We start from the raw sequence: 55,939 nt of genomic DNA on the forward strand, positions 1-55,939 counted from the left end.
TGCAGTACGCCGCCCAGCAGGCCCATGTCGTGGTAGAAGGGCAGCCACGAGACGGTCAGGTCGTCCGTGGAGAGGCCGAAGTTGCGGGCGATGGTGGAGCCGTTGGACAACAGGTTCTGGTGCGTCACCACGACGCCGCGCGGCGTGCCGGTCGAGCCGGAGGTGTACTGGAGCAGGGCGATCGAGTCGGAGCTGAGGACCGGCTCCCGCCAGTCGTCGGCGCCCTCCAGCATCGCCTCCTCGGTGACCACCCAGGGCAGGCGGGCCAGCTCGGGCGCCTGGTCGAACAGTTCGTGGGTGAAGGCCTGCACCAGGCTGTCCGAGAGGACGATCTCGGCACGGGAGCTGCGCACCACCGCGCGCAGCCGGGGCAGCGTACGGGCGACCCGCATGGGGTCCGGCGGGTACACGGGGACCGCGACCATGCCGGCGTAGAGGGTGGCCACGAAGCCCACGACGAAGTGCTCGCCGGGCGGGTACAGCAGCATGACCCGCGCACCCGGCTTCGCCCGCTCCAGCAGGGAGACGGCTATCGCCCGCGCACGTCTGTCGATCTCGACCATGCTGAGTTCGGTGTCGACACCGCCGGCGTCGGCGAGGAATTCGTAGCTTACGTCGGTACCGCGCTCGGAAACGTTCCGGCGGATGACATCAACGACAGAGTTGTTTGCGTACATAGACCGTTCTCGCATTGGCGTGGAGTTCTGGAGCCCGGACGGGTTGGAGCAGGCCTGTGGGCACATCGCGGGTGGCGGAACCGACGGCAGAAGGGGTGGCCGTCGGTTCCGCCCGGGGAATCGCGGTCAGTAGCCGGCGATGGGCCGGCGGTGGCAGATGGCGCGGACCCGGTCCTGTACACGTGCTTGTACGGCGGGGTCGAGCGCGTAGGTGGTGTTGGACGTGTTCTCGGTGGCGGTCAGCACCTCGAAGACGAGGTCCGCGACCTCCGCGACGTCGGCGACGTCGAAACCGCGGGCCGCCATGCTGTTGCTGCCGAAACGCACGCCCGACGTCACCATGGCGGAGTGGGCGTCACCGACGATCCGGTTCTTGTTGACGAGAACGCCGCACTTCTCGAGTGCCTTTTCGGCATTGACGCCGGTGATGCCGAACGACGTCAGGACGTCGGCCACGACGATGTGGTTGTCGGTGCCGCCGGAGATGACCCGGACGCCCTGTCCCATGAGCTGGTCGGCGAGCGCGGCCGCGAGGGAGCGCACCCGGTGGATCGTCGCGGTGAACTCCGGAGTGGTCGCCGCCCCCAGGGCGTATGCCTTCGCGGCGATGCTGTTCACCACCGGCGCGCCCTGGATCAGCGGGAAGAGCCCGCTCTGCAGGGTCTGCTGGAGAGTCCGGCCGTTCGGGAGCACGGTGTCGGCCGAGTCGCCGAGCAGGATCAGCCCGCCGCGCGGGCCGTAGAGCTGCTTGTGCGTGCAGGTGGTCACGACGTGGGCGTGGGCCAGCGGCGACGGGTGCAGGCCGGCCACGACCAGACCGGCGATGTGGGTGATGTCGGCGAGCAGGTACGCGCCCACCTCGTCGGCGATGGCGCGGAACGCGGCCCAGTCGAGCGTGCGGGGGTAGGCGGTGGTCCCCGCGACGATCAGGCGCGGACGGTGCCGGTGGGCCTGTGCCCGGACCTCTTCGTAGTCGATCAGCCCGTCGGGCCCGAGGCCGTAGCTGTGCGCGTCGAAGACCCGGCCCGAGATGTTGACCTTGGCGCCGTGGCTCAGGTGGCCGCCGGCGTCGAGGTCGAGGCCCAGGATCGGGTCGCCGGGCTTGAGCAGCGCGTTCATGACGACCTGGTTGGCGGTGCTCGCCGAGTGGGGCTGGACGTTCGCGTAGCGGGCGCCGAAGGCCTGCTTGGCGCGCTCGACCGCGAGTTCCTCGACCTTGTCGACGTTCACGCAGCCGGCGTGGAACCGCCGGCCCGGGTAGCCCTCGGCCGTGACGTTGGCGAAGAAGCTCCCTTCGGCGAGCAGCGCCGCGGGGGTCACCGGGCTGCACGAGGCGACCAGGGCGAGGGTCTCGCGCTGCCGGTGGAGCTCGTCGTCCAGCAGCCCGTACAGGGCCGGGTCCCCGAGCTCCATGGAGTGCAGGGCGTTTTCGTAGAAGGACGACAGCGGCGCGGTCGGCGCGGTCGGAGCGGTGAGCGTGGGCACACCTACGGCGTGGGCCATGGAGTCGGATCCAAACTGTGAGGGCGGCGGTCGTCAGGGGAGGGGCTGGTCAGAAGTTCGGAGTCGAGAGCATCGCCGCGACCTTGCGGTCCGGGTCCTCGAAGCCGCGCCGGCCGTGCATCACGCGCTTGTTGTCGATCATGACGACGTCACCGGCCTCCCACTGGAGGTCGACCCGCACCTCCTCGGTGGCGTCGAGCGCGTCCCAGCGGACGTGCTGCGGGATGGTCGATCCGTCCTCGAACGTCACGATCGCGCCCGAGCCCAGGTAGCTGTTGCACAGCGTGGGCGCGTCCACGTAGGGCGCCTGCGGGACCGCGGAGACGGTCCACTTCCAGTTGAGGTTGCCGGCGTCGTCGAAGTCGTACTCGAAGTCGTCGAACGTGGCGAACAGCGCCTCCAGCTCGGCGCGGTCGGCCGTGCCGAACACGCGCTCCTGGTGTTCCGGGGCGGTCGGGAACGGGAGGCGCCAGGTCAGCCGGAGCTTGTCGAACAGCTCACGGGTCTCGGGGGCGAGCCGCTTGTACGCCTCGACGCCGTCGTAGACCGTCGTCTCGCCGTCCTCGTCGGCCGGCCGCACGCAGTAGAACCACTGGAGGCCCGGGTGCAGCGGGCAGTAGCTCATCTCGGAGTGCGCCGGAATGGGATTCCGGTGCGCGTCGACCAGCAGGACCGCACCGTCGTCGGAAATCGTCTCGCGGTTGGGGTTCTGGTGGAAGAAGAGCTTCGACGAAAACCTCTGGACGAGTGCGCGGAAATCATCGGGAGTGGCACCGAAACCGCGGAACATCAGCGTGCCGTGCTCCTTGAAGAGCTCGGCGATCTCGGAGTGCGGAAGTTCGGCGAGGGGGAGATCTGCGCTTTCGATCACCAGACCGTGGTGACCGGAAAGGGGAGAGGTTTTGAAGGGGGTTATCGCCATGAGAATTCCTACGTTAAGAGAGGCCCTGACATTCGATCACAACCGTGACGTTAGACGGGCCGCTAGCCGGTGGGCAATATCGGGATCCTGGACGGATCCGGTCAATGCCGGGGGCGTGTCATTCCGTCCAAGGACTGTTGCGCGTGATGTCCCCTAAACAGGTGTCACGGCTTTCGGGGGCGTGTGTCATCGCCGTTCTGGGGTGAACATGGGAAGCCGACCGGTACATGCGGTACCACCCCGTCCCGGCAATGGAAGGAAATGCGGTGAAGGATGACCTGGGCCTCACCGGCGTACGTGGCCGGCCCGCAGAGATCTGGTGCGAGGTGCTCGCCGTGGACCACGTCGACGACGGCACGGCTCTGCCCGTGACCACAGGGAGAGCACGTGCTGCTTGACGCGCCCCCGGCGGTCCCGGTGCTCGGTCCGGCCGACTGCCACGTCTGGTGGGCCGCTCTGGACACGGTCACCGACGACTGCCTGGCCCTGCTCGACGGGGCCGAACAGGAGCGGATCCCGCACCTGCGCAAGACGGAGGACCGACAGCGGTTCATCGCCGGCCGCGCCCTGCTGCGCACCGCCGCGGCCGGCTACCTCGGCATTCCGCCGAGGCGGCTGGAGGTGGTCGCCAACTGCCCCGACTGCTCCAGGAACCACGGCAAGCCCGAACTGCCGGGCACCGGGCTCCAGGTGTCGGTGTCGCACTCGGGCGACCGGGTGGTGGTCGCCGTCACCCGGGCAGGTGCGGTCGGGATCGACGTCGAGGAGATCAGCACGTCGGTGTCACCGGCGGAACTGCTCCCCTACGTGATCGGGCCGACGGAACCCCGTACGCCCGCCCACGCCACCCCGGGCGGCTTCCACCGGATGTGGACCCGGAAGGAGGCCGTGCTCAAAGCGACGGGCCAGGGGCTGCGCGTGCCGTTGTCCGAGGTCGGCGTGTCGGCTCCGGAGGAGGACCCGAGGGTGCTGTTCCTGGGAGGTCCGGCCGCCAGGCCGGCCGGGGACTTCGTGCTGGCCGACCTGGAGGCGGGTGCGGGCCGTGCGGCCGCGGTCGCGGTGATCGGCGCCGGGCCGCTGGCGTTCACCGCCTACTCCCGGAGCCGTCCCTCGGCCGTGGCCTTCAGTTCGGGGCCGCTGCGGGCTGCGGTGCCCGGGCGCTGAGGGGCCTCATGTCCGTCCACGCCTGCTCGATGTGCTCGAGGCACTGCTCCCGGTCGCCGCGGAAGCCGTCCGGCTCCCAGCCGGCCGGCAGTTCGCGGTCGGCGGGCCAGAGCGAGTACTGCAGTTCGTGATTGCGGACCACGAGATGGGTGCCGGTGCCTTCGGACGTCATATCTCCACCTGCTGTCGTTGTCGGGGTTCGGTGTGCGCGGACTGGGTGCGCGGGGCGGTCAGGGCGGCGCGGACCAGCTGGGCCTTGTTGTGCGCGCCGAGTTTGGAGCGGATGCGCTTCACGTACGTGTCGACCGTGTGCTGGCTGATGCCGATCCGCTGGGCCGCCTGGTCGTGGGTGCAGCCCTCGACGAGGTGCCTGAGCACCTCCCGCTCCCGCGGGGAGAGCGTGGCGACACCCTGCCGGGCGACGGTTCCGGCACCGGCCCGGGCCGGTCCCGGGCCGGCCACCCGCCGGATGGCGTCCACCAGCAGCAGGGGCGCGTCGTCGAACGGATGGGTCTCGCCCATCCGGTCCGGACCCGTGTCCCGGCCGGCGGCGGTGCCGTCGGCGGTCAGCAGGACCGTCCGGGCGGCGGGCACCCCGGCCGTCCCGGGCGCGGGCCCGGGCAGCTCGTCGAGCAGGCCCAGGTCCAGCACCAGGCAGTCGACCGTGCCGGACGCCACCGCGAAGGGCGTGTCCGTGGCGAACGCGACCTGGATGTCGGCCTCCGCGTCGAGCAGGTAGCGGATGCCCAGCAGGGCCAGCTGGTTCCGGACGAAGATCCCGGCACGCACCATGTCGACTCCCCGTCTGCGCTGGTTCCGGTCCACTCCGGCTGTACGTGGCCAAATCTTCACGACCGGCGCACGGACCGGAAGACCACTCCGGTGGCCCATTGGGGCCCTGGACGCAAGGGGACATCCGGGCGCCGGCGCGGACCGGCCGGGGCCGTGGGGGTACGACGAGGAGACCGCCCTACGAAGGGACGGTCCGGGTACGGCGAAGGGGCGCGGCGGCCGGGAAGAGGGGCGGTCCGCAGCGCGTGCGACGGTTCAGCGGTTGTCCGAGAGCCAGCCGTTCTGCACCGCTCGGACGCCCGCCTCGAACCGGCTGCGCGCCCCGAGCCGGGTCATCAGCTCGGAGGCCAGCCGCCGCGCGGTGCGCGGCGAAACCCCGAGCCGCTTGGCGATGGTCTCGTCCGTGTGGCCCTCGGCCAGCAGGACCACGACCATGGACTGCTGGTCGGTGAGGCCCTGGTCGTCGGCCCTGCTCTCCTGGTTCAGCGGCCGGGCGCTGTTCCAGACGCTGTCGAACAGCGCGCACAGCGCGGTCAGCGTGCCGTGGCCGGTCAGCACCACGGCGCCCTCGGCGCTGTTGTTGCTGTTCACGGGGATGACGGCGGCCTTGCGGTCGACGACGATCATCCGGGTCGGCAGCGTCGGCACGGTGCGCACCTCGCCGCCCAGCTTGGACAGCCAGCTCACGTACTGGAGGGTGTGCGGGCTGTTGCTGGCGCTGTTGAGGTAGACCGTCCGCATCCGGACACCGCGCTCCAGCAGCTCGCGGTTGAGCGGCTTCGCGGCCTCGATGTGCTCCGGCCGCTGGGGCCCGTCCGGGGCGAAGGTCATGACCTCTTCCCGCGTGTCCCGGGTGAGTGCCGCGAGCCGGTCGCGGATCTGGTCGATCCCGGTCAGGCGCTCGCTGTGCGGGCGGGTGTCGGACGGCCGTGATTCCGCGAATTCCGCGATCAGCAGGGCCGCGGCGGCCCGCGAGTCTTCCAGCCGTTTCTGGTGCGCCGCGAGCTCGGCCTGCTGACGTGCCATCAGCATTTGGAGACCGACCTCGGGCGATACGGGCCACAGTTCGCCCTCGCGGTCGTAGGAGGGTCTCAGCAGGGCCAGTTCGCTCAGGGTGTCCAGTCCGTAACGGACCTGCTCAGGAGCCAGTTCCAGCCGCTCGGCGAGCTCCGCCACGCCGTCGTGCGGTCTGGCCAGGAGGCCCCGGTAGACGGACTCGGCGATGGAATCGAGACCAAGCGACTTCAGCACGGAACATCTCCCCCCGGAGGCTCGCTATAAAGACGCTACATCATCACATGAGTGGCGAGATTTCCACAGGAGGGGGGGATGGACTGTACCGGCCATTGCCGGAATGGGACTTCTGGTGCTCTTCTCCCGTGTTCGCCCTTTTGGGAAAATGCGAGGCGTGTATCTCGTTCACGCCGAACTCCTGAACAGGAAGGCGGAGTTGTGTATCCCTCAGAACCTCGCGGATCTCCTTCGTGCCCTGGCGCACCCCGACGAGGGCGTGGAGCATGTGGTCGTCCACCCCCATCCGGGACACGGGGTGACGGTGGGCATCTACCTGTTGTCCGACCGTCTCAGGCACGCCGAGGAGACGGCGGCGAGACTGTGCGGACGCGCGGTGGCCGAGATCGGTCCGCTGTCGGGATGGCGGGTCGGACGCTCCGAGGCCCCGCTGCTGGCCCCGTACGGCCTCGACGGTCCCGATGACCTCGACGGCCTCATGGACTGAGCCCTGGGAAGCGGTCCGCTGACCGCTTCGGTCCAGGGCCCGTTCCGTCCACCGGAAGTCTCTTCCGAAGCCTTCTCCGCCTGACGAAGCTTTGCAGCACAGAAGGAACGACTCACCCACTTCGGAAGGGATTCCTACGTTGCTGCACTTTCGTCCCGCTCGCTGGGCCGCGATTCTCCTGACGGCCTTCGCCCTCCTGGCCCCGGCGCTCGGCCTCTCCGGCAACACCGCGGGATCCGCGGTCGTCGCCGACGCCCCCGTGCCGGGCGTCGTCGTCACCAGCGCCCCCGCGCCGGGCGACATGATCTGGGGCTGACCGCCGTCTCGACGCCACGGCGTTGACCGGTGGGGCGGGACGCGGGTGCCCGAGGTGCCCCTTCCATGACGTCGGACGGCATCGAGGCATCGGCCGTCGATGCCGTCCCGGCGTTCGTACGCGATGGCCCGCCCGGTCAGGCCGTCAGGTTCGTGACGACCCGCCGCGCCTGCGGCAGCAGCCATTCCGGCGCCGTGCCCCCGGGCAGCGCCTCCACCTCCTCGATCAACGCGGCGATCCGCGCGGCGCCCGCCGCCGGGCGGCCGAGCTCCTGATCGGTCCAGGCGGCGTTGTTCAGGCACTGGAAGCGGTCCTGGAGGTACTCGGGCCCGAGCTCCGTGTAGAGCGCGGCCGCCCGCTCCCAGAGCAGCACCTCCTCCAGCCGCAGCGCCTCGATCCCGGCCGCGCCCAGCGTGCTTCCGGCCGCGGCAGCGCTCCCCTCGTCGGGGAGCTCGGCGCCGACCCGCCGGTCCAGTACCTGCGCGAGCTGGTGCCAGGTCTGGGCCAGTTCCGACCGCAGCTCCGGCTCCCCCGGGTCCGAGACCAGGGCCGTCTCCAGTACGCGGGCCGCCTCGTCCATCCGGGCCCGGGCGGCCGCGACGGTGGCGTCGGTGACTTCCTCGCGCAGCCCCAGCCAGGCCAGCGAGCGCAGGATCCGGACTTCGCAGACCACGGCCTCCCCGGTCAGCCGGCGCAGTTCCAGGGCCCGCTCGTAGGCGGCGACGGCCTCCTCGGCCAGTCCGGCGTCGGACAGGCAGTCGGCGGCCGACTGGGCGAAGGCCGCCTGCGGACGCGGGTCCTCCCAGCCCTTGACCAGTTCCGCCGCCAGCAGGAACTGCTCCGCGGCGGCCCGTGACTCGCGCAGGTCCCGCAGCAGGTTGCCCAGGAAGTCCCGCGCCGAGACCGCCTGGCCCTCTCCGTGCTCCAGCAGGTCGGGCAGCGTGGACTGGAGGACCTCGGCCGCGTCGGCGGTCCGGCCCTCCCGGGCGTAGGCGCGGGCCAGCAGCAGCCGGGCCTGGGCCCCGCCGTCGGCGGTCAGGCCGGCCTGGTCGAACCAGTGCGCCGCCGTCAGGGCGTGCTCGGCGGCCTCCGCCGCCGCGTCCCGGCGCAGCAGGACGTCCGCCAGGGTGATCCGTACGACGGCCTGCTGCTCGGCGTCGGTCTCCTCCGCCGCGTGTTCCAGGCCGGACCGCGCCGCCTCCTCGGCCTCCTCGGGCCGCTCCAGGGACATCAGCACCCCGGCCCGCAGGACCAGCGGGTCCACCGCGTGCCACGGCCGGCCCGCCTCGACGGCACGGGCCGCGGAAGCCGCCAGCAGGGGCAGGGCCCGGTCGGTGTCGCCCCGGGAGAGCGCCAGCCGGCCCAGCATCTCCTCGGCCTCCGCGGCCAGGTCCGGGACGGCCCGCGCGTAGGAGGCGACGAAGGCGGTGAGTTCGGCCACCAGCACCTCGTGGCCGTGTTCGTGCTCCTCGCCGTGGTCCCGCGCCTGAGCGGCCTCGACCGAGCGCAGGTACGACTCCACGCGGATCCCGGACAGTTCCGCGTGCGCGATCCGCCGCGGCCGCAGCGGTTCGGCCGCGTCCAGCGCCTCGGCCGCGCGCAGGCCGGCCGCCAGCAGCTCACGGATCCGGCCCGGCTGCTCCCCGGACTGGGCGGCCGCGGCCGCCAGCCTCAGTTCCGCGAGGGCCGCGCGCTCCGCCTGCCCCAGCGCCCGGTACCCGTCGCGGGCCTCCGCCAGCAGCTGCCCGGCTTCCTCCGCGCCCGTCCGCGCGGCCGCCACGGCCCGCTGGTCGGCCACGTCGGCGGCGACGAGCGGGTCCACCTGTGACGGCGGCAGCGCGGAGATCCGTACGGCGATCTCGTCCCACAGGGCGTCCGCCCGCGGATGGCCCGAGTCGCGCGCGGTGCGGGCCCGTTCCACCAGCTCGGGGAGGCCGGCAACGGGCGCCGCCGGGCGGGCCGGAGCCGGGACGGGCGCCGGAGCTGCCGCCTTCGGCAGTGCGGCGCTGCGCACCCCCAGCGGGAGTACGCCGGCCAGCGGTTCCCGCTCGATCCGCTCGCGCAGCTCGTCCGAGACCCGGCCGGTGCCGTTGCGGGCGTCGAATCGGGCGGCGATGGCCAGGGCCTCGGTGTGCAGGATCCCGTACAGCTCGTCGACGGTGCGCGGGGTGCCCTCGTAGGGCACGGACGGGTCGGCGCCGTGTCCGAGCCGGTTCAGCCGGTGCAGCAGGACGAGCACCCCGCCGAAGAACTCCATCTGGGTGTCGACGTCCGCGAGGGGTCCGAGGAGCGCCGCGTGCTCGGAGAGGATCTCCAGGCCGCGGGCCTCGTTGCCGGTCAGGGCGCAGAACTCGATGTGCTCGCCGACCGAGCGCAGCAGGCTCTCCTTGCCCCGGGCCAGGCGGTATCCCCGCAGGTGGTGGGCGCGGGCCTCGTCGGTGCGGCCGAGGCGCACGAGGGGGAGCAGGGAGCGGGCGAGGACCCGGTGCGGTTCCTCCATGCAGGTCTGACCGCCGGTGAGGACCGGCTCCCAGAGTTCGATCGCCTTCTCGTCCTCGCCCCGCTCCGACCAGAACCAGCCCTGGGTGTGGGTCTCGCAGGCGTGGCAGTCGCTCATCGCGTCGCGGTCGGCGGCCCGCCAGCGTGCGACGGCCCGTTCGGCCCGCTCGCGGTCGCCGATGGCGTGGGCCAGGTAGAACTCGGACTGGCGCACGGCGCGCTCGCTGTAGCCGGCGATCCGGTAGCGCCGTTCCATGTCGTCGAGCCAGCGGGTGACGGTCTCGATGGGGATCTCGGGGGACTGGACGATCCGGCCGGCCACCCATTTGAAGCGCCAGAACAGGGAGTGGGCGTCGGAGCTGTCGAAGGCCGCCGGATCGCGGTCGTACTCCTGGAGGAGGCGTGCGAACGGGACCACCATGCGGGTGCGTTCGGCGCTGTACTCGTAGGCGTCGATCTGGGTGATCAGTGCCTGCCGGAACAGTCCGCGGTCGCCGCTGACCTCGGCGGCCGCGGTGAGGGCCTCGGCCTGCGCGTTGCGTGCCGCGCCGAAGGGGAGCCCGCGGTTCTGGTGGAGGGCGCGCCGGATCTCTTCGTTCGTCAGGGTGGTCACTTGTCGTCCTCCTGGGCCGGGGTGGAGTGGGTCGCCCATTCCAGGAGCCCGAGGAAGGCCCGGTTGAGCAGGGCGGAGTCCGCCGGGCGCAGCGGCCGCTGGGACATCAGCAGGGCCTGTCCGTAGAGCGATTCGACCGCCGTGCCGGTCAGGGTGGGGTCGGGGAGTCCGGCGATCCGCCGGATCAGCGGGTTGTTGTGGTTGAGGACCAGGCGGGCGCGCGGTCCGGAGCCGCGCAGCGAGCCGAGGATGCCGCTCCACAGCGAGTCGGCGCTCTCCAGTGCGGCGGTCCGGTCGCGTTCCTGGCGGGCCTGGCGGTCGTCGAGGTAGAGGGCGGGGACGGCCACGGGCTGGAAGGCGCGCAGGACGACGTCGCAGCTCTGGGGTTCCAGGCGGGTGCGGGCCGTGGACAGGAAGGAGGCGAGGGCCAGTTCGACGTCGGTGGGGACGGGGTCGAGGCGCTCGGTGACGGCTCCGGCGTCCAGCTCGGTGACCTTGAGCTCCGGGCGTACGGAGGGCAGCAGGGCCAGCAGGTCGGCGTCGTATGTGTACCCGGCGTTGATGACGCCCAGGCCGTGGGCCGCCGCGATCGGGGCGATCTGGCGGAACTCCTCGACGGTGCGGGTGAAGTGGATGTCGCTGTGCGCGGCCGCGAACTCCTCCAGGCTCATCGAGCCGTCGCTGGTCTCGAACGGGAGCCAGGGCAGCATCAGTCCGAGCAGCTCGGCGTCGTGCCGGGCCAGCGACTTCACGCCGAGGTGGTGGACGCTCAGGAAGGCGGCGAGCCGGTCGGGTTCGCTCGCGGCGAGTTCGGCCAGCCAGCTCCGGACGCGGGCGCCGAGGGCTTCGCGTACGGCGGCCAGGGTCTCGTCGTCGTAGAGGTTCTCGCGGGAGGCCGTGGGCCGCAGGGTGTCGGTGTCGAGGACGGCGCGGACGAAGAAGGCCCAGTCGGGCAGCAGGTTGTCGGCCTGGTCGGTCAGCAGCATGCCCTTGAGGTGGACGCGGTGTCCGGCGCGGTGGGCGGGGCTGGTCGGCTCGGGCAGGACGTACGCGACCCCGCGCACCCCGGCGACCGGCAGGTCGAGGTCGATGCTGTCGAGCGGGGTGAAGCCGAAGAGCGCGGCGCAGTGCCCGGCGAGCGCGACGCGGCGGGCGGCCGGGGTGGGGAAGGGCCGGTCCCACACGGCGGGCCGGTCGGTGACGTGGCGCGGGGCGCCGCCGAGGCCGTCGTCGAAGGTGATCTCGTAGGGCAGGAGGGAGCCGTAGTCACGGGCGAGCCGTTCGACGGTGGCGGGCTCGGTCCACTCCTCGGCGCCCGGGCGGGCTTCCAGGTGGACGGTGGTGCCGGGCTCGGGGCGGGCCTCGTGGGGCAGTTCGCGCACGGTGTACGAGCCGTCGTCCGTGGCGAGCCATTCCACGGGCGCGGCCAGGGGGTCGCGGGCGGAGCGGGTGACGACCCGGATCTGCCGGGCGACGACGAAGCAGGCGAGCAGGCCGATGCCGAACTGGCCGAGGAACTCCTGGCGGGTGGTCTCCAGGCCGTGGTCGCCGCCGCGCTTGGAGCTTCGGCCGATGGTGGCGAGGAGGGAGTGGGCCTCGGCGGCGGTCAGGCCTATGCCGGAGTCCTCGATGGTGACCCGGCCGGCGGACGCGGACAGGCGGATGCGGACGTGCGCGGCGGGCTCGTGGGCGTGGCGGGCGGTGACGGCGTCGACGGCGTTCTGCAGCAGCTCGCGGACGTAGACGCGCGGGCTGGAGTAGAGGTGGTGGGAGAGCAGGTCGACGAGGCCGCGCAGGTCGACCTGGAAGTTGTTGGTCTCGGTGTTGGCGTCGGCTTCGGCTGCGGCGTCGGCTTCGGCTGTGGGATCGGACGTCATGGGGTGTCACCTCGCGTGGTCACATGGGTGGTCGGTGATCGCGAGGTTCCCCCCTCACTGATCCCGGAACGAGGAACAGAGTAGGGGGATGATCCGACAGTCATCCCGGGAATTCCCTCTTGCGCCGTGCTACGAGAACCGCAGGAATTGCGGAGGCACGGAATCGGCGAGCCACACCCCGTTGGCGCTGATCCGGAACACGTGCCCGGCGGCCCGCATCGCGCCCGCGTCCACGGCCAGCACGACCGGCCGGCCCCTGCGCGCGCCCACCCGGGTCGCCGTCTCGCGGTCGGGCGACAGGTGCACGTGGTGGCGGGCCATCGGGCGCAGGCCCTCGGCGCGGATGGCGTCCAGGGCGGCGGCGACGGTGCCGTGGTAGAGGTACGCGGGCGGTTCGGCCTCGGGCAGGCCCAGGTCCACCGCCACGGTGTGGCCCTGGCTGGCCCTGATGCGGGTGCCGTCGACGGCGAAGCGCTGCTTGTCGTTGGCGGCGACCACGTGGTCGAGTTCGGCGCGGCTGACGGGGAACCCGTGCGCGGCCGCCGCGTGCAGGAGGGCGTCGATCTCCACCCATCCCTGGGGGTCGAGCACCAGTCCGATCCGTTCCGGCTGATGCCGCAGGTGTTTCGAGACGTATTTGGACACCTTCACGGTGCGTCTGTCGTCCATGTCCCCAGCTTGCCGGGTCGGACGGGGCGCGAGCAGCGGATTTTCTCCGTTCCGTTGAACACGGACCCCCTCTATCGCGTTTCCAAGATACGGAATACATTTTCCGCTGAACTGCTACCCAGGGGGAGAAACCATGCCGAACAAGCCTTCATTGCCACGTCGCGTGACGGCCGAACTCATCGGCACCGCGAGCCTGCTCGTGGTGGTGATCGGCTCCGGCATCCAGGCGGCTTCCCTCAGCCGCGACACCGGCGTCGCGCTGGTGGCCAATTCGCTCGCCTCCGCCATCGGCCTCGGGCTGATCATCACCCTGCTCGGGCCGCTGTCCGGCGCCCACCTCAACCCGGTCGTCACCCTCACCGCCTGGTGGGCCCGGCGGGGCGGCGGCGAGGGGCTCGACGCCCGTGAGGCCCTCGCCTACGCCGCCGCCCAGACCGCCGGGGCCATCGGCGGCGCCGTCCTGGCCGAGGCGATGTTCGGCCGCAGCCCGGGGACCTTCTCCACCCAGGTCCGCGACGGCGGCCACCTGCTGGTCGGGGAGGTCGTCGCGACCGCCGGACTGGTGCTGGTGATCCAGGGGTTCGGCCGCATCGGCCGGCCCCGGCTGATCCCGGCCGCCGTCGCCGCGTACATCGCCGCCGCGATCTGGTTCACCTCCTCGGGCTCCTTCGCCAACCCCGCGGGCACCGTCGGACGCGCCTTCAGCGACTCCTTCACCGGCATCGCCCCGCAGTCGCTGCCCGGCTTCGTCGCGGCCCAGGTGCTCGGCGGGGTCCTCGGGCTGGCCCTGGCGACCCTCCTCTACGGCCGCGAAGGCGGCGCCGGGACGGTCAGGGGCGCGGTGACGGGTACGGCCAAGGGAGTGGAGGCGCAGGCTCCGGTGGTCGACACGCCGGTGGCCGATATCCCCCGCACAGGCCCCTCTTTCGAGGCCCTCGCCTGAGGTTTGATCCTCGTTCCCCACAGGCGAACCGCAGTTGTCCACAGCCGTTTCGGTGGATTTCTGCGGCAAGCGTGTGATTCGCCCTGTGGACTACTGATCGAGCACTATCGGCCGCCCCTGCTGACCAGATCGTTCATCGTCCGGGCCTGAAGCTCCCGCTCGGTCGCGGCCCGGACGAACTCCGCGACGTGTTCGGATCCCACCAGCTCCTGCACCGCCCGCACCGTCTCGGCGGGCAGGGACACCGGCGCGGGCCCCGAGGGCTGAGCCCCGCCCGCCGCCCCCAGATGACGCTGAAGATGCCGGGTCGCGAACAGCCGCATCGCCCGCGCCAGCTCGGCGTCCACCGTCTGCTGGGCCAGCGGCCGCAGCCTGCGTACCATCGTCGCCGCCTCCGCCGCGTCCGCGTCGGTCGGCGGCACGTGCCCGAGGTAGCGGGCGAAGACGTGCTCCGTGGTGAACTCCAGGAAGCGCGAGGCGATGTGCTCCACCTGCCCGCGCAGCTCGCGCAGGTGCCCGGTGATCGCCGACAGCGGCACGCCGGCCGCGTAGAGCTCGGCCGCGACCGCCAGCTCCTGCGGGGACGGCACCAGGAACTCGTCCGGCCGTCCCGCGATCCGCTCCAGCACCCCCAGCTCGCACGCCTCGTCCACGGCGTCGTCGTCGGGCCGCCCGCCGAAGCGCTCGTTGAGGTCGGTGCGGCTGATCCGGGCCGCCTCCTCGTCGGTCCACGGCCCGTGCACCTCGGCCACCAGACCGAGTACGCCGCCCAGCCCGCGCCCCGCGTCCCAGGCCTCCAGCAGCTCCTTGATGGAGGCCAGGGTGTAGCCGCGGTCCAGCAGGTCGGCGATCTGCCGCAGCCGCGCCAGATGCGTGTCCCGGTAGACGTTGGACCGGCCGCGGCGCTCCGGCTTCGGGAGCAGACCGCGGTCCTGGTACGCCCGGATCGTGCGTACCGTCGCCCCGCTGTGGTGGGCCAGATCCTCGATCCGGTACTCGGCTACCGCCTGATCGGACAATCCCGGCTCCCTACGACATGGCGGCTCGGCCGACGGCGCCCGCCGCGGCCCGGGCGGCAGGTGACGCCGCCAGGTACTCGACCGCCCTGCGCAGCGAGCCCTCCTGCGAGGGATGGTACGACCGTCGCAGGTAGCGGGGTATGGCCGCGCCCAGCTCTCTCCACGCCGGCAGCAGCCCCCGGGCCACGGCCCGGTTGTGCCCGCGCAGCGAATAGCGCTGCCGCCGGGCCAGTTCGGGGTCGTGGCGCATCAGGTACGAGGCCCCCCACACCCACAGCCAGGCCAGCACCGGGGCCACCACCAGCATGCCCTCCACGCGGCGCGCGTAGCGCAGCGGGCCGGAGCCCCCGCAGTGCTCGTACATGTCGAAGGCGACCGAGCGGTGCTCCACCTCCTCCGCGCCGTGCCAGCGCAGCAGATCGAGCATGACCTCGTCCGCGCCGGCCCGGTCGAGGCCCTCCGCGCGCAGCACCCAGTCCCCGAGGACCGCCGTGAACTGCTCGATCGCGGCGATCAGCGCGAGCCGGAAGCGCAGCCACTCCTGTGCGCCGACCGGCGCCCCGAACGGCGGGCTCTCCCCCAGCAGCTTCTCGAAGAGGAAGTCCACGTGCCGCGTGTAGGCGGCGGTCGGCAGCCGCTGCTCCGCCAGGTGGTCCAGGACGTAGGAGTGCTGCACGCTGTGCGTGGCCTCCTGGCCCATGAACCCCTTGACGTCCTTCAGCAGCCCCGGATCGGTGACCAGGGGCAGCCCTTCCTTGAACACCTTCACGAACCACCGCTCCCCGGCGGGCAGCAGCAGGTGCAGGACGTTGATCACGTGGGTGGCGGTGGGCTCGTCGGGTATCCAGTGCAGCGGCGTGGCCTTCCAGTCGAAGGCCACCCGGCGCGGGGCGATCGGATACGGGCCCGCGCCGTCCACCGCGCTCACAGCCGGGGCTCCAGCTTCGCGAACCGCCGCAGCGTGCCCGGGGCGAAGCGGGACATCCACAGGGCGCCCTTGGACTCGGGGGTCACGGGCACCACGGCCTGGTTCTTCACCACGGCCGTCAGGATCGCGTCGGCGACCTTCTCCGGCGGGAAGTTGCGCAGCCCGTACAGCCGCGAGGAGCGCTCCTGACGGCGCTTCTCCTCGGCCGCGTCCACCCCGGCGAACCGGGAGGTGGCGGTGATGTTGGTGTTGACGATGCCGGGGCAGATCGCCGAGACGCCGATCGACTTGGCGGCCAGCTCGGCGCGCAGGCACTCGCTCAGCATCAGCACAGCGGCCTTGGAGGTGCTGTAGGCGGGCAGGGTCTTGGAGGGCAGGTAGGCGGCGGCGGAGGCGGTGTTGACGATGTGGCCGCCCTGGCCGCGCTCGGCCATCTGCTTCCCGAAGATCCGGCAGCCGTGGATGACGCCCCACAGGTTGACGTCGAGGACCTTCTTCCAGTCCTCGGAGGTGGTCTCCAGGAAGGGGCCCGACAGCCCGATGCCGGCGTTGTTCACCAGGACGTCGACGATCCCGTACTCGGCGGCGACCTTCGCCGCGAGCTTCTCCATCGCCGGCTCGTCGCTGACGTCGACGCACTCGCCCCAGGCCTCGGCGGCGCCGACCAGCCGGGCCATCTCGGCGGTGCGCGCCGCTCCCTCGGCGTCCCGGTCCACGGCCACGATCCGGGCCCCGGCCTCGGCGAACGCGAAGGCGGTGGCCCGCCCGATGCCGCTGGCGGCGCCGGTGACCAGCACCAGCTGCCCGCCGAACCGGTCGGCGTACCGGCCCGGGGCCTTCAGCTCGGGCGCCCGCACCCCGGGCTCCTCCCGCGCGGTCACGAACTCGCCGATCCACGCCGCCACCTGGTCCGGGCGGGTCCGCGGGATCCAGTGCTTCGCGGGCAGGGTCCGGCGCACCAGGTCCGGGGCCCACCGCTCCGTGTCGTCGTAGAGCCGCTCGGAGAGGAACCCGTCCCCGGTCGGGACGATCAGCTGCACCGGTACGTGCGCGTACGCGTCGGTGCGGGGCCTGCGCATGCGGGGCCGGACGTTGTCCCGGTACAGCCAGGCTCCGTGCGCCGCGTCCTCGGGGAGCGAGGCGGTCGGGTAGGAGCTGTCGGGGAGCTTCTCCGCCCGCTGGATCATCTTCGGCCACCGCTTGCCGAGCGGCCCGCGCCAGGCGAGCTCCGGCAGCGCCGGCGTGTGCAGCATGTAGACGTACCAGGACTTCGCGCCCTGGTTCAGCAGCTGCGCGGCCCGACGCGGGGTGGGCCGCTTCATCCGCTGGTTGATCCAGTGCCCGAAGTGGTCCAGGGAGGGGCCGGACATGGAGGTGAAGGAGGCGATCCGGCCCTCGGTCCGGGCGACCGTCGCGAACTCCCAGCCCTGTACGGAGCCCCAGTCGTGGCCCACCAGGTGCACCGGGCGGTCCGGACTGACCGCGTCCGCCACGGCGAGGAAGTCGTCGGTCAGCTTCTCCAGGGTGAAGCCCCCGCGCAGCGGCCGGGGCGCGGAGGAGCGCCCGTGGCCGCGTACGTCGTACAGGACCACATGGAAGCGGTCCGCGAGGCGCTCGGCGACCTCGGACCAGACCTCCTTGCTGTCCGGGTAGCCGTGGACCAGCACCACGGTCGGCCGGTCCGTCTCACCGAGCTCGGCGACGCACAGCTCGATGCCGCCCGTGCTCACCCAGCGCTCGCGCGCGCCCGCCAGTGCCGTACCCGCCGTACCGCTCATCCCGCTCATGCCGCCTTCTCCTCAGCCCAGCGCCGCACGTGCGGCAGGTCGTCGTCCAGCCAGAACGCGCTCTCCACGGGGTCCCGGGAATCGGTGACCACCAGGATCTCCTCGAACTTCGCGCCGGTGCCCCGGAATCCCAGGTGCGGCTCCACGGCCCACAGTCCGGGCTGCGGCGGATGGTCGGAGAAGTGGTACGGACTCCACAGCGGGGACCAGCCCTCGCGGTGCCCGTGCAGGGCGTCCGCGGCCAGGCCCTTGAGGGACCGGGTGCCGAACCCGAACGCGGTTGGGGACCAGCGCCGCTCCTCGACCCGGTCTATCTTGTGCGCGATCACGCCGAAGGGGTAGGCCCGGTGCCGGTTGGCGTACCCCTGGCGGGTCATCAGCCGCTCGACGTTCTCGTAGATCTCCCGCAGCGAGCGGCGTTCGCGTACCTGCTCCAGGATCAGGTCGCGGTGCGGGCGCAGGTCGGACATCAGCCGGTCCTGCACCGGGTGGAGGCCGAGGCTGCCGGAGTAGCCGATGTCGGCCGCGTACCCCCGGTGGACGGGGGCCATGTCGAGGATGAACGGCATGCCCGGCTCCAGCCGCCGCCCGGTCGGGAAGAACTGCAGGGGGATCTTGAAGTTGGTGAAGGCGGTGCGGTCGCCGAACCAGGCGAACGGCAGGTGGAACCAGTCCCGCACCCCGCGCTCGCGCAGCCAGTCGCGCTGCATCCGCGCCGCCTCGCGCTCGGTCACGCCGGGCCTGAGCTGCGCCGCCACCGTCTCGGCGCATGCGTAGGCGAGGTGCTGGACCTCCCGGAAGCCGCGCAGCTCGGCGGAGAGCCGCCCACGGTCGTGCGCGGTGCGTTGCTTGCTGTGCCCAGCCATGCCAGCCATGCCCGCCGTCCGTCCCTGTAGCCGTACGCGCCCGTAACCTGCCACTGATGAATGTGACAATGACTGGAGATCACGTCAAGGCCCGTGCACGCACCTGTGGACAAACTTGTCGCGTTCACGCCGGGCCGTATCAGCCTTCCGTCAGGGTCCGTAGTCCTCAAGGCTGATAAGCGATCCCGCTCCAGGTCTGACGACCCGCGCCCCACGCGGCACTAACGTCGAACGCGTGACTGTCATCGCGACCGAAAGCCTGAGCAAGCGGTACCCCCGAGTGACCGCCCTCGACCGGCTCTCCCTGGACATCGGGCCCGGAGTGACCGGCCTCGTGGGCGCCAACGGAGCCGGCAAGTCCACGCTGATCAAAATCCTGCTCGGACTGTCCCCCGCCACCGAGGGCCGCGCCGCCGTGCTCGGACTCGACGTCGCCACGCACGGCGGTGCCATCCGTGAGCGCGTCGGCTACATGCCCGAGCACGACTGCCTGCCGCCCGACGTCTCCGCCACGGAGTTCGTCGTCCACATGGCGCGCATGTCCGGGCTGCCGCCGACCGCCGCCCGCGAGCGGACCGCCGACACCCTGCGCCACGTCGGGCTGTACGAGGAGCGCTACCGCCCCATCGGCGGCTACTCCACCGGCATGAAGCAGCGCGTCAAGCTGGCCCAGGCGCTCGTCCACGACCCGCAGCTGGTCCTCCTCGACGAGCCGACCAACGGCCTCGACCCCGTCGGCCGGGACGAGATGCTCGGCCTGATCCGCCGCATCCACACCGACTTCGGCATCTCGGTCCTGGTCACCTCCCACCTGCTCGGAGAGCTGGAGCGGACCTGCGACCACGTGGTCGTCGTCGACGGCGGCAAGCTGCTGCGCTCCAGCTCCACCAGCGACTTCACCCAGACCACCACCACCCTGGCGATCGAGGTCACCGACTCCGACGCGCACCCGGACGGCACCGCCGCCCTGCGCCGGGCCCTCACCGCGGCCGGCATCAGCCTGCACGCGGGCGAGGAGCAGGGCCTGCCCGGAGCCGGCCACATCCTCCTGATCGAGGCCACCGGCGAGGACACGTACGACACGGTCCGCGACACCGTCGCCGACCTCGGGATCGGCCTGGTCCGCATGGAGCAGCGCCGCCACCACATCGCGGAGGTCTTCCGCGACAACGACCAGCAGCAGCTCGTCCGGAAGGGAGCCGGTTCCGATGGCGCCTGACACCTCGACCCAGATCCACAACATCGGTTACCGGTCCTACGACGGCCCCCGCCTCGGCCGCGCCTACGCCCGCACCTCGCTCTTCTCGCAGTCCCTCCGGGGCGCGTACGGACTCGGCCGTTCCGCCAAGTCCAAGGTGCTGCCGATGATCCTCTTCGCGGTGATGTGCGTCCCCGCGCTGATCATCGTCGCCGTGGCCATCGCCGTCCCCGGCTCCACCGACCTGCCGATCAAGTACACGACGTACGCCCTGACCACCCAGGTGATCATCGGCCTCTACCTCGCGTCCCAGGCACCCCAGTCGGTCTCCCGGGACCTGCGCTTCAAGACCGTCCCGCTGTACTTCTCGCGGCCCATCGAGCGCGTCGACTACGTCCTGGCCAAGTACGCGGCCATGGCCTCGGCCCTCTTCATCCTCACCGCCACCCCGCTGCTGATCATGTGGATCGGCTCGCTGCTGGCGAAGTTCGACTTCGGTGACCAGACCAAGGGATTCGGGCAGGGACTGGTGTCGGTACTGCTGCTGTCGCTGCTCTTCGCGGGCCTCGGCCTGGTGATGGCCGCGCTCACCCCGCGCCGCGGGTTCGGCGTCGCCGCCGTCATCGGCCTGCTCCTCATCCCCTACGGCGCCGTCACGGCGGTGCAGGGCGTCGCCTACAACACCGGGCACACCGCGGCCATCGAGTGGATGGGCCTGTTCTCCCCCATCACCCTGATCGACGGCGTCCAGACCGCCTTCCTCGGCGCGACCTCCGCCTTCCCCGGCGGCGAGGGCCCCTCCGCCGGCGTCGGCGTCGTCTACCTGCTCGTCGCCCTCGGCCTCATCGCCGGCTCCTACGCCGCCCTGATGGCCCGCTACCGGAAGGCCGGGCTGTGACCCTCATCGACATCGACCACACCTCCCGCTGGTTCGGGAACGTCGTCGCCGTCAACGACGTGACCATGCGCATCGGCCCCGGAGTCACCGGACTGCTCGGCCCGAACGGCGCCGGGAAGTCCACCCTCATCAACATGATGGGCGGCTTCCTCGCCCCCTCCACGGGCACCGTCACCCTCGACGGCGCGCCGATCTGGCGCAACGAGCAGGTCTACAAGCAGATCGGCGTCGTCCCCGAGCGCGAGGCGATGTACGACTTCCTCACCGGCCGGGAGTTCGTCGTCGCCAACGCCGAACTCCACGGGCTCGACGACGCGGCCGCCCAGCGGGCGCTCGCCACCGTCGAGATGGAGTACGCGCAGGACCGCAAGATCTCCACGTACTCCAAGGGCATGCGCCAGCGCGTGAAGATGGCCTCCGCGCTCGTCCACGACCCGTCCGTACTGCTCCTCGACGAGCCGTTCAACGGCATGGACCCGCGCCAGCGCATGCAGCTCATGGACCTGCTGCGGCGGATGGGCGACGAGGGCCGCACCGTGCTGTTCTCCTCCCACATCCTGGAGGAGGTCGAGCAGCTCGCCTCGCACATCGAGGTGGTCGTCGCCGGCCGGCACGCGGCCTCCGGCGACTTCCGCAAGATCCGCCGCCTGATGACGGACCGCCCGCACCGCTACCTGATCCGCTCCACCGACGACCGGGCCCTCGCCGCGGCCCTGATCGCCGACCCGTCCACGGCCGGCATCGAGGTCGACGTCAAGGAAGGCGCCCTGCGCATCCAGGCCGTCGACTTCGGACGCTTCACCGAGCTGCTGCCGCGGGTCGCCCGCGCGCACGGCATCCGGCTGCTGACGGTCTCGCCCTCCGACGAGTCCCTCGAGTCGGTCTTCTCCTACCTCGTCGCGGCCTGAAGGAGCTGGCACCCATGTACAACCCCACCGTCGCCCGGCTCACCTACCGGGCCCTCCTCGGCCGCCGCCGCGCGCTGATCCTCTTCGCGCTGCCCGCCCTGCTGATCGTCATCGCCGTCGCCGTCCGCGCCTTCACCGGGGTGGACGACAAGGTGGCGGCCGATCTGCTCGGCGGCTTCGCCCTCGCCACGATGGTCCCGCTGATCGGCGTCATCGCCGGCACCGGAGCCATCGGCCCCGAGATCGACGACGGCTCGATCGTCTACCTGCTCTCCAAGCCGGTGAAGCGCCCGACGATCATCCTGACCAAGCTGATCGTGGCGATCTCCGTCACGATGGCCTTCTCGGCCATCCCGACCCTGATCGCCGGGTTCATCCTCAACGGCAACGGCCAGCAGATCGCCGTCGCCTACACCGTCGCCGCGCTCGTCGCCTCGATCGCCTACAGCGCGCTCTTCCTGCTGCTGGGCACCGTCAGCCGGCACGCGGTCGTCTTCGGCCTGGTCTACGCCCTGATCTGGGAGTCCCTCTTCGGCAGCCTGGTCTCCGGCGCCAAGACCCTCAGCGTCCAGCAGTGGTCCCTGGCCCTGGCCGAGAAGGTCGCCGGACAGGGGTACGTGGACGCCACCGTCGGCCTGCCCACCGCGGTGGTCCTGCTGCTCGTGGTCACCGTCGGCGCCACCGCGTACGCCGGCCAGAAGCTGCGCCGCCTGACCCTCGCCGGCGAGGAGTAGGCCCGCCGCACCGGCCCCGATCCCGTGCCCCGCCCGGCCCACCGGCCAGGCGGGGCACGGCCGCGCACGGCATCATCGGTGCATGATCGAGCACACCGAGCCGGAGCCGTCCAGGCCCCTGTGGTCCTGGATACGTACCTCGCCCGGAACCCACATCTGGCTGCTCATCATCGCCGTCACCAGCATCGTCGTCGTGATCGCGCCCGACCGCGTCGAGCACGTCCTGCTCCACCGCAACAGCAGCAACATCCACGAGCTCGTCAAATACCCCATACGGGCCCTGCTCGGCAGCGCCTTCTGGATCGAGGACCCGGCCTCGCTCGCCCTGTACGCCGTGCTCTTCGAGTTCTTCCACGCTCCCGTCGAGCGCTGGCTCGGCACCCTGCGCTGGCTCGTCATCGTCGCGACCGCCCACATCGTCGCCACCCTCGCCAGCCAGAAGGTCCTCCTGATGGCCATCCAGGACAACCGAGCGCCGCACAGCATGACCCACGTCGTCGACATCGGCGTCAGCTACGGCCTCGCGGCCTCCGTCGGGGTCCTGACCTACCGGCTCCCCGGCCCCTGGAGATGGCTCTACCTGGCCGGAGCCGTCACGTTCTTCGGGATGCCGCTCATCACCGGCGGCACGTTCACCGACCTCGGCCACGCCATCGCGCTCGCCGTCGGACTGCTCGCCTGGCCGCTGACCCTGCACCCGGATCCCCGTCCCGCCCGCTGAAATTCGCTGGTACGGGGCCTGCGCCCCCGGCAGAGTGAGCGGTGCGGGGAGAAACAAAGAGGTCCGGGACGGCCGCTTCGAGCGCGCCTCGCGGCGCGGGCCGTCCCGGACCTCCGTCCGTCTGTCTGTGCCTGGCTACGCGGCGCCCAGCAGGCGCTCCAGCACCACCGCGATGCCATCCTCCTGGTTGGAGGTGGTCACCTCGTCGGCCACGGCCTTCAGCTCGGCGTGGGCGTTGGCCATCGCGACGCCGTGCGCGGCCCAGCCGAACATCGGGATGTCGTTGGGCATGTCGCCGAAGGCGATCGTCTCGGCGGCCTTCACGCCCAGCCGGCGGGCGGCGAGCGAGAGGCCCGTGGCCTTGCTCAGGCCCAGCGGCAGGATCTCCACGATGCCCGGACCGGCCATCACGATGTCGACCAGGCTGCCGACCGTCGCCCGGGCCACCCTGACGAGCTCGTCCTCGCCCATCCCCGGGTGCTGGATGTACAGCTTGTTCAGCGGGGCCGTCCAGAGGGCCGCCGTGTCCTCCAGGTAGAGCGCCGGCAGCCCCTCCTGCACCTGGTAACCGGGGCCGAACAGCACCTCGCCGTCCACCCCGTCCCGGCTGGCCGCCAGGGCCAGCGGGCCCACCTCGGCCTCCATCTTCGACAGCGCCAGGCCGGCCAGCTGCCGGTCCAGCGTCACCGAGGTCAGCAGCCGGTGCGCCCCCGCGTCGTAGACCTGCGCGCCCTGCCCGCAGACGGCGATCCCCTTGTAGCCGAGGTCGTCCAGCACGTGCCGGGTCCAGGGCACGGCCCGGCCGGTGACGACGATGTGCGCCGCGCCCGCCGCGGTGGCCGCGGCGAGCGCTTCGCGGGTGCGCTCCGAGACGGTGTCGTCGTCACGCAGCAGCGTGCCGTCGAGGTCCGTCGCGACGAGCTTGTACGGGAAGGGGGCCGGGCTCACTTGGCGATCGGCTCCAGCACCTCGCGGCCGCCCAGGTACGGACGGAGCACCGGGGGCACCCGCACCGTGCCGTCGGCCTGCTGGTGGTTCTCCAGGATGGCGACGATGGTGCGCGGGACGGCGCACAGGGTGCCGTTCAGCGTGGACAGGGGAGCGGTCTTCTTGCCGTCGCGGTAGCGGACCGACAGGCGGCGGGCCTGGAAGCTGTCACAGTTCGAGGCGGAGGTCAGCTCGCGGTACTTGCCCTGGGTCGGGATCCAGGCCTCGCAGTCGAACTTGCGCGAGGCCGAGGAGCCCAGGTCGCCGGTGGCGACGTCGATGACCTGGAACGGCAGCTCCAGGCTGGTCAGCCACTGCTTCTCCCAGTCCAGGAGCCGCTGGTGCTCGGCCTCGGCCTCCTCCGGCGCGACGTACGAGAACATCTCGACCTTGTCGAACTGGTGGACGCGGAAGATGCCGCGGGTGTCCTTGCCGTACGTACCGGCCTCGCGGCGGAAGCACGGCGAGAAGCCGGCGTAGCGCAGCGGCAGCTTGTCCGCGTCGATGATCTCGTCCATGTGGTACGCGGCCAGCGGGACCTCGGAGGTGCCGACCAGGTAGAGGTCGTCGCCCTCCAGGTGGTACACGTTCTCCGCGGCCTGGCCGAGGAAGCCGGTGCCCTCCATGGCGCGCGGGCGGACCAGCGCGGGGGTGAGCATCGGGACGAAGCCGGCCTCGGTGGCCTGCGCGATGGCGGCGTTGACGAGCGCGAGCTCGAGCAGGGCGCCGACACCGGTGAGGTAGTAGAAGCGCGAGCCCGACACCTTGGCGCCGCGCTCGACGTCGATGGCGCCCAGGGACTCGCCGAGCTCCAGGTGGTCCTTGGGCTCGAAGCCCTCGGCGCCGAAGTCGCGGATCGTGCCGTGGGTCTCCAGGACGGTGAAGTCCTCCTCGCCGCCGACCGGGACGTCGCTGTGGACGATGTTGCCCAGCCGGAGGAGGAGCTGCTTCGCGGCCTCGTCGGCCTCGTTCTGCTCGCTCTCGGCCGCCTTGACGTCCTGCTTCAGCTGCTCGGCCTTCTTCAGCAGCTCCGCCCGCTCCTCCGGAGAGGCCTTGGGGATGAGCTTGCCGAGCGACTTCTGCTCGCCCCGCAGCTCGTCGAAGCGCATGCCGGAGGACCTGCGGCGCTCGTCGGCGGAGAGCAGTGCGTCGACGAGGCCGACGTCCTCTCCACGGGCGCGCTGCGAGGCGCGGACACGGTCAGGGTCTTCACGGAGCAGCCGAAGGTCAATCACCCCTCCAGGCTACCGGGCTGGGGTTCCTGGGATCACACCGATATCACGCTGCGTGTCGCTATGTCCCAATTGCCGCGAATGGAAATCCCTTCGCCGACGGCCGGATCCGGCTCCTCGGGGGCGGTCGATAAAAGCGGTCCCATTCCCCGAAAAGGGGCACAACCCGGCACAACGCCGGTCGGCGGGCCGGGCCTGAGCAGCGCCGCAGGGCCTCCCTTGTCCACAGGAATTCCCCCCGGACCGGTCTTATCCACAGGCTGTGTGCCGCATCTGTGGACACGGAATTAGATCAATAGGGAACCCTGAGCGGTCGGGCCCGATCAGGGTTCAAACCGCCCTCACACACTCATTCGGGTGGGAATGGCTCGCTCCAAAGAGTTGATCGGTGATGCGGGGGTGACGTCGTTCACCTACCGCTCCCCAGCGCGAAACCTGGGCCACCCGACCGATTTGTCGACCTTGTCGTGCCGCTCTGTCGACTTGTCCCCAGGTCCCCATCTCGGCCTGTGGATAACTCTGTGGACAGTGGACGAAGACCTACGCGCGGCCGTCGATGCAGCGCGTCAGCCAGTCCGAGGCCTCGGTGAAGTCGCTGTCGGAGGTTCCCGGCCGCGCCGCGCGCACCTCACTCAGAGCGACACCGGCCCGCGGGTAGGAGCCGAGGAAGCGCACCTGCGGGCAGGTCCGCTTCAGACCCATCAGCGCCTCGCTGACCCGGCGGTCGGAGATGTGGCCCTCGGCGTCGACGGCGAAGCAGTAGTTGCCGATGCCCTCGCCGGTCGGCCGGGACTGGATCAGCATCAGGTTCACCCCGCGGACGGCGAATTCCTGCAGGAGCTCCAGCAGCGCACCGGGGTGGTCGTCGCCGAGCCACAGGACGACCGAGGTCTTGTCGGCGCCGGTCGGAGCCGCCGGCCGGGCGGGCCGGCCGACGAGCACGAAGCGGGTCTCGGCGTTCTGCGCGTCGTGGATCTCGGTGACCAGTGCCTCCAGCCCGTACGTGGCGGCGGCGAACTCGCCCGCGAAGGCGGCGTCGAAGCGGCCCTCCTGGACCAGCCGGGCGCCGTCGGCGTTCGAGGCGGCCGACTCCCAGAGGGCGTCGGGCAGGTTCGCCCGCAGCCAGTTGCGCACCTGCGGCTGGGCCACGGGGTGCCCGGTGACGGTCTTGATGTCCGACAGCTTGGTGCCGGGCCGCACCAGCAGCGCGAACGCGATCGGGAGCAGCACCTCGCGGTAGATCATCAGCGGCTCGCCGGAGGCCAGCTCGTCGAGGGTGGCGGTGACCCCGCCCTCCACCGAGTTCTCGATCGGCACCAGCGCGGCCGCGGCCTCGCCGCTCCGTACGGCGTCCAGGGCGGCCGGGACGGACACCATCGGGACGAGCTCCCGGGTGGCCGCTTCCGGCAGAGTGCGCAGGGCGGCTTCGGTGAAAGTGCCCTCGGGACCGAGATAGGTGAAGCGGGTGGCCGACATGCGATCAGCCTAATGCCGGGCAGCCCGCCCCCGCGGGGCCGTTCACCCTTCGAGCAGGCGCTGCCCGACGTACTCCCCGGCACGCGGACCGGGTGGAACGGCGTACAGGCCGCTCGACTCGTGCCGGATGAACTCCGACAGCGCGTCGCCCCGGTCGAGCTTGCGCTGGACCGGTACGAACCCGCGCAGCGGGTCGGCCTGCCAGCAGATGAAGAGCAGTCCGGCGTCGGGCGTGCCGTCGGGGGCGATCCCGTCGTGGTACGAGAACGGCCGCCGGAGCATCGCCGCGCCGCCGTTCTGCTCGGGCGCGGAGATCCGGGCGTGGGCGTTGGAGGCGATGACGGGCTTGCCGTCGGCGCCGAACTTGTCCAGGGCCGGCTTCGTGGTCTCGGTGCCGCCGGTCAGGGGGGCTCCGGTGGACTTGGTCCGGCCGATGACCTGCTCCTGATCGGCGAGGGACCGCTTGTCCCAGTCGTCGAGCAGCATCCGGATCCGGCGGACGACCGCGTACGAGCCTCCGGCCATCCAGGAGTGCTCCGCGGGCCCGGGCCCGGCGCCCTGTACGAAGATCCGCTTGTCGAAGTCGGGATCGGCGGGCTTCGGGTTCCCGGTGCCGTCGACCTGGCCCATCAGGTTCCGCGCGGTCATCGGCTTCCCGGTGGCGCCCGGGGACCGGTTGAAGCCGTTCATCTGCCAGCGCACGCGGGCGGCGTCCCCGGCGTCCTTCTGTACGGCGCGCAGCGCGTGGAAGGCGACGAGCCCGTCGTCGGCGCCGATCTGGACCCACAGGTCGCCGTTGCTGCGCTGGCCGTCGAGCCGGTCGGAGGAGAAGTCCGGCAGCGGGTCGAGGGCGGCCGGGCGGCGGGCGGTCAGGCCGGTCCGCTCGAAGAAGGAGTGCCCGAAGCCGAAGGTCAGCGTCAGGGAGGACGGCCCCGCGTCGAGGGCGATCCCGCTGTCGCCGGCCGGCGCGGTCTCGCCCGCCATGAGCCGCCGCGCGGTGTCGGACCAGCGGCGCAGCAGCGCGGCGGCCTCCTTGCGCCCGGCGCCCGGGGCCAGGTCGAAGGCGAGGACGTGGCCCTTGGCCTGGAGCGGGGTGGTGATCCCGGCCTGGTGGTCCCCCTCGAAGGCCACCCGGGTGGTACCGAGGGAGGCGAGGGACGCGGGGGCGCCGGGGGCGCCGCCGGTCGGGGAGTCGGAGACCGCCGAGTGCACCAGGGCGCCGCCGGCGGCGCCGAGGGCGAGCCCGGCGGCGCCCGCGGCGCCGACCGTGCCCAGCAGCCGGCGCCGGCTGATCTCGATGTCGGGGTTGCTCCCGGTGCTGTCGGTCACGCTGTTCAGCCGATCTTCACGTTCTTCTGGACGGTCGTCTGGTCGATGTCGGAGGTGCGTACGGTCACGTCGATGCGCCATTCGCCCGCGAGCGGCAGCTGGACCCCGGACGCGCTCCAGTGTCCGGGAGCGTCGCGGTCCGGGGCGACCGGCAGCGGGCCGATCTCCTTGGCCGGGAGGGTGAAGGCGACCTTGATCTCGGGGAGGTCCAGCGGCTTGCCGTCGGCTCCGTCGGCCCACAGGTGGAGGGTGTTGGCGCCGACCCGGCCCGGGTCGAGCTCCAGGCGGACGGTGCCCTTGCCGTTCTGGCCGCCGGTGTCGAACGGCAGGGTGATCTTGACGGCCCGGTTGGGCACGGCCGTGCTCGCGGAGCTGCGGCCCGTCTCCTGTTCGGCGGCGCGGCCGGGCTCGGTGCTGGTCAGGACGGTGGTCACGGCCAGCAGGACGACGGCCACACCGGCTTCGGCGAGCACCGAGCGGCGCAGGCCCGCCCGGCCCGGGTCGGCGTCGCGGACCTGCTTCTCCTTGGCCTTGTCCCGCGCGGCGCGCTGGCGGGCCAGCTGAGCGGCCCGCTTGGGGTCGGCGTCCGCGTCGGCGATGCCGGTGGCGCTTCCGGCCGGTGTTTCACGTGAAACATCGGCGCCCGCCCGTACCGCGGCGTGCTCTTCGGAGGGCACCTCGGCGTCCTCGCCCGCGTTCTTGCCGAGGCTGATCTCGCCGAGCCGGCCGGTCCACTTCCGCGAGAGGTAGGCGATGGCGACGAGGACGGCGACCAGCGCGACCTTGATGAGCAGCAGTTGTCCGTAGCTGGTGCCGGTGAGGGCCGACCAGCTGCCGAGCTGGCGCCACGACTGGTAGATGCCGGTGGCGGCGAGGACCAGGACGCTGATGAAGGCGACCTTGGAGAAGCGCTGGACGGCCTCCCGTTCGAGGTCCGGCACCTTGTGGAGGGCGACCAGCAGGGCGACCAGGCCGCCGAGCCAGGCGGCGACGGCCAGCAGGTGCAGGATGTCGACCGGCATCGCGATGCCGGGCTGGATGCCGGTGGAGGCGTGCTCGGCGAGGGCCCAGGTGGCGGCGATGCCGCCGGCCACGACCGTGCCGCCGACGGCGAGCCCGAAGGCGAGGTCGCTCGTCTCCTTCTTCTGCTCGTCGAGGGCCTCGCTGGTGGCCTCGGCACCGGCCTCGGCACCGGTCTCGGCGTCGTCCGCCGAGGGGGAGCCCGCATCCGCGACGGAGGCCTTCTGGCGCCGTGCGTAGGCGCCGAAGAGCACGGCGATGAACAGGGCGGCCGCGCCGAGGAGCAGCAGCCGGGAGACGAAGGAGGCGCCGGTCTTGGTGTCCAGGACGGCGCCGAGTCCGTCGAGGTCGAAGGCGTCGGCGAACTTCCCCGAGCCGGTGTAGGGGGTGCGGAGCACCAGCATCGCCAGGGTGGCGGCGGTGAGGGTGACCCAGCCGCGCAGCACCAGCTTCTGCAGCGAGCGCTCGGCCGCGCCCCGGCGCCAGCACAGCAGGATGAAGGCGGCCCCGCCGACGAGGACGGTGAACCCGGCGTAGGCGGCGTAGCGGGCGATGCCGTACGCGATGCCCACGGGCCCGCCGCCCGCCTGCCGGTCGGGAAGGGTGACGCTGGTGGCCGAGGGGGCGCCGACGGAGAAGGTGAAGGCGCCGGATACCGGGTGGCTGTCGGCCGAGACGGCCTGCCAGGCGACGGTGTAGGTGCCGTTCGGCAGGCCGGAGTGCAGGGCGGTGCCGTAGCGGATGGTCGATCCGCTGCACATGTCCCGCAGTTCGCCGGTGTCGACCCGCTTGCCCGCCGGGTCCATGACGCGGATGGAGTCGTCACCCATGGCGACCTGCTCCGAGAAGGAGAGGGTGACCTGGGCGGGTGCCGTGGCGACCACCGCCCCGTCCTTGGGGTCGCTCGCGGTGAGTGCGGCGTGTGCCGTGGCCGGGGCGGCCGCGGCGAACAGGGTTGCCAGCAGGGCTGCGAGGACCAGCACCAGCCGCGGCAGGTATGCCGTGGCGCGGGCGGCGCGGGCCGGGGAAGGAGCGGGGGCGGTGGCCGTCATGGCGTGTCAGTTCCTCGGTCCGTCAGTGGGCATTGGAGTTCTGCGCGGTGTACGTCCGTTCCTTGACGTCCAGCTCGACCTTGACCGGGTCGGCCTTCTCGAAACGCAGTTCGACGGTGATCTTGTCACCGACGTTCGGCTTGCTCTTGAGCCCCATGAGCATGATGTGGCTGCCGCCGCGCTCCAGCTTCAGCTCACCGTTCGCGGGCACGTCCATGGCCTGGACCTGCTGCATCTTCTGATCCTTGGTCTCGTGGATCTGCAGATCGTCCGAGAGCGGGCTCGTGACGGCGGTGAGTTTGTCGGCGGTCTTCGAGTCGTTCTTGATGACCATGAAAGCGCCGGCCATCTTGTCGTTGACCGGTTCGGGCATGTAGCCCCCGCTGACGCTCATCTTCGGCTTGGCCGATTCCCCGGCGGAATCGGAGGAGCCGTCGTCGGACGAGGAACAGCCGGATATGGCGAGGGCTGCCGTCAGGGAGAGGGCGGCGGCGAGGGTGCGGGTGGTGCGGGCGTTCACGGGTTCTCTCCCTTGACGATCTTCGGCAGGTCCTTGGTGTAGTCATCGACGGTGGTGCCCTCGCCGTAGAGGACGTAGCCCTCGTCGGTCTTGGGCGAGAACGCGATGACCTGGGCCCCGTGCATGGAGACGACGCTGCCGTCGGCCTCCTTCTTGGGGGCCTCGATACCGATGCCGAGTGAGCGTGCCGCGGCCTGGATGGTGGCGAAGTCCCCGGTCAGTCCGGTGAAGGACGGATCCTGGGCCCTGAGCCACGCGCCGAGGGAGTCGGGGGTGTCCCGTTCGGGGTCCGTGGTGACGAAGACGACCCGGAGCTTGTCCTGCTCCTCCTTGGGGAGCGCCTTCTTGGCGACGGCGATGTTGCTCATCGTCAGGGGGCACACGTCGGGGCAGTTCGTGTAGCCGAAGTAGATGAGGGTCGGCCGGCCCTTGGTCTGCTCGCGCAGGTTCCACGGCTTGCCGGTGGTGTCCGTGAGGACCAGCTCCGGCTTGTCGAAGGGGCGGTCGAGGACGGTCGCGGCTCCGGTCTTGTTCTGGCCGGAGATCTGCGTGACCGAATCGGTGTTCTTGGCCGTCTCACTGCCGCAGGCGGTGAGGGCGAGCGCGGTCGCCACCGCGAGGGCGGCGACCGTCACACGTGTGGTGCGCATGAAGAGGTGTCCCTGGGATCGGGGATGGTGCGGACGTTCGGGAAACGACGGCGCCCGTACGGCGGGCGCCCGTCGTTCCAGGAGGCGGCGCCGGAAGGCGCTGCCGGCAGGCGGTGTGTCAGGAGGTGCGGCGGCGCGAGGCGATGCCGAACGCGAGACCGCCGAGGCCGACCACGATGCCGACGATGCCGAGCGTGCGCGCGGTCGTGTCGGAGCCGCTCTTGGCGGTGGCCTCGTCGTGCGCGTCCTTCTTGTCGCCGTCGGCGCTCTTGGCGTCGGACGCGGGCTTGGCGCCGGCGTCGTCGTGGTGGTCGTCGGCCGCCTTGGCGGCGGTCAGCTTCAGCACGGGCGCGGGGGTCTGCGGCTCGGCGGCGCCCGGCTTGGTCTCCTCGATCCAGCGCACGACCTCGTTGTTGTCGTACGTCTGGATGGCCTTGAAGACCATCTGGTCCGCGTTGTCGGGGAGCTTGCCGACGGAGACCGGGAACTGCTGGAACTTGCCGGGCTCGATCTTGCCGCCGGTCCAGGTCACCTTGGTGACGGCCTCGTTGATCTGCTTGCCGTGCACGGTGAGCGGCTTGTCGAGCTTGCTCTTCTCGATGTTCACGGTCCAGCCGGGGATGTCCTGGGGCATGACGGACGTGAGCGGCTGGTCGATCGGGAAGTTGACCTCCAGCTGCGTGGTGGAGGCGTTGTCGCGCTCGTTGGGCACCTTGAAGTTGATGACCGCGTACCCGCCCTTGGTCGCCTCGCCCGCGGGCTGCACGCTGACGTGCGCGAAGGCGGGACCGGACAGGACGAGGACGGCGCCGGCGGCGAGGGCGGCGGCGAGGGAGACGCGAGAGGTCTTCACGGCGGAAACACTCCAGGTAGGCAGGGTGACATCGGCTCCGCACGCGGGCGCGCGCGGAGGTCGCGGCACCGGTGCTCCCGCCGGATGTCCGGGGAGTGGGGGTGCCGCGTCAGGCTGCGAGGGCGAGCGCCGTGGGCGGCCCGCGCCTGGTCACCGTGTGCAGGAGTGCGTCCCGGCCGGTCGCGGCGGCGGGCGCCGGGGAGGTCCGGCGGACCCGGGGGCCGCGGGACGGCGCGCCCGGGAGCCCGGCCGCGAGGGCGCGTACGAAGGCCAGCGCGGCGCGCAGCGGACGTACGGGGTCGGCCTCGCGGGAGAGCCGGGACAGCTCGATCAGCCGGAACAGCGCGGCGTCGCCGCGGCCCAGCAGCCAGCCGGCCGCGAGCGCGGCCAGCAGGTGGCCGAGCAGCATGGCCGGGCTGAACAGCCCGATGGCGGGCTCCCCGGTGGCACCGGCCATGTGGGCGTGGGTCATGTGGGCCTGCGCCGCGGCCTGACCGGCCATGGCGGCCGGGTCCAGTCCCGCGGTCTCCAGGATCTGCCGGGCGTCGGCCGGGCTGAGCGGTACGGAGTTGCCCCCGCAGACCAGCCGGGCGGCGAGCGCCGCGAGCGAGGCGTCGGTGCCGTCCGCCGGCATCTGGGCGGCGGCGCTGTGCTGGCCGAGGCCGAACAGCGCGTGCAGTCCGAGCTGGCCGACGGTGAGTCCGGCGGCGATGCCGGGCAGCGCGCGACGGCGTCCCGCGAGGGGGGCCACGACCGCGAAGACGCCGACGAAGGCCAGGGCCAGCGCCCACCACGGCACCGTCGCGCAGGAGGCCACCGCGTGGCCGGCCGCGGACAGCACGACGCAGACCGCGGTGAACACCGCGGCCCGGGTCATCCGGAGACCCGCTCCGGCGCGTGTCGTGTGGGTGGCAGTCATGGCCGGGCCATCATCGCACTGGGCCTGGGCCCTGCATACGGCAGGTGCTGGAGGGACCCTCGGGTTCCGCCCCACCGTCAGCGCGGGGGCAGCGCGTGGTCAGGACCGGCACCGCGCGTGGTCAGGGACCGGCACCGCGCGTGGTCGGAATCTGCCCGTACCGGCCCGCATCGGTCCCGCCGGGCATACACGGTCGCCCGGGAGCGCCGCATCGGCCGAATGAGGGCTGTCCCGGCGCCCGGGCGCTTACGGGCGTCCGTGGGCGGCAATAGGTATCCGTATGAGCATCTGGTGGTCTCTCCACTTGAGGCGCGAAGCCGCGAGCGTGCCGCTCGCACGGCGACTGCTGCTGGGGACGATGGAGACCGCGGGGGTGGACCCGGACATCTCCTTCGACCTGTCGGTCGCCCTGACCGAGGCCTGCGCCAACGCGGTGGAGCACGGCGGCCTCGGCGAAGGCTCCGCCACCAGCGGCGTTCCGGACGGGACCGAGGCGTACCACGTCACGGCCTATCTGGACGGGGACCGCTGCCGCATCGAGGTGACCGATTCGGGGCCCGGTTTCCCGCCCGCGACGGTGTCCCGCCGCAGACCCTCGCTCGCCGAGCACGGCCGGGGCCTGGACCTGATCGCCGAGCTCGCCGACCACGTCCGCTTCCGCAACCGGCCGGGCCGGGGCGCCGTGGTGAGCTTCGACAAGATGCTGAAGTGGCGTGACGGCGCACTGCTGAAGGTGTCGTAGGCCGCGTAGCCGGCGGGTACGGCGGTGGGTACGCCGGTGGGCGGGAACCGGCCCGGTTCCCGCCCACCGTCACCCACGGACCGCGTCAGCCCTTGAGGCGCGCCATCCAGGCCTCGACCTCGTCCGACCGCCGCGGCAGCCCGGCCGACAGGTTCCGGTTGCCGTCCTCCGTGACGAGGATGTCGTCCTCGATCCGGACGCCGATGCCCCGGTACTCCTGGGGCACGGTCAGGTCGTCGGCCTGGAAGTACAGACCGGGCTCGACCGTCAGGCACACGCCCGGCGTCAGCGTGCCGTCGACGTACGCCTCGGTGCGCGCGGCGGCGCAGTCGTGGACGTCCATGCCGAGCATGTGGCCCGTGCCGTGCAGGGTCCAGCGGCGCTGCAGGCCCAGCTCCAGGACGCGCTCGACCGGGCCCTCCAGCAGGCCCCACTCGACGAGCTTCTCGGCGAGGACGCGCTGGGAGGCGTCGTGGAAGTCGCGGAACTTCGCGCCCGGCTTCACCGCGGCGATGCCGGCTTCCTGGGACTCGTAGACCGCGTCGTAGATCTTGCGCTGGATGTCGGTGTACGTGCCGTTGATGGGCAGCGTGCGCGTGACGTCGGCGGTGTAGAGGGAGTGGGTCTCCACACCGGCGTCGAGCAGCAGCAGCTCGCCGGAGCGGACGTCGCCGTCGTTGCGGACCCAGTGCAGGGTGCAGGCGTGCGGGCCGGCGGCGCAGATGGAGCCGTAGCCGATGTCGTTGCCCTCGACGCGGGCGCGCAGGAAGAAGGTGCCCTCGATGTAGCGCTCCGAGGTGGCCTCGGCCTTGTCGAGGACCTTCACGACGTCCTCGAAGCCGCGGACGGTGGAGTCGACGGCCTTCTGCAGCTCGCCGATCTCGAAGGCGTCCTTCACGGCGCGAGCCTCGGAGAGGTAGACGCGCAGTTCCTCGTCGCGCTCGGCGGTGACCTTGTCGGTCAGCGCCTTCTCGATGACGGCGTCGTGGCCGCGCACGGCGCGCACCGGGCCCTCGGCCTCGGTGAGGGCCTCGGCGAGCTCGCGCACGTCGCGCGCGGGGACGCCCAGGAGCTGCTCGGCCTCGGCGAGGGAGTGGCGGCGGCCGACCCACAGCTCGCCCTGGCCGGACAGCCAGAACTCGCCGTTCTCCCGGTCGGAGCGCGGCAGCAGGTAGATCGTGGCGGTGTGACCGGCCGGGCCCGCGGGCTCCAGCACCAGCACGCCGTTCTCGGTCTGGTCGCCGGTGAGGTACGCGTACTCGGTCGACGCGCGGAAGGGGTACTCGGTGTCGTTCGAGCGGACCTTCAGCCGGCCGGCCGGGATCACCAGGCGCTCGCCCGGGAAGCGCGCGGACAGCGCGGCGCGGCGCTCGGCGGTGTACCCGGCCTGGGCGATGGGCTCCAGGCCGTGCAGCTCGGTGTCGGCCCAGCCCGTCCGCATGTTCTCGGCGAGCTCTTCACTGACGCCCGGGTACAGCCCGTTCTTGCGCTGCTTGTGCTTCTTCTGGGGCTGCTCTTCTTCCGGGGTCTCCGGGGTGAGCTCGTCAGCCACGTCTTCTCCTCAGCCGCATCGACACGCAGGGTCCGGGTGTGTGGACCTCATTCATCGTATGTGCGGAGGAGCGGCGCCCGGAGATGGCTGTGACTTATCAGTCATACCGGGCGGCGAGCCTCGACCGGGCCGCGCGGATCCCGTCAGTCGAACCGGGCCGCGAGCAGGACGATGTCCTCGGCGGGGTCGGCCGCCGCGGCATCGGGGTCCTCCCCGGGGAGGACGGTGCGCAGGATGTGGTCGCAGATGGCCGCCGGGTCGTCCCGGGCGCTACGGGGAACCCCCGCGGCCGCCGCGTGCAGCCGGGCGTAGGCCCGGTCCATGGGGTCGCCGGTGCGCCGCAGCAGGCCGTCCGTGTAGAGCAGCACCGTTTCTCCGGGTGCGGGCTCGATCTCCACGCTCGGCGCTTCCCAGCACGCCAGCATCCCGAGCGGCGCGGAGAGGGAGGTCTCGACGTACTCGGTGCGGCGCTCGCCGATGAGCAGCGGCGGGGTGTGTCCGGCCCCGGCGAGGATGATCTTGCGGGCGGCGGGCTCGCAGTACGCGAAGAGCGCGGTGGCCGAGCGCGCGGGCTCGGTCAGGCGCAGCAGCAGCTCCAGGTCGGAGAGGACCGCGACGGGATCCTCGCCCTCCATGACGGCGTACGCGCGCAGCGAGGCCCGCAGCCGGCCCATCGCGGCGACGGCGCTCGGCCCGGAGCCGGTGACGGATCCGACGGCCAGGCCCATGGCGCCCTCGGGCAGGGGCAGGGCGTCGTACCAGTCGCCGCCGCCGCGCGGGCCGGTGTGGTGCCGGGCGGCGAGCTGGACCCCGGAGATCCGGGGCAGCCGGCTGGGCAGGAGCTCCTCGGCGACGGTGGCCAGCCGGGTGCGGGAGCGGTCCACCTCCAGCATCCGGGCCAGGTGCTCGGCGGCGTGCCGGACGTAGAGCCCGACGAGGTCGCGCTGGCGGTCGTTCGGCTCGGCGTGTTCGTCGTAGAGCCAGACGGCGGCGCCGAGCCGGCCGGTGGCGTCCGCGGTCAGCGGCAGCGCGTAGCTGGCGGCGTAGCCGAGCCGGGCCGCGACCTCGCGGTGGCGGGGGTCGACGGGGGGCTCGTAACCCCCGCCACCGCCGGGCGGCCTGGACGCCGCATCCGGTTCGGGCAGCATCTCGGAGCCGCCGTGGGCGTCGGGGAGTCCGTCGAGGATGCGGCCGTAGGAGGTGGCGCTGCGCGGCACCGTCTCGATGTGGCCGAGGTCCGCGCGGCCCAGGCCGAGGCCGATCGTGGTGCTGGGGCCGAGGCCGTCGGAGGGTTCCAGGACGACCAGTCCGCGGCGCGCGCCGACGAGGGCGGCTCCGGCGCGCAGGAATTCCTGGAGGGAGGAGGCGAGGTCGGTGGCCCGGGCGAGGCGCTCGGTGAGCTCGTGGAGGGTGGTGAGGTCGGAGACCATGCCGGCCAGCCGGTCCTGGATGACGCTGCTCGCGGCAGGCGGTACGGCCTGGGCGGGGGCGGTTCGAGGGACGGCGGAGCCGGGCGGGGAAGGTGAGGTGGAAGCGGGCGTGGGCGCCGCAGTGTGCGCGGACGCTGTAACTGCTGGATCGATTCCAGCCACTTTCGGCAGATGCGGGGCGCTCATGGCGTCCGCCTTTCCACCTGGTGCGATTCGCCATATAGCATCGCAAACCCCCAGATCGTGCTGCGCCGCCATCAATGGATCCACATCTACACGCACACGAGGAGCGATGTCCAGCATTGCACCAGCGGGAATCCTGGTGTCCGTGGGACGGCAACTCACTGTCCAGCCGGGGCTAAAACTTGGCCGGAAAAAGCGGGAAGCGGGCGGTTTTTGCGATCGACTGGACGGGCGTCCCGGGCGGTCCGGGTACGTAATCGGCAGTGTCCGGGGCCAGTTGGCGCCTTCCGGCACCGCCGGGAACCGCCCGGCGCGGGCCGTCGTCCTTAGCGGCGGCAGCCGGTCTCGGCACCGGTGCGGGTCGTCCGGAGCGTTCCGCCGGATCCCCGCCGGACGTTTGACGGACCCGTAAGAAAACTGCACGAACCGTGTGAACCTGCTTCTGGCGGACAGTGACGCGAAACGTGTACGTGTGGTGAAACACCGCTTACATGGTGTGATGTGGCCCTCGGCGTTCAACGGAAAGGAACGAGCGCTCATGCGCGAGATCCTCGGAAGGCGTCTCCAGCGGCTCCGCGATCGCTTCAAATTCCCGCGCGCCGCCTCCCGCTCCTCCGCGGCGGCCGCGGACGGCGCAGCCCAGTCCCTCCTCGACGCGGCGCTGACCTGCGCAACCGTCCATCAGTGGCCCGTACTGCCAGGCGTCGGCCGGGCCGCGGCGGACAGCGCGCGCTGCGCCTGCCCCGACCCCGACTGCGTGGTGCCCGGAGCCCATCCCTTCGACCCCGGGCTGCTCGCCGCCACCGCCGACGCCCGGATGGTGACCTGGTGGTGGGCCCGGCGGCCCGGCGCCCCGGTGCTGCTGGCCACCGGCGGGAGCGCGCCGTGCGCGGTGAGCCTGCCGGCCGGGGCGGCCGCGCGTGCCGTCGTACGGCTGGACGCGCAGGGCATGCGGCTCGGTCCGATCGTCGCCACGCCCACCCGGTGGTCCCTGCTGGTGGCTCCGTACTCGCTGGAGCGGCTCGGCGAACTCCTCTACGCCAAGGACCACGTGCCGTCCTCGCTGCGCTTCCACGGCGAGGGCGGGTACCTGCTGCTGCCGCCGTCCGCGGCCTCCGGCGGCGGGCAGGTCCGCTGGGAGCGGGAGCCCGCGACGGGCAGCGGCGGACTGTGGCTGCCGGAGGTCGAAGCGGTCGTGGACGCGCTCGTCGAGGCGAGCAGCGGGGCTCCGGGCGGGGGCAGCCGGCTCGCGTACTGAGTCACTCGTACGGGTGCCAGTACGACGAGTTTCCCGGGGAATTGGGCGCGGGGATCTCCGTGCCCCTTTCCCGCGTCGCTATCTTCGGCGAATGAATCTCCGCCTGATCGGTATCGGCGCCGGTGTGCTGATCATCTTGTCGCTTCCCCTGGCCGGAGCGATCGCCGGGCCGGATTTCGCCGGTCAGGGCGACGGAAAGGGCGGGGGGCTGCTCTCCTCGCTCGGCTTTTCGGACTCCTCCCGTACGCCGGACAGGGCGCGGGCCGGCGACGACCAGGCGAGCCCCGGCCCGGCCCTGCAGTCCCGCACGGACTCCCGCTGCGGTCCCGAACTCTCCGCTCCGCAGGGCCTGGAGGCGCAGACCTGCGTCCTGGAGAGCGAGGGGCGGACGTGGGGCCGCAGCTACTACCGCAACACCAGCGGGCGCGCCCTGGACGCCGTACTGACCGTCATGGGGCCCGCGGGGCGCACGGTACAGATCCGCTGTGCGGTGGCGCCGGGGGACGAGCCGGGGTTGTGCGAGACGCCGCGGGGGGAGTCGCTGGGGGCCCCGGACGCCTACTCGGCCGTTGCGGAGTTTGCAGTTCCGGATGACGAAGGGCGACTGCTGCTGCGGTCCGGGAGCAACTCACCGGGGCCGCAGGACGGTTGAGCACCGCCTGAAATGGAAGGGCCCGGTCGCTGGCGACGGGGGATGCACCAGCGACCGGGCTACAAGAACGGTAACAAGAGATCGCCTGTTCGCAAATTCGATCTCTGATATTCAGACATCGATTTGCAGGCGATTAGCGGGAGTTGTGACTCCGGTCACCGGATCCGCAGGCCCCGCGGGACGTCAGCTCAGCGTCACCTGGCGGTTGGTGAGCCCGCCGCGCGCGCGGCGCTCTTCCGTGGTCAGCGGGGTGTCCGTGGCCAGGGCCGCGGCCAGCCGCTCCGCGAACTCGGCGGCGGGCTTCTCCACGTCCTCGGCGCCGACCCCGGTGGGCAGGTCCCAGACGGGGACCATCAGGCCGTGCGCACGGAAGGAACCGACGAGCTTCGTGCCCTCGCCGAGGGAGGAGGTACCGGCGGCGTGCAGGCGCGCGAGGGCGTCGAGCAGCTTCTCCTCGGGGTGCGGCATGACCCAGCGCAGGTGGTTCTTGTCCGGGGTCTCGCACCAGTAGGCCGCGTCCACCGAGGCCAGCTTCACGGTCGGGATGGCGGCCGCGTTGGCGCGCTCCAGCGAGGCGGCGATCTCCGGGGAGGCGTTCTGGGTGTTTTCCGACTCCGGAATCCAGAATTCGAAGCCGCTGTGCACAACCGGCTCGAAAACGCCGTCCAGGTCCAGGAGATCCTGAAGTCGGCTGCCTTCGGCCGGAACACGCCGCGCCGCGACCGGGGTGCCCGGTTCCGCGACGAGCGCGCGCTCCAGGGTGTCGGCCATGTCGCGGGCCAGGTCCCCGGTCGTGGAGTCGTTCTGCAGGCCGATCAGGACGGAGCCGTCCTCGCGGCGCAGGGCCGGCCAGGCCATGGGCAGCACGGTCACCAGCGTGACGGACGGGACGCCCTCGGGCAGGCCGCCCTTGAGGGTCAGCGGGATGGTGGCCGCGGGGACCAGCTCGCGCAGCGCCACCCAGTCGCACTCGCCCGGCAGTCCCTCGAAGGGGCGCTGCACGTGCTCGGTGACGGCGTGTGAGGCGGCCGCGCCGTGGCAGGCCTTGTAGCGGCGCCCGGAACCGCAGGGGCAGGGCTCGCGAGCGCCCACCACGGGGATCTCCCCGTTGTTGAGCTGCGGCTTCGCGGTCTTCGCGGCGGGGCGCTTCTTGGCCATCGTGGGTGTCTCCCGGTTGCGGCGGTACGGCGGTGTCTCTGGGCGCGAGCCTAGCCGTTCGTACCGCCGGAACCGGTGGGGTGCGGCCGGGAGCACGGTCGGCGTGCGCTCCCGGACGGCCGCCCGTCCGTTTCGGGATCCGGGTCGTCCTCGGACCCGGATCGTCTTCGGGGACCCGGATTCCCTTCAGGGATCCAGATCGTCGAAGGCGGACGAGAAGTCGATCGCCGGGGCAGTGACGCGCGTAGCGAAATCGTCGTGCCGGGGCCCACAGGCCACGATCACCCACACGGTGACCTCACCCGCCGCTCCGTCCCGGACACCCCAGTCCTGGGCCAGGGCGCTGATGATGTTCAGTCCCCGGCCGCCGTGCGCGGTCACCGACGGCGTGGAGGGGACCGGGCGGGTCGGACCGCCGCCGTCCGTGACCTCGACCGTCAGCCGTCCCGCCTTGTCGACGCGCCACGCGGCGCGTATGTCCCCGTCACCGACCTCCCGCGCGCCCAGCGGCCGGCCGTGTCGGCAGGCGTTGCTGAGCAGTTCGGACAGGATCAGTACGGCATCGTCCACGACCGAATCCGATACGCCGCTGATGCGCAGCTGCTCGCGCATGCGGTGTCTCGCCTCGCCCACGCCTGCAGGACCATGGGCTATGTCCATGCACGACGACGTGGGCACTTCCTGTGCCATCACCAACGCCACCCCCGGAACCTCCTTAGCCCCACGCCATGGTCTGGATGCCCCAATGGCCTGGACCGGAAACCGCCCTGCCGGGGGCCCCTGACGCATTCATGACCAATGAACGCGGAGCGGATGCGCCGGGGCACACCCTGTCACGCACGGGTCGCGTGGGGTGGGTGTGCAAATCGGGACGTCAGCGCCCCAGTTGTGACAGAACCTGACGTGGCCTGTTCGTGATGATCGCTTCTACACCCAGATCCGCGCATAGCTGAACATCTTCCGGTTCGTTCACGGTCCATACGTGTACGGAGTGCCCGGCGGCCTGGAGCTTGCGGATGAAGCCGGGGTGGTTGCGCACGATGCGCATCCCGGGCCCGGCGATCCGCACCCCGGCCGGAAGCCGCCCGTCGCGCATCCGCGGCGAGATGAACTGCATCAGGTAGACGGTCGGGATCGTGGGGGCCGCCGCGCGCACCCGGTGCAGGGAGCGGGCGGAGAAGCTCATCACCCGGACGGGGTGGGGGCCCTCCGAGGGCGGGGCGTCGAGGCCGAAGCGCTTGAGCAGGAAGAGCAGGCGCTCCTCCACCTGTCCGGCCCAGCGGGTCGGATGCTTCGTCTCGATGGCGAGCTGGACGGGCCGACCGGCATCGGACACCAGTTCCAGCAGCCGCTCCAGGGTCAGTACGGAGGTCCGCTCGGGGTCCGCGTCCCAGTCGGGGGACTCCTCGCGGTCCTTCCAGGAGCCGAAGTCGAGGGCGGCGAGCTCGGACAGCTCCAGGGCGGAGACCGCGCCGCGGCCGTTCGAGGTGCGGTTCACCCGGCGGTCGTGGACCAGGACCAGATGGCCGTCGGCGGTCAGCCGGATATCGCATTCGAGGCCGTCGGCGCCGTCCTCGATGGCCTTGCGGTAGGCGGCCAGGGTGTGCTCGGGGGCGTCATCCGAGGCGCCGCGGTGGGCGACGACCTGGATGGGGCGGGGCAGTGCGTGGGTCACCCGGTCATGGTGCCATCGAGGGGCCTTCCCGCGTCGGGGTGAGTCCTGAGGATGCGCCCGATATGTCGGAGATAAAGGATAGGGGGAGACGCACAGGTCCGGCTTACAGTGCTCTGACGGGTCATGGGAAAGGCTTCGCCCTGGAACTTGTGCGGCACGTCGAACGTTCAGTCGGACCGATGCCGGGCCGGTTCAGGGCCGGCATCGCCTGATTTCCCGTGGCCGTGAAGGCCGTGTACGCCGTGTGTGACTGAGGAGAGAGCGCTGTGAGCACCGAGAACGAGGGCACCGCGGCCCCGACGCCCCCCGCGGCCCCGTCCGCACCCCCTGTGCCGGTGGCCGCCTCCACCCCCGACCCCGACCCGGCCCAGGCGCCCGCCGCACCGCCCGCGCCGCCCGCCCCGGCCCCGGCTCAGGCGCCTCCCGCCGTACCCGGCGCCGAGCAGACCCAGCAGCTTCCGCCGACCCCGGCCGGGCCCCCGGCGTACGGCCGGCCCCAGGGCCCGCCCTACGACCAGCCCCCGGCCTACGGCTACACCCCGCCCCCCGCCCCGGCGGGGCACGGCGCCGAGGGCTGGCCCCCGCCGCCGCCCGAGGTCCCCGCGTACGGCGGCCAGGGCGGCCAGGGCGGCGGCTGGGGCGTCCCGCTCCACACCGACGGCACCCCGGGCCCCAAGCCGAAGGGCAAGGGCGGCCTGATCGCGGCCGTCCTCGTGGCGGCCCTCCTCGCGGGCGGCATCGGCGGCGGCGTCGGCTACTGGGCGGCGCAGCGGAGCGACGACGCCTCGGGCTCGACCACCATCACCGCCAGCTCCCCCAAGGAGATCAAGCGGGATCCCGGGTCCGTCGCCGGCCTCGCGGCGTCCGCGCTGCCCAGCGTCGTCACCATCGAGGCCTCGGCCGGCGACGGGGAGGGCGGCACCGGCACCGGCTTCGTCTACGACGAGGAGGGCCACATCCTCACCAACAACCACGTGGTGGCCTCCGCCGCCAACGGCGGCAAGCTCTCCGCGACCTTCTCCAACGGCAAGAAGTACGACGCCGAGGTGGTCGGCCGCGCCCAGGGCTACGACGTGGCCGTGCTCAAGCTGAAGAACCCGCCCGCCGGCCTCAAGCCGCTGGCGCTCGGCGACTCCGAGAAGGTCGCCGTCGGCGACCCGACCATCGCGATCGGCGCCCCCTTCGGCCTGTCCAACACGGTCACCACCGGCATCGTCAGCGCCAAGAACCGCCCGGTGGCCTCGGGTGACGGCTCCGGCGGCAAGAACTCGTACATGAGCGCCCTCCAGACGGACGCCTCCATCAACCCCGGCAACTCGGGCGGCCCGCTGCTCGACAGCCGCGGCGCGGTCATCGGCATCAACTCCGCGATCCAGTCCGCGGGCAACGGCGGCTTCGGCGGCGGCCAGGCCGGCTCGATCGGCCTCGGCTTCGCCATTCCGATCAACCAGGCCAGGAACGTCGCGCAGTCCCTGATCAAGACCGGCAAGCCGGTCTACCCGGTGATCTCGGTCTCCGTGGACCTCCAGGCGAAGATCGACGGCGCCAAGATCTCCGAGCAGGGCGCGGCGGCCAACGAGCTGGTCGACCCCAACGGCCCGGCCGGGAAGGCGGGGCTCAAGCCCGGCGACGTCATCACCGAGTTCGGCGGCCGTCAGGTCGACAGCGGCCCGACCCTGATCAGCCTGATCTGGACGTACAAGCCGGGCGACACGGTGAAGATGACCTACCTGCGCGACGGCAAGCCCAACACGGTCGACATCACCCTCGGCTCGCGGGTGGGCGACAAGTAAGCGCTCGACACTGGCTTGATGGGAGGGGCCGTGGGCGGGATTCCGCCTACGGCCCCTCCCAACATCCGCTTATGCTTCACGGGTGTTCGATTCACGGCACATACGGACATTCCACGAAGTGGTCGCCGCGGGCTCGTACTCGGCGGCCGCTCGCGTCCTGGGCTATACCCAGCCCGCGATCACCCAGCAGATGAAGGCGCTCGAACGCGCCGTCGGCACCCCGCTGTTCACCCGCGTGGGCCGCAAGATGAAGCTCACCGAGGCCGGCGAGTCCCTGGCCCGGCACGCCGAGTCCATCCTCGGCACCCTCTCCGCCGCCGAGGCCCAGCTCAAGGCGTACACCCGGCTGCGTACCGGGCGGGTCCGGGTCTGCGGATTTCCCAGCGCCAACGTCACCCTCGTCCCGGAAGCCCTCAGCGGACTGGCCAAGGACCACCCCGGGGTGCAGGTCGAGCTGCTGGAGGGGGAGCCGCCGGAGTCCCTGCGCCGGCTCCAGCGCGGCGAGTGCGACATCACCCTGGCCTTCACCTATCCCGGGCTGCACGAGGAGATCCCCGAGGAGGTCGCCGAGGTCAGGCTGCTGGAGGACCAGCTCACCGTGCTGCTGCCGACCGGCCACGCGCTGGCCCGGCGCCGCGCCGTGCACCTGGCCGACCTCGCCGAGGAACGCTGGATCGCGGGCTGCCCGCGCTGCCGGGCCAACCTGCTGCACGAGTGCGCCGAACTGGGCTTCGTACCCGACATCCGGTTCGCCACCGACGACAACCTGGTGGTCCAGAGCCTCGTCGCGCAGGGGCTGGGCGTGGCCATGATGCCCGCGCTGGTCCTGCCCTCGCTCTCCCTCAGCCGCGTCTGCGGACGGGTGCTGGAACCCGCGGCCCGCCGTCACATCGCCGCCTACGTCTACCGCGACCACCTGCGGATCCCGGCGACGGCCGTGGTGCTGGACGAACTGAAGCGCGTCGCCGCGAACCGGATCGGCTGCTGATCCGCGCGCTCCACCGACCTTCGATCCATAAGCGGGGCTTGGGAATTCAGGGCAGAACTGTCGTTGGACGTGATGGATCGGCCGACGGACGCTGCTTCCATGACCACCACCACCCAGGCCCGCACGACCGCGAGGATGGCCGCCCTCGTCAGTGAGATCCGCACCGTCGTCGACCGGGGGCTGGCCCCCGACCTGACCGCCTACCTGGTCGGTGAACGACTCGCCCCGCACCTGGGCGCGGCCGAGCTGCTCCTGCCCGAGCAGCGCGAAGGACACCCCGACCGGTACCGGCAGCACATCCTGCACACCGAGGCCGACGGAAGCTTCTCCGTGGTCGCCCTGGTGTGGCTGCCCGGTCAGGAGACCGCCATCCACGACCACGTCTCGTGGTGCGTGGCCGGGGTGCACGAGGGCGCCGAGAGCGAGATCCGCTACCGGCTGGCCCCCGCCACCGCCCCCGGGAGCGCCGCGCGCCTCGTGGCGACCGAGGAAGTGGTCAACGGCCAGGGTGACGTCTGCGGGTTCGCCCCGCCCGGCGACATCCACAAGGTGCGCAACTCCTGTCGTACGAAGGCGATATCCCTGCACGTCTACGGGGCCGACGTGAGCCGCCTGGGCAGCAGCGTCCGGCGCGTCTACCCGGAACCGACCGGCTGATGGCCCTCCTCAACCGCACCGTCCACCGGCCGCCACGGGCGCGGCTGCGCGATGTTTCACGTGAAACATCCACCTCCTGGCCCGGATTGGGTCTGGCCGCCGCCGGAACCCTGGTGGCGTGGTGCGTCCACCTGCTCGTCCCGGCGGTCCCGATGCTCACCGCCTCGGTGGTGCTCGGCATCGCGGCAGCCCACCTTCCAGGTCTACGCAGCGTGGTGCGCGGACCCGCCCGCCCGGGCCTGTCGCTGGCCGGTCGGAGGCTGATGCGCATCGGCATCGTCCTGCTGGGCCTCGGCCTCGGGCTGGACCAGGTGGCCCGCCTCGGCTGGACGACGGTCGCGATGGTGACCGGGGTGGTCGCGGCCACCTTCTTCGGCACCATCTGGCTCGGCCGGCGCCTCGGCCTCCCGGGGGACCAGCCCCTGCTGATCGCCACCGGCTACTCGATCTGCGGGGCCTCGGCGATCGGCGCGGTCAGCGAGGTGTCCGGCAGTGACGAGGAGGACGTGGCCGCCTCGGTGGCGCTGGTGACCCTCTGTGGAACCCTGGCCATAGCGGTACTTCCGCTCCTCCAGAGCCCGTTGGGGCTCTCCGACCCGTCCTTCGGGCGCTGGGTGGGAGCGAGCGTCCACGACGTCGGCCAGGTCGTCGCGACGGCCCAGACGGCCGGGCCCGGTGCGCTGGGCGAGGCGGTCCTGGTCAAGCTGATGCGGGTGGCGCTGCTGGCCCCGCTCGTGGCGGCCGTCGCCTTCTCGATGCGCGCCCGGCGGCGCGGGGTGCGCACCTCCTCGGGTCGCAGGCCCGCACCGGTGCCGCTGTTCGTGGCCGGCTTCCTGGTGGCGGCCGCGCTGCGCACCACCGGGGTGCTGCCCGACGTAGCGCTGGAGTGGGCGCACACCGCGCAGGGGCTGCTCCTGGCGGCGGCCCTGTTCGGCCTCGGCAGCGCGGTGGACCTGCCCACCCTGGCCCGTACCGGCGGGCGGGCGGCACTGCTGGGGCTGGGGGCGTGGGTGATGGTGGCCGGGGTCTCGTACGTGGGAGTCGTCCTCACGGCATAACTCCACGGACTCACGGAAGTTGGCCATTCCCTGTCCGAAACCAACCGAACGCCCGTGCCGCCCGGAGACATCTCGATGCCCGCGTGCGAACCTGCCCCGGCACGTCGGCACAACCGCACAACCGCACAACCGCACAACCGCACAACCGCACAACCGCGCAACCGCCCCATCGATCCGCACCGACAGCTCTTCACCCCACCCTGCCCGGGTCAGACCGGTCCGGGCACGGCAGAAGGAGTCCTGCGTGAATCGTCATCGCACGGCGGCATCCGTCCTCCTCGCCGCGGGCGCCCTCCTCGCGGGGGCCCTGACGGCGGCGTCCCCCTCGGCCGCCGCGGAGTCGCCCGCCTCGTCCAGGCCGCGGCAGACGGCCGGCTTCTGGACGGCGGAGCGGATGCGCCAGGCCACCCCGCTGGACGTGACGGCGGCCCCCGGCACCGTTCGCACGGCCCCCGCCCCGTCCGGCCCACCCGCCCGGGTGGCTCCCACGGCGGCCTCCCCCACGGCGTTCCCGCAGGCCGGCGGTGCCTGGACCGGCGGCGGGGCGATCGTGAAGACCTCGGGCCGGGTCTTCTTCACCATGGGCGACCGGACGGCCTCGTGCTCCGGTGACTCGATCACGAGCGCCAACGGCAGCACGGTCATCACCGCCGGCCACTGCGTGAAGTACCAGGGCGCCTGGCACACCAACTGGGTCTTCGTCCCGGCCTACGACAACGGGAACGCCCCCTATGGCCAGTGGCCCGCGACCAAGACGTTCGCCACCGACCAGTGGGCGGCGAGCGAGGACATGAACATGGACGTCGGCCTGGCCGTGGTGGCCCCGCTGAACGGCCGGAAGCTCAGCCAGGCCGTCGGCGCCCAGGGCATCGCCTTCAACGGCGGCTACAACAAGAAGATGTACTCCTTCGGCTTCCCCGCGGCCGCGCCGTACGACGGCACGAAGCTGGTCTACTGCAGCGGCAACTCGGGCAAGGACTTCCTGCTGACCAAGGACCACGGCCTGGGCTGCAACATGACCGGCGGTTCCAGCGGCGGCCCCTGGCTCCAGGACTTCGACGAGGCGACGGGCCTGGGCACCCAGGTCTCGGTGAACAGCTTCGGGTACACCTTCCTGCCGAACCGGATGTTCGGCCCCTACTTCGGCAACGAGGCGAAGGCGGCCTACGACAAGGCCCAGACCTCCTGACCCCACCACCCCTTTCCCGCCCGGAAACACCCACCACACCCACCCCCACATCCCGGTACTCTGTACCGGCCAGGTGGGTTGCCCGAGCGGCCTAAGGGAACGGTCTTGAAAACCGTCGTGGCGCGAGTCACCGTGGGTTCAAATCCCACACCCACCGCCAGGTCAGAGAAGCAGCAGGTCAGAGGGTGGGCACCCGAATCGGGTGCCCACCCTCTGTGCTCACCCCGGGGCGCCGCATCCGCGATGCTCTTCGCCTCCTCCAGCTCCTCCCGCGGCTTGCTTCGCCGCGACGACGACCCCGGCGCAATGACCCACTGGTCGTGCTATGCCCCTGGCGCGTCTGCGGCACGTGGGGGCGACCGTATCTCTACGTCCGGCATATTGCGCAGAAATGTTTATGGGGATGCGGGATATTTATATTGGAAAATTCGGTCAGTATGAATTCTTTCAGGGGGCGAAGATGGGAAATGTTACGAATCCCAGGTCGTTCTTCGCTCGGCGTGCGTCACCTTGCGCGACACGGTGAAAAGGGCGGAGCCCACTGGCCCTGGCTGTGACAATCTGCTGGCCATCGCAAGGTCTTTTGAGCGGAGGCACAGGGCCCGTGGGTGTCAATGTCAATCCCACCGTCAGCAGGCGTCGGCTGGGGTCGGAGCTCCGTCGGCTCCGGGAGATCAGAGGCATGACGACGCCGCAGGTGGCGGAGAGCCTGCTGATCTCCCAGCCCAAGATCAGTCTCATGGAGAACGGCCGCCGCCCCGTCAAGCCGCGCGACGTGCGTGATCTCTGCGGGCTGTACGGAGTCCAGGACCGGGGGCTCGTCGACCATCTGATGCAGCTGGCCAGGGAATCGGGGCAGCAGGGCTGGTGGAACGCCTACGGTGACATCCCGTACGGCGCCTACATCGGCCTGGAGGCAGAGGCCGTGGCGATCCGATGCTACGAGCCCCTGGTGATCCCCGGCCTGCTGCAGACCCCCGCCTACGCCCGGGCGGTCATCGCAGGAACGATCCCTCAGGCTGCCGCCGAGCAGGCCGCCACACGGCTCCAGGTACGGCTGCGGCGCCAGCACCGGCTGGGCGCTCCGGACAACCCGCTGCGCTTATGGGCGGTACTGGACGAATCGTCACTGCGGCGCGTCGTAGGCAGCCGGGAGGTCATGCGCGAGCAGCTGGAGCATCTGACCCACCTCGGAGCCCAGTCGCACATCACCGTGCAGGTCCTCCCCCACGACGTGGGGGCTCACCCGGGTGTCTCGGGACAGTTCGCGCTGCTCGAGTTCGCGGACGCCGCCGACGCGAGCGTGGTGTATTTGGAGAGGTTCACCAGCGATCTCTATCTGGAGAAACGATCCGACGCCAGGATCTACAGCGGTATGTATGCGCACCTGCAGGCCCAGGCGCTGAGCCCGGACAGTACCCGGAATTTCATCAACGATGCCATCAAGGCGTACGTCGGCACGGAATTCTGGCGAGACGACCGCATGCCGTCCTCGTCGACCCTGTGAGCGCCGTGCGGTAGGCATCCTGACATCGAGGACCGAGCCCCTGGACGACGTGTCCAGGGGCTCGGCTTCGGGTCCTGTCGAGACCGATCGGTCAGAGGCGTGATGCCGTCACGCCTGCCATGTGCCGGCTAGTCCTGTCGAGTCGCTGTACCTCGGCGGGTTCTCCTCATCGCGAAGAGGGCCGAGCCTCCGGCGAATGCCAGCACGGCCGCGGACGCGGCCATGATGCCGGTCCTGCTGCTCGTGCCGGTAGCGGCGAGGTCGGGCGAAGCCGCCTTCGGCTGCTGGCCGGTGGCGGCGCTCACGTGGGCGAAGTTGACGGTCTTGGCCGTGTGGCCGGGAAGCACGTGGCCCAGGGCATCGTCGAAGCCGCCCGGCAGGAAGTCGGCCCACGGGGGCTTGCCCTGGTCGTGGTTGTCGTGACCGTGGCCGGGATTGCCCTGGTCGTGGTCGTCGCGACCGTGACCGTGCTCGCCCTCGTCGTCGTGGTCGTGGTCGTGGTCGTCGCGACCGTGTTCGCCCTCGTCGCCATCGTGGTGGCCGTGGTGGCCGTGGTCGTGATCGCCCGAGTCACCGCTTTCGCCCTTGTCGCCGCGAGGCCCCTTCGGTCCGGCGGGTCCGGCGGGTCCGGCAGGTCCGGCAGGTCCTGCGGGTCCGGCAGGCCCTGCGGGTCCGGCAGAACCAGTGGGTCCAGGTGCTCCGGGGGCGCCGGGTGCGCCAGGGCTGCCGGTGGGTCCAGGTGCGCCGGGTGCTCCGGGTGCGCCAGGGCTACCGGTAGGTCCAGGTGCGCCAGGGGCTCCGGGTGCTCCGGGGCTGCCGGTCGGTCCGGGTGCACCGGGCGCTCCAGGTGCTCCGGGGCTGCCGGTAGGTCCAGGTGCTCCGGGTGCTCCGGGGCTGCCGGTGGGTCCGGGCGCTCCAGGCGCTCCAGGTGCGCCAGGTGCTCCGGGGCTGCCGGTAGGTCCGGGTGCGCCGGGTGCTCCGGGGGCGCCAGGGCTACCGGTCGGGCCAGGCGAGCCGGTGGGGCCGGGGGATCCCGTCGGTCCGGGCGAACCCGTCGGGCCGGGAGACCCGGTCGGCCCGGGAGGTCCAGGCGGGCCGACGGCGCAGTCCGGCCTCGTAATGGTGTTGTTGTCCATCGTGACCGCGGCATTACGCGCCAGGGCGCGGCCTTCGATCACGGCGCTGTTGTTCAGCGTGATGGACTGCATGGCCAGGATGGTGCCCTTGAACTGGGTGGTCGTGCCGAGGGTGGCGGAGCTGCCCACCTGCCAGAACACGTTGCAGGCGTTCGCTCCGTTGATGAAGGCCACGGAACTCGACGAAGCCGTGGTCAGGGTCGTGGGGATCCGGAAGATGAAGACGGAGTTGGGGTCGTTCTGGCCGTCGAGGGTGACCGTCCCGGTGAGTTGCAGGGACGGCGGGGTCGCCGGGGCCGTGTAGACGCCGGGCCCCAGCGTCAGTCCGCCGATCTCGTCCGAAGCGAGAATGGTCCCGGGCCCCCGGCCTGCCGCGTCGTCGTAGGCGACGACGAGGTCGGACTTCGCCTGAGCGGCGGCGGCGTTGGGGGCTACGCGCGTCACTCCGTTGACGGTGCCGGGCGGGAAGCCGGTCACCGACGTGCCCGGATAGAGGCCCACGTCGCCGTTGACGACGGTGGGATTCGTGTTGGTGACCGTCGAACCGGCCAGGACCCCGTAACTGGCGGTGGTCCCCAGCAACACGGGGGCTTCAGCGGCGTGGGCGAGGGTCGGGATCAGGGCGGCCGACGCCAGGAGCGTTGCGGGGAGCAGGGCAAAGGCTCCCCGTTTGAGCAGACTGCGTTGAGGGCTTGTGTCGGGTGGAGCCGACCGGATGACATCCAATGCCATAGCAGGACCTTTCTCGTTGCTGGTCAGGGCCGCCGGCCCGCTACCTGTGCCGACACGCAGGCTCACACCGAGCAGGGGACGCAGATCGGCTCCGTGCCAGATGTGGTGATGGGTCGTCACGCGGGAGCATTCCCGCATATTTCGCCGTGATAGACCGCAAATAGGAAAAAGCGTCTGCATGAGTGACGGGGTGTCAGGAAAGTGCATGCCTCGTACGTCTGTGCGCATGTGCTGCGTCGTCAAGCCGGGAGCACGGCCACGGGCGCGAGGGGCTGGGCGACGGCCGTAGTAGAGGTGATCCGCGCTGAGAACGGCGAGGTCGCTGGTGAGCGCGCCTGCCGCCTGGCACCGCGCCGCCATGCCGGTGACCTCGTGGTGCGCCTGCTGCGCGGTACCCGGATTGCCCGGAAGGTTGGTCCTGAAGGGGGCCCAGCGGCGGGCGGGTCAGGGCATCAGGTGCGATCGGGGACGGAAGCGTGAAGAGGACCGGTAGTGCACGCAAGCAGGCGCTGTTCACCATCGTGCGCGCGCTGGTGTCAGCGGGGGTCCTCGTCGCCGTCTACTACCTGCTGCCGCTGGGTTCGGCCTTCACCACCACCACCGTCCTCGCGCTCGCCGGTGGTATCGCGGCGGTGGCGCTGCTCCTGGCCTGGCAGGTCAGCCGGATCACGCGGTCCCCGTGGCCCGGGCTGCGGGCCATCGAGGCACTGGCGGTGACCCTCCCGGTCGTCGTGCTGCTGTTCGCGACGGCCTACTGGCTGATGGAGGACGGTGCGCCCGGCAGCTTCAGCGAGGCCCTGTCGCGGACTGACGCGCTGTATTTCTCCATGACCGTGTTCAGCACGGTCGGGTTCGGGGACATCACCGCGCGCAGCCAGCCGGCCCGGCTGCTCACCACGGGGCAGATGACGATCAATTTCCTGCTGATCGGCGTGGCGGCCCGGCTCCTGATGAACGCGGTTCAGGAAGGAAGACGCCAGCGGAACCGGCCGCCGGCCGACGGTGACACCGCCACACCCGGCGACGGGTGACCCCGTCGCGGGCGGAGAGACGGCCGCTCTGCCGACAGGATGCGGTCTGCGGGGTGGGCCAGCATGCTGGAAGGGACGGAACACGGCGGAAGGAGCCTCTATGTCCATGATGGACAAGCTCAGGCACATGCTGAAGGGCCACGAGGAACAGGCCGGGCAGGGCATCGACAAGGCCGGTGACCTCGTCGACGAGAAGACCCAGGGCAAGTACAGCAGCCAGGTCGACACCGCCCAGGACAAGCTCAAGGAGCAGCTGGGAACCGACCGCCCGGAGGACAACCCGCCGCCGCGGTAGGCGTGCGGGAGCGGTACCGGCGGTTTCCTCTTCCTTCCGAGTCGCATGCCCGAAGGGGCGCCCCTCAGCGGGGCGCCCCTTCGGCGTGACCGGGCGGTCTTGGTTCTTCCGGGTGGTGTTTGTCGGAAAAGCGGCGCGGGTGGTGGGGGCGGTGCGGTTGCGGCCACATCATGACGAATGTATGCAGATCCGCCCGTCGGAACATCGCGAAATGAGGTACTCGTCATGACCCACCGCAGCAGCGTCACGTCGATCTGGACCACCGTCCTCGCCGCGCTCGTGGCCCTCCTGGCCGCTCTCGGCTTCGGCGGAAAGGCGGCCCCGGTCGCCGCTGCCGCCGCCGTCGCCACTCCGATGGTCCCCGCCGCGCGACGGACGGCTCCGGTGGCGCGCCGGACGTGGAGGGCGATGATGCGGGGTGGTTCGCTCCCGCCGACCATCAAGCAGCGGATCCGCGCCGAGGCCCACGGCAAGACCCCGTCCGTTCGTAGCTCGGCCACCGCGGCAGCCGCCGACGCCGACGCCGTACGTGGTGCGGGTACGGGTTCCGATGCGGGTTCCGGTGCGGGTGTCGTGAGCGCCCTCGGAAGTGGTGCGGAGCGGCGGCAGCTGGCGCTGGCCGCGTAGGAGCCGGGAGCAGGCGGAGCCGGCGGGGAAGGCAGAGCCGGCCGGTCAGCAGGGCCGTGGGAAAGACGGAGCAGACGTAGGAGCGCAGGCGCTGGAGCCCGGTCGTCGTGGCCGTGGATCGCGCTGCGGAGTGCCCCCGGGAGTGGGGCACGGTGGGATGGCCCCGGCGGGCGCCGGGGGCGTGCAGGGGGCGTGAAGCTTGGTACGGCAGGGCCGCAGGGCCGGGAGACGGTGGGGTTCCCGGGCGACGCGGCCCTCTTCGGCATGTCCGGGACAGGCCGGTTTGGTGGAACGTTTCAGCCCTGGCGCGGCACGGCTTTCGCCCGAGTCGGGGGCGCCGGAGTGGGGCGGCAGAGGCGCATACGAGGTTTATCCGATGTTGGTCATGCTTGCGGGGGAATAGCAGGCTCCGGGATGGTTCGCCGGGGATTCGGTGGGCAACTCTGGACTCGCGACGTCGTCCGCAACACGGAACGACCGAGGCGGTCGGCCAACTGCCTTGGGATTCACCCGACTTCGGTTTTCTGGAGGATTCAGACATGGCAAGCATCCGTACCGCCCGCGTCATCGCCGCTGTCGCCGCTCTCCCCCTCGCCGTCGCCCTCTTCGGCGGCGTGGCCTCGGCCGACAACGGCTCGTTCGCGAACGACGGATCGAATGCGAGCGTCGCGAGCATCGTCGGCAGTGGTGTGGGCGGCAACAACCACGGCAACTCCTCCACCTCGCAGCAGGTGGCCACCGGCTCCGGTGCGTCGAACCAGAACAACACCGCGCAGGTCAACGGCTCGGCCTTCACGGCGATCCACCAGGCCAACACGAACCTCGCGGTGAACTTCCACCCCTGGTGGTAGATGCCTCCTGAACCGCGCTGACCACTGAGGGCGCCCGTACGACCGGACCGGCTGGGGTCCGGTCGTGCGGGCGCCCTTCCGCGTGCTGCGCCGCTCCGCCTCCCGACCTTGACATCCACGGGGAATCTGACGGACAGTCAGGTTCACTCGTCCGATGCGATGCCGGGAGGCCAGTGCCGTGCACCTCGCCCCGTCCGAAGGCCAGTTGAGGCTGCGCGCCGAACTGCGGGAGTACTTCCGGAAGCTGCTGCCGGACGGGCCGCCCGAGGACCCGGCCGCCCAGCGCGCCCTGCTGCGCCGCATCGGCGCCGACGGACTGCTCGGCATCGGCTGGCCCGCCGAGTACGGCGGCCAAGGGCGCGGCCCCGACGAGCAGTTCGTGTTCTTCGACGAGGCCTACCGGGCCGGGGCCCCCGTCTCCATGGTCACCCTCAACACCGTCGGCCCCACCCTCATGAAGTACGGGACCGAGGAACAGAAGGCCTACTTCCTCCCCCGCATCCTCCGCGGCGAGATCGTCTTCGCCATCGGCTACTCGGAACCCGAGGCCGGCACCGACCTCGCCTCGCTGCGCACCCGCGCGGTCCGCGACGGCGGGGACTGGCTGATCGACGGGCAGAAGATCTTCACGTCCAACGCCCAGAACGCGGACTGGATCTGGCTCGCCTGCCGCACCGACCCGGAAGCCCCCAAGCACAAGGGCATCTCCATCATCCTGGTGCCCACCGACAGCCCCGGCTTCGCCTGGACCCCCATCGACACGGTCGGCGGCCTCACCACCACCGCGACCTACTACGACGGCATCCGCGTCCCCCCGGGCAGCCTCGTCGGCCCCGAACACGGCGGCTGGGGCCTGATCACCAACCAGCTCAACCACGAACGCGTCGCCCTCGCCGCCATCGGCATGCAGGCCGAGGACTTCTACGACGCGGCGCTCTCCCACGCCCGGACCCCCGACCCCGCCACCGGCGAGCGGCCCGCCGACCGGCCCTGGGTGCGGTCCCGGCTCGCCGAGGCCCACGCCCGCCTGGCCGCCGTACGCCTCCTCAACTGGCGCCTCGTCCAGGACGTGGGCGCCGGCACCCTCGCCCCGGGCGACGCGAGCGGGGTGAAGTTCCTCGGCACCGAGTCCACCGTCGAGGTGTACCGGATCTGCCAGGAGGTGGTGGGCGAGGAGGCCCTCGTACGAGGACCCGGCCCCCGGGCCTTCGCGGGCGGCGAGCTGGAGCGGATGAACCGGGCCGCCCAGATCAACACCTTCGGCGGCGGGGTCAGCGAGGTCCAGCGCGAGATCGTCGCCATGATGCGGCTCGGCATGAAGGGGAGGAAGCGATGACGACCGCAGGGGACACCGCAGGGGACACCACCGGGGACACCGCCGGGGACACCGCCGAGGACACCCTGTTCCACGCACGGCTCAAGGCCTTCGAGGGACGCCCCGCCGCCACCGCCGGCCGGGCCAAGGACGCGGTGAACGAGCCGATGATCCGCCACTGGTGCGAGGCGATGGGGGACACCAACCCCGCCTACACCGGCCCGGACGCCGTCGCCCCGCCCACCATGCTCCAGGCCTGGACGATGGGCGGGCTCTCCGGCCACACCGGCCGCACCTCCGCCTACGACGAGCTCCTCGCGCTCCTCGACGGCGCGGGCTGCACCTCCGTCGTCGCCACCGACTGCGAGCAGGAGTACCTGCGCCCGCTGCGCCCCGGGGACACGGTGACCTTCGACGCCGTCATCGAGTCGGTCTCGCCGCGCAAGACGACCAAGCTGGGCACCGGGCACTTCGTGACCACCCGGATGGACGTCCACGCGAACGGCGAGCTCGCCGGGACGCACCGCTTCCGGATCCTCAAGTACGCCCCGGGACCCACCAGGAAGCCGCAGCCGAAGCCCCAGCGCCCCCGCCCCGTGATCAACCGCGACAACCAGGGCTTCTGGGACGGGGTCCGCGAGCACAAGCTGCTGGTCCAGCGCTGCACCGCCTGTGCCACCCTGCGCTTCCCCTGGCTGCCCGGCTGCCACGCCTGCGCCTCCCCCGACTGGGACACCGTCGAGGCGAGCGGCGCCGGGACGGTCTTCAGCTACGTCGTCATGCACCACCCGCCCTTCCCGGCCTTCGACCCGCCGTACGCGGTGGCCCTCGTCGAGCTCGCCGAGGACGTGCGCATGATCGCCAACATCACCGGCGTCCCCTACGACAAGGTGCGCATCGGTCTGCCCGTCCAGCTGGAGTTCCTGCGCGTCGACGACACGCTCGTACTCCCCGTCTTCCGCGGAGAGGCGGGCTGACGTGGACTTCCACCCCACCGAGGAACAGGCCGAGGCCGCCGGCCTGGCCGCCCGGATCTTCCACGACCTGGCCACCCACGAACGCCTCGCCGCGGCGGGCACCGGCAGCGACGCCGAGCTGTGGAAGGCCCTCACCTCCGCCGGACTGATCGCCGCCGTGGAGGAGGTCGGCCTCCTCGGACTGGTCCTGCTGCTGGAGGAACAGGGCCGCACCACCGCGCAGGTCCCGTACGCCGCCACCTGCGCGTACGGCGTCCTGCCGGTGGCCGCGCACGGCAGTGCCGCCCAGCGCGCCGCCCTGCTGCCCGCCCTGGGCTCCGGCG

54 protein-coding genes, 1 tRNA gene and 1 pseudogene (2 of these 56 running past the window's edge) are annotated in these 55,939 nt (G+C 71.7%); 27 read left to right on the forward strand and 29 right to left on the reverse strand.

The genetic code is table 11. The features are described 5' to 3' along the window. From ACFV0Q_RS00445 to ACFV0Q_RS00455, 3 genes are all read right to left on the reverse strand, one after another. Nucleotides 1-677, reverse strand: the 5' portion of a protein-coding gene (locus tag ACFV0Q_RS00445; RefSeq protein WP_384998098.1) for an amino acid adenylation domain-containing protein. 14,161 nt of this gene lie to the left of the window's left edge; the window shows 677 of its 14,838 coding nt (coding positions 1-677); its start codon is at nt 675-677; the stop codon falls past the left edge of the window. A gap of 126 nt (nt 678-803) precedes the next feature. Next, nucleotides 804-2,180, reverse strand: a complete 1,377-nt coding sequence (glyA, locus tag ACFV0Q_RS00450) for a serine hydroxymethyltransferase (RefSeq protein WP_384998102.1) — start codon at nt 2,178-2,180, stop codon at nt 804-806. A gap of 49 nt (nt 2,181-2,229) precedes the next feature. Further along, nucleotides 2,230-3,051 carry a TauD/TfdA family dioxygenase gene (locus tag ACFV0Q_RS00455; RefSeq protein WP_384998105.1) on the reverse strand — a complete coding sequence of 274 codons (822 nt, stop codon included), beginning with the start codon at nt 3,049-3,051 and terminating at the stop codon, nt 2,230-2,232. A gap of 317 nt (nt 3,052-3,368) precedes the next feature. Between ACFV0Q_RS00455 and ACFV0Q_RS00460 the strand changes: the two genes are divergently transcribed. Next, a complete protein-coding gene (locus ACFV0Q_RS00460) occupies nt 3,369-3,500 on the forward strand; it encodes a hypothetical protein (RefSeq protein WP_384998108.1) in 132 nt (43 codons plus the stop codon). After that, on the forward strand, nt 3,490-4,266 hold the full coding sequence (locus ACFV0Q_RS00465) for a 4'-phosphopantetheinyl transferase family protein (protein WP_384998111.1): 777 nt from the start codon (nt 3,490-3,492) through the stop codon (nt 4,264-4,266). Before ACFV0Q_RS00460 ends, ACFV0Q_RS00465 begins: the two co-directional genes overlap by 11 nt. Here ACFV0Q_RS00465 and ACFV0Q_RS00470 read toward each other — a convergent pair. The 3 genes from ACFV0Q_RS00470 to ACFV0Q_RS00480 form a co-directional block, all read right to left on the reverse strand. Next, nucleotides 4,226-4,438: an MbtH family protein gene (locus ACFV0Q_RS00470; RefSeq protein ID WP_384998114.1), complete on the reverse strand. Its 213-nt coding sequence runs from the start codon at nt 4,436-4,438 to the stop codon at nt 4,226-4,228. The genes ACFV0Q_RS00465 and ACFV0Q_RS00470 overlap by 41 nt on opposite strands. Next, complete coding sequence (locus ACFV0Q_RS00475) at nt 4,435-5,058, reverse strand: response regulator transcription factor (protein ID WP_384998117.1); 624 nt, start codon at nt 5,056-5,058, stop codon at nt 4,435-4,437. The genes ACFV0Q_RS00470 and ACFV0Q_RS00475 overlap by 4 nt, the downstream gene beginning before the upstream one ends. Nucleotides 5,059-5,313: 255 nt before the next feature. Beyond that, the gene (locus tag ACFV0Q_RS00480; RefSeq protein ID WP_384998120.1) at nt 5,314-6,309 is read right to left on the reverse strand and encodes a LuxR C-terminal-related transcriptional regulator; all 996 of its coding nucleotides are present in this window, start codon (nt 6,307-6,309) and stop codon (nt 5,314-5,316) included. A gap of 157 nt (nt 6,310-6,466) precedes the next feature. Here ACFV0Q_RS00480 and ACFV0Q_RS00485 point away from each other — a divergent pair, with 157 nt between their 5' ends. Both ACFV0Q_RS00485 and ACFV0Q_RS00490 read left to right on the forward strand, forming a co-directional pair. Then, nucleotides 6,467-6,796, forward strand: a complete 330-nt coding sequence (locus ACFV0Q_RS00485) for a hypothetical protein (protein ID WP_384998123.1) — start codon at nt 6,467-6,469, stop codon at nt 6,794-6,796. A 139-nt stretch (nt 6,797-6,935) separates the two neighbouring features. Continuing rightward, a complete protein-coding gene (locus ACFV0Q_RS00490; protein ID WP_384998126.1) occupies nt 6,936-7,112 on the forward strand; it encodes a hypothetical protein in 177 nt (58 codons plus the stop codon). A gap of 136 nt (nt 7,113-7,248) precedes the next feature. Here the strand turns inward: ACFV0Q_RS00490 and ACFV0Q_RS00495 are convergent, their stop codons facing one another. From ACFV0Q_RS00495 to ACFV0Q_RS00505, 3 genes are all read right to left on the reverse strand, one after another. Further along, the gene (locus tag ACFV0Q_RS00495) at nt 7,249-10,224 is read right to left on the reverse strand and encodes a tetratricopeptide repeat protein (protein WP_384998129.1); all 2,976 of its coding nucleotides are present in this window, start codon (nt 10,222-10,224) and stop codon (nt 7,249-7,251) included. Next, nucleotides 10,221-12,101: an HSP90 family protein gene (locus ACFV0Q_RS00500; RefSeq protein WP_384998131.1), complete on the reverse strand. Its 1,881-nt coding sequence runs from the start codon at nt 12,099-12,101 to the stop codon at nt 10,221-10,223. The genes ACFV0Q_RS00495 and ACFV0Q_RS00500 overlap by 4 nt, the downstream gene beginning before the upstream one ends. 129 nt (nt 12,102-12,230) lie before the next feature. Next, a complete protein-coding gene (locus tag ACFV0Q_RS00505; RefSeq protein ID WP_384998134.1) occupies nt 12,231-12,770 on the reverse strand; it encodes an RNA 2'-phosphotransferase in 540 nt (179 codons plus the stop codon). 133 nt (nt 12,771-12,903) lie between these two features. On the opposite strand from ACFV0Q_RS00505, the gene ACFV0Q_RS00510 reads away from it, so the two are divergent. Next, the gene (locus ACFV0Q_RS00510) at nt 12,904-13,713 is read left to right on the forward strand and encodes an aquaporin (RefSeq protein WP_384998137.1); all 810 of its coding nucleotides are present in this window, start codon (nt 12,904-12,906) and stop codon (nt 13,711-13,713) included. 104 nt (nt 13,714-13,817) lie between these two features. On the opposite strand, the gene ACFV0Q_RS00515 is transcribed toward ACFV0Q_RS00510, so the two are convergent. From ACFV0Q_RS00515 to ACFV0Q_RS00530, 4 genes are read right to left on the reverse strand one after another with little or no spacing between them, the layout of a single operon-like run. Beyond that, nucleotides 13,818-14,732, reverse strand: coding sequence for a MerR family transcriptional regulator (locus tag ACFV0Q_RS00515; RefSeq protein ID WP_384998140.1), 915 nt, complete (start codon nt 14,730-14,732; stop codon nt 13,818-13,820). Nucleotides 14,733-14,742: 10 nt separating this feature from the next. Beyond that, the gene (locus tag ACFV0Q_RS00520) at nt 14,743-15,660 is read right to left on the reverse strand and encodes a metal-dependent hydrolase (protein ID WP_384998143.1); all 918 of its coding nucleotides are present in this window, start codon (nt 15,658-15,660) and stop codon (nt 14,743-14,745) included. Then, complete coding sequence (locus ACFV0Q_RS00525; protein WP_384998275.1) at nt 15,657-17,438, reverse strand: SDR family oxidoreductase; 1,782 nt, start codon at nt 17,436-17,438, stop codon at nt 15,657-15,659. Before ACFV0Q_RS00525 ends, ACFV0Q_RS00520 begins: the two co-directional genes overlap by 4 nt. Before the next feature lie 5 nt (nt 17,439-17,443). Beyond that, on the reverse strand, nt 17,444-18,313 hold the full coding sequence (locus tag ACFV0Q_RS00530; protein WP_384998278.1) for a M24 family metallopeptidase: 870 nt from the start codon (nt 18,311-18,313) through the stop codon (nt 17,444-17,446). Nucleotides 18,314-18,548: 235 nt separating this feature from the next. Here ACFV0Q_RS00530 and ACFV0Q_RS00535 point away from each other — a divergent pair, with 235 nt between their 5' ends. The 5 genes from ACFV0Q_RS00535 (at nt 18,549) to ACFV0Q_RS00555 (ending at nt 22,772) form a co-directional block, all read left to right on the forward strand. Further along, nucleotides 18,549-19,532: an ABC transporter ATP-binding protein gene (locus ACFV0Q_RS00535; protein ID WP_384998146.1), complete on the forward strand. Its 984-nt coding sequence runs from the start codon at nt 18,549-18,551 to the stop codon at nt 19,530-19,532. Further along, nucleotides 19,522-20,409: an ABC transporter permease subunit gene (locus tag ACFV0Q_RS00540; protein ID WP_384998149.1), complete on the forward strand. Its 888-nt coding sequence runs from the start codon at nt 19,522-19,524 to the stop codon at nt 20,407-20,409. Before ACFV0Q_RS00535 ends, ACFV0Q_RS00540 begins: the two co-directional genes overlap by 11 nt. Further along, nucleotides 20,406-21,317 (forward strand): ABC transporter ATP-binding protein, encoded by a 912-nt coding sequence (locus tag ACFV0Q_RS00545; RefSeq protein ID WP_384998152.1) that lies wholly within the window; start codon nt 20,406-20,408, stop codon nt 21,315-21,317. The genes ACFV0Q_RS00540 and ACFV0Q_RS00545 overlap by 4 nt, the downstream gene beginning before the upstream one ends. Before the next feature lie 14 nt (nt 21,318-21,331). Next, the gene (locus ACFV0Q_RS00550) at nt 21,332-22,051 is read left to right on the forward strand and encodes an ABC transporter permease (RefSeq protein ID WP_384998155.1); all 720 of its coding nucleotides are present in this window, start codon (nt 21,332-21,334) and stop codon (nt 22,049-22,051) included. An 82-nt stretch (nt 22,052-22,133) separates the two neighbouring features. Continuing rightward, entirely contained in the window at nt 22,134-22,772 is a 639-nt protein-coding gene (locus ACFV0Q_RS00555; RefSeq protein WP_384998158.1) for a rhomboid-like protein, read from the forward strand. 135 nt (nt 22,773-22,907) lie between these two features. On the opposite strand, the gene ACFV0Q_RS00560 is transcribed toward ACFV0Q_RS00555, so the two are convergent. The 9 genes from ACFV0Q_RS00560 to ACFV0Q_RS00600 all read right to left on the reverse strand — a co-directional run bounded on the left by ACFV0Q_RS00560 (nt 22,908) and on the right by ACFV0Q_RS00600 (nt 32,810). Continuing rightward, entirely contained in the window at nt 22,908-23,720 is an 813-nt protein-coding gene (locus ACFV0Q_RS00560; protein WP_384998161.1) for an HAD family hydrolase, read from the reverse strand. Continuing rightward, nucleotides 23,717-24,994: a serine--tRNA ligase gene (gene serS, locus ACFV0Q_RS00565; protein WP_384998164.1), complete on the reverse strand. Its 1,278-nt coding sequence runs from the start codon at nt 24,992-24,994 to the stop codon at nt 23,717-23,719. Before serS ends, ACFV0Q_RS00560 begins: the two co-directional genes overlap by 4 nt. A gap of 537 nt (nt 24,995-25,531) precedes the next feature. Continuing rightward, nucleotides 25,532-26,467 carry a prephenate dehydratase gene (pheA, locus tag ACFV0Q_RS00570; protein ID WP_384998167.1) on the reverse strand — a complete coding sequence of 312 codons (936 nt, stop codon included), beginning with the start codon at nt 26,465-26,467 and terminating at the stop codon, nt 25,532-25,534. 42 nt (nt 26,468-26,509) lie between these two features. Next, complete coding sequence (gene efeB / locus ACFV0Q_RS00575) at nt 26,510-27,796, reverse strand: iron uptake transporter deferrochelatase/peroxidase subunit (RefSeq protein WP_384998170.1); 1,287 nt, start codon at nt 27,794-27,796, stop codon at nt 26,510-26,512. Between the two features lie 5 nt (nt 27,797-27,801). Continuing rightward, complete coding sequence (locus ACFV0Q_RS00580; RefSeq protein WP_384998173.1) at nt 27,802-29,868, reverse strand: copper resistance protein CopC; 2,067 nt, start codon at nt 29,866-29,868, stop codon at nt 27,802-27,804. Nucleotides 29,869-29,890: 22 nt separating this feature from the next. Then, nucleotides 29,891-30,388, reverse strand: coding sequence for a copper chaperone PCu(A)C (locus ACFV0Q_RS00585; protein WP_384998176.1), 498 nt, complete (start codon nt 30,386-30,388; stop codon nt 29,891-29,893). Then, on the reverse strand, nt 30,385-31,038 hold the full coding sequence (locus ACFV0Q_RS00590) for an SCO family protein (protein ID WP_384998179.1): 654 nt from the start codon (nt 31,036-31,038) through the stop codon (nt 30,385-30,387). The genes ACFV0Q_RS00585 and ACFV0Q_RS00590 overlap by 4 nt, the downstream gene beginning before the upstream one ends. Nucleotides 31,039-31,156: 118 nt before the next feature. After that, the gene (locus ACFV0Q_RS00595; protein WP_384998183.1) at nt 31,157-31,891 is read right to left on the reverse strand and encodes a YcnI family protein; all 735 of its coding nucleotides are present in this window, start codon (nt 31,889-31,891) and stop codon (nt 31,157-31,159) included. 109 nt (nt 31,892-32,000) lie between these two features. After that, entirely contained in the window at nt 32,001-32,810 is an 810-nt protein-coding gene (locus ACFV0Q_RS00600; protein WP_384998186.1) for a hypothetical protein, read from the reverse strand. Between the two features lie 280 nt (nt 32,811-33,090). Here ACFV0Q_RS00600 and ACFV0Q_RS00605 point away from each other — a divergent pair, with 280 nt between their 5' ends. After that, nucleotides 33,091-33,552 (forward strand): ATP-binding protein, encoded by a 462-nt coding sequence (locus ACFV0Q_RS00605; RefSeq protein WP_384998189.1) that lies wholly within the window; start codon nt 33,091-33,093, stop codon nt 33,550-33,552. 85 nt (nt 33,553-33,637) lie between these two features. Here the strand turns inward: ACFV0Q_RS00605 and ACFV0Q_RS00610 are convergent, their stop codons facing one another. Next, on the reverse strand, nt 33,638-35,104 hold the full coding sequence (locus ACFV0Q_RS00610) for an aminopeptidase P family protein (protein WP_384998192.1): 1,467 nt from the start codon (nt 35,102-35,104) through the stop codon (nt 33,638-33,640). Between the two features lie 143 nt (nt 35,105-35,247). Then, a complete protein-coding gene (locus tag ACFV0Q_RS00615) occupies nt 35,248-36,837 on the reverse strand; it encodes a PP2C family protein-serine/threonine phosphatase (protein ID WP_384998195.1) in 1,590 nt (529 codons plus the stop codon). Nucleotides 36,838-37,255: 418 nt separating this feature from the next. Between ACFV0Q_RS00615 and ACFV0Q_RS00620 the strand changes: the two genes are divergently transcribed. Beyond that, nucleotides 37,256-37,975 (forward strand): bifunctional DNA primase/polymerase, encoded by a 720-nt coding sequence (locus tag ACFV0Q_RS00620; protein WP_384998198.1) that lies wholly within the window; start codon nt 37,256-37,258, stop codon nt 37,973-37,975. A gap of 91 nt (nt 37,976-38,066) precedes the next feature. After that, on the forward strand, nt 38,067-38,627 hold the full coding sequence (locus ACFV0Q_RS00625) for a hypothetical protein (protein ID WP_384998201.1): 561 nt from the start codon (nt 38,067-38,069) through the stop codon (nt 38,625-38,627). 183 nt (nt 38,628-38,810) lie between these two features. On the opposite strand, the gene ACFV0Q_RS00630 is transcribed toward ACFV0Q_RS00625, so the two are convergent. The 3 genes from ACFV0Q_RS00630 to ACFV0Q_RS00640 all read right to left on the reverse strand — a co-directional run bounded on the left by ACFV0Q_RS00630 (nt 38,811) and on the right by ACFV0Q_RS00640 (nt 41,460). Next, entirely contained in the window at nt 38,811-39,785 is a 975-nt protein-coding gene (locus ACFV0Q_RS00630) for a DUF5926 family protein (protein WP_384998204.1), read from the reverse strand. A gap of 186 nt (nt 39,786-39,971) precedes the next feature. Continuing rightward, nucleotides 39,972-40,574, reverse strand: a complete 603-nt coding sequence (locus tag ACFV0Q_RS00635; protein WP_384998207.1) for an ATP-binding protein — start codon at nt 40,572-40,574, stop codon at nt 39,972-39,974. Between the two features lie 85 nt (nt 40,575-40,659). Then, nucleotides 40,660-41,460: a glycerophosphodiester phosphodiesterase gene (locus ACFV0Q_RS00640; RefSeq protein WP_384998210.1), complete on the reverse strand. Its 801-nt coding sequence runs from the start codon at nt 41,458-41,460 to the stop codon at nt 40,660-40,662. 266 nt (nt 41,461-41,726) lie between these two features. On the opposite strand from ACFV0Q_RS00640, the gene ACFV0Q_RS00645 reads away from it, so the two are divergent. The 7 genes from ACFV0Q_RS00645 to ACFV0Q_RS00675 all read left to right on the forward strand — a co-directional run bounded on the left by ACFV0Q_RS00645 (nt 41,727) and on the right by ACFV0Q_RS00675 (nt 48,652). Beyond that, nucleotides 41,727-43,253, forward strand: coding sequence for a S1C family serine protease (locus tag ACFV0Q_RS00645; RefSeq protein ID WP_384998213.1), 1,527 nt, complete (start codon nt 41,727-41,729; stop codon nt 43,251-43,253). A gap of 82 nt (nt 43,254-43,335) precedes the next feature. After that, nucleotides 43,336-44,241, forward strand: a complete 906-nt coding sequence (locus tag ACFV0Q_RS00650) for a LysR substrate-binding domain-containing protein (protein WP_384998216.1) — start codon at nt 43,336-43,338, stop codon at nt 44,239-44,241. Nucleotides 44,242-44,340: 99 nt separating this feature from the next. Then, nucleotides 44,341-44,898, forward strand: a complete 558-nt coding sequence (locus ACFV0Q_RS00655; protein ID WP_384998219.1) for a cysteine dioxygenase — start codon at nt 44,341-44,343, stop codon at nt 44,896-44,898. After that, entirely contained in the window at nt 44,898-45,956 is a 1,059-nt protein-coding gene (locus tag ACFV0Q_RS00660) for a YeiH family protein (protein WP_384998222.1), read from the forward strand. The genes ACFV0Q_RS00655 and ACFV0Q_RS00660 overlap by 1 nt, the downstream gene beginning before the upstream one ends. A gap of 244 nt (nt 45,957-46,200) precedes the next feature. Beyond that, the gene (locus ACFV0Q_RS00665; protein WP_384998225.1) at nt 46,201-47,145 is read left to right on the forward strand and encodes a trypsin-like serine peptidase; all 945 of its coding nucleotides are present in this window, start codon (nt 46,201-46,203) and stop codon (nt 47,143-47,145) included. A 72-nt stretch (nt 47,146-47,217) separates the two neighbouring features. Continuing rightward, nucleotides 47,218-47,305 (forward strand) — tRNA-Ser (locus ACFV0Q_RS00670). 444 nt (nt 47,306-47,749) lie between these two features. Continuing rightward, entirely contained in the window at nt 47,750-48,652 is a 903-nt protein-coding gene (locus ACFV0Q_RS00675; protein WP_384998228.1) for a helix-turn-helix domain-containing protein, read from the forward strand. Nucleotides 48,653-48,780: 128 nt separating this feature from the next. Here the strand turns inward: ACFV0Q_RS00675 and ACFV0Q_RS00680 are convergent, their stop codons facing one another. Then, nucleotides 48,781-48,999: an LAETG motif-containing sortase-dependent surface protein gene (locus ACFV0Q_RS00680; RefSeq protein ID WP_384998280.1), complete on the reverse strand. Its 219-nt coding sequence runs from the start codon at nt 48,997-48,999 to the stop codon at nt 48,781-48,783. A gap of 828 nt (nt 49,000-49,827) precedes the next feature. Next, nucleotides 49,828-50,880, reverse strand: a pseudogene (locus ACFV0Q_RS00685) (ice-binding family protein); the annotation flags it as partial. 116 nt (nt 50,881-50,996) lie between these two features. On the opposite strand from ACFV0Q_RS00685, the gene ACFV0Q_RS00690 reads away from it, so the two are divergent. The 7 genes from ACFV0Q_RS00690 to ACFV0Q_RS00720 all read left to right on the forward strand — a co-directional run. Next, nucleotides 50,997-51,551, forward strand: a complete 555-nt coding sequence (locus tag ACFV0Q_RS00690; protein ID WP_384998231.1) for a potassium channel family protein — start codon at nt 50,997-50,999, stop codon at nt 51,549-51,551. A gap of 100 nt (nt 51,552-51,651) precedes the next feature. Beyond that, the gene (locus tag ACFV0Q_RS00695) at nt 51,652-51,846 is read left to right on the forward strand and encodes an antitoxin (RefSeq protein WP_384998234.1); all 195 of its coding nucleotides are present in this window, start codon (nt 51,652-51,654) and stop codon (nt 51,844-51,846) included. 225 nt (nt 51,847-52,071) lie between these two features. After that, nucleotides 52,072-52,473 carry a DUF6344 domain-containing protein gene (locus ACFV0Q_RS00700; RefSeq protein WP_384998236.1) on the forward strand — a complete coding sequence of 134 codons (402 nt, stop codon included), beginning with the start codon at nt 52,072-52,074 and terminating at the stop codon, nt 52,471-52,473. A gap of 539 nt (nt 52,474-53,012) precedes the next feature. Then, complete coding sequence (locus ACFV0Q_RS00705) at nt 53,013-53,324, forward strand: hypothetical protein (protein WP_384998239.1); 312 nt, start codon at nt 53,013-53,015, stop codon at nt 53,322-53,324. 178 nt (nt 53,325-53,502) lie between these two features. Further along, nucleotides 53,503-54,660: an acyl-CoA dehydrogenase family protein gene (locus ACFV0Q_RS00710; protein WP_384998283.1), complete on the forward strand. Its 1,158-nt coding sequence runs from the start codon at nt 53,503-53,505 to the stop codon at nt 54,658-54,660. Next, the gene (locus ACFV0Q_RS00715) at nt 54,657-55,616 is read left to right on the forward strand and encodes a bifunctional MaoC family dehydratase N-terminal/OB-fold nucleic acid binding domain-containing protein (RefSeq protein WP_384998242.1); all 960 of its coding nucleotides are present in this window, start codon (nt 54,657-54,659) and stop codon (nt 55,614-55,616) included. Before ACFV0Q_RS00710 ends, ACFV0Q_RS00715 begins: the two co-directional genes overlap by 4 nt. Nucleotide 55,617: 1 nt before the next feature. Further along, a protein-coding gene (locus tag ACFV0Q_RS00720; protein ID WP_384998245.1) for an acyl-CoA dehydrogenase family protein crosses the window boundary here: on the forward strand, nt 55,618-55,939 show its 5' portion. 758 nt of this gene lie beyond the right edge of the window; the window shows 322 of its 1,080 coding nt (coding positions 1-322); its start codon is at nt 55,618-55,620; the stop codon falls past the right edge of the window.

This window comes from Streptomyces sp. NPDC059564 (assembly GCF_042735575.1).
Lineage (GTDB): Bacteria > Actinomycetota > Actinomycetes > Streptomycetales > Streptomycetaceae > Streptomyces.

Bases quoted from the DNA above. Each gene is read 5' to 3' on its own strand.
- ACFV0Q_RS00630 (WP_384998204.1), bottom strand. From the start codon at position 39,785: ATGGCCAAGAAGCGCCCCGCCGCGAAGACCGCGAAGCCGCAGCTCAAC.
- ACFV0Q_RS00715 (WP_384998242.1), top strand. From the start codon at position 54,657: ATGACGACCGCAGGGGACACCGCAGGGGACACCACCGGGGACACCGCC.
- ACFV0Q_RS00700 (WP_384998236.1), top strand. From the start codon at position 52,072: ATGACCCACCGCAGCAGCGTCACGTCGATCTGGACCACCGTCCTCGCC.
- ACFV0Q_RS00500 (WP_384998131.1), bottom strand. From the start codon at position 12,101: ATGACGTCCGATCCCACAGCCGAAGCCGACGCCGCAGCCGAAGCCGAC.
- glyA (WP_384998102.1), bottom strand. From the start codon at position 2,180: ATGGCCCACGCCGTAGGTGTGCCCACGCTCACCGCTCCGACCGCGCCG.
- ACFV0Q_RS00600 (WP_384998186.1), bottom strand. From the start codon at position 32,810: ATGACTGCCACCCACACGACACGCGCCGGAGCGGGTCTCCGGATGACC.
- ACFV0Q_RS00590 (WP_384998179.1), bottom strand. From the start codon at position 31,038: ATGCGCACCACACGTGTGACGGTCGCCGCCCTCGCGGTGGCGACCGCG.
- pheA (WP_384998167.1), bottom strand. From the start codon at position 26,467: ATGTCGGCCACCCGCTTCACCTATCTCGGTCCCGAGGGCACTTTCACC.
- ACFV0Q_RS00635 (WP_384998207.1), bottom strand. From the start codon at position 40,574: ATGCGTCAGGGGCCCCCGGCAGGGCGGTTTCCGGTCCAGGCCATTGGG.
- ACFV0Q_RS00705 (WP_384998239.1), top strand. From the start codon at position 53,013: ATGGCAAGCATCCGTACCGCCCGCGTCATCGCCGCTGTCGCCGCTCTC.
- ACFV0Q_RS00615 (WP_384998195.1), bottom strand. From the start codon at position 36,837: ATGCTGGACATCGCTCCTCGTGTGCGTGTAGATGTGGATCCATTGATG.
- ACFV0Q_RS00540 (WP_384998149.1), top strand. From the start codon at position 19,522: ATGGCGCCTGACACCTCGACCCAGATCCACAACATCGGTTACCGGTCC.
- ACFV0Q_RS00550 (WP_384998155.1), top strand. From the start codon at position 21,332: ATGTACAACCCCACCGTCGCCCGGCTCACCTACCGGGCCCTCCTCGGC.
- ACFV0Q_RS00525 (WP_384998275.1), bottom strand. From the start codon at position 17,438: ATGAGCGGTACGGCGGGTACGGCACTGGCGGGCGCGCGCGAGCGCTGG.
- ACFV0Q_RS00555 (WP_384998158.1), top strand. From the start codon at position 22,134: ATGATCGAGCACACCGAGCCGGAGCCGTCCAGGCCCCTGTGGTCCTGG.
- ACFV0Q_RS00625 (WP_384998201.1), top strand. From the start codon at position 38,067: ATGAATCTCCGCCTGATCGGTATCGGCGCCGGTGTGCTGATCATCTTG.
- ACFV0Q_RS00620 (WP_384998198.1), top strand. From the start codon at position 37,256: ATGCGCGAGATCCTCGGAAGGCGTCTCCAGCGGCTCCGCGATCGCTTC.
- ACFV0Q_RS00470 (WP_384998114.1), bottom strand. From the start codon at position 4,438: ATGACGTCCGAAGGCACCGGCACCCATCTCGTGGTCCGCAATCACGAA.
- ACFV0Q_RS00580 (WP_384998173.1), bottom strand. From the start codon at position 29,868: ATGACGGCCACCGCCCCCGCTCCTTCCCCGGCCCGCGCCGCCCGCGCC.
- ACFV0Q_RS00530 (WP_384998278.1), bottom strand. From the start codon at position 18,313: ATGGCTGGGCACAGCAAGCAACGCACCGCGCACGACCGTGGGCGGCTC.
- ACFV0Q_RS00605 (WP_384998189.1), top strand. From the start codon at position 33,091: ATGAGCATCTGGTGGTCTCTCCACTTGAGGCGCGAAGCCGCGAGCGTG.
- ACFV0Q_RS00695 (WP_384998234.1), top strand. From the start codon at position 51,652: ATGTCCATGATGGACAAGCTCAGGCACATGCTGAAGGGCCACGAGGAA.
- ACFV0Q_RS00510 (WP_384998137.1), top strand. From the start codon at position 12,904: ATGCCGAACAAGCCTTCATTGCCACGTCGCGTGACGGCCGAACTCATC.
- ACFV0Q_RS00660 (WP_384998222.1), top strand. From the start codon at position 44,898: ATGGCCCTCCTCAACCGCACCGTCCACCGGCCGCCACGGGCGCGGCTG.
- ACFV0Q_RS00655 (WP_384998219.1), top strand. From the start codon at position 44,341: ATGACCACCACCACCCAGGCCCGCACGACCGCGAGGATGGCCGCCCTC.
- ACFV0Q_RS00475 (WP_384998117.1), bottom strand. From the start codon at position 5,058: ATGGTGCGTGCCGGGATCTTCGTCCGGAACCAGCTGGCCCTGCTGGGC.
- ACFV0Q_RS00505 (WP_384998134.1), bottom strand. From the start codon at position 12,770: ATGGACGACAGACGCACCGTGAAGGTGTCCAAATACGTCTCGAAACAC.